The sequence below is a fragment of the Palaeococcus ferrophilus DSM 13482 genome (assembly GCF_000966265.1).
In the GTDB taxonomy this organism is placed as follows: domain Archaea; phylum Methanobacteriota_B; class Thermococci; order Thermococcales; family Thermococcaceae; genus Palaeococcus; species Palaeococcus ferrophilus.
In genome coordinates, this window is sequence record NZ_LANF01000006.1 from 165,537 (window position 1) to 210,129 (window position 44,593).

The window sequence follows — 44,593 nt, forward strand, 5'->3', positions numbered from 1 at the left end:
TAATCGAGCTCTTCAACCGCTACGTTGACGAGGGCGGAGAGATGAAGATATGGTGGGAGGGGGAGACGCGCTACACCCAGATAAGGGACTTCGAGCCGATTCCCTGCGGCGGGACTCACGTGAGGGACATAAGGGAGATAGGCCACCTCAAGAAGCTCAAGCGCTCCAGCCTGGGGAAGGGCAAGCAGAGGCTTGAGCTGTGGCTTGAGGATTGACCCTCTTCATTCCCCCTCTTTTGGCGATATACCGACGAGTTTTTTGATAAACATAAAGGCATATTTTGGACACCGTTCAAAGGTTCTTCAAAAAAGTTGATAAAGCCCCGTGCCAACGCTGTAGCGGGTGAAACGATGGAGAAGGTAAACGTCGAAATGCTGGCCAACCTGACCAACTTTGAGATAATGTGGGAGTTGTTCAGCAAAAGGAATGAGAAGGGGGATTAAAGGAAGCTGCCCCTGTAGAGGGGCCGCAGAGCAACCTCGAAACCGGCCACGGGCATCTCGAGGCCCCAGTTTTCCAAAACTAGGGGGTGTACCTCTCCTATGATACCTATCTCTTTTCCTTCAACCACCACTTTTCCAACCCTTCCGGGGATGAAGCTCGGGTGCTCAATCTCTTCAACCTCGTACTCAAAGCCGAGGTGCCTCATGAGCCCGTCTAGGATTTCTTTGGCCTCGGTAAAGGTCACGCGCGGGTGCGCCAGAACCACCACAAGCCTGTCCTCGCTTCTCGTGAGGGTTTCGCACTCCTCGTCTATGAGCGTCGCCTTGCCCACCTCGAAGAGCCTCTGCGGGTACTCCTCGTGCGTATTCTGGCTCAGGAAATCCATCAACGACGGCAGCAGCCAGCTCCTTAGGGCGGACCACTTCATGCTCACCGGGTTCTCTATCTCCACAAGCTCCCTGGCCGGAAAGAGTGGTTCCTTGAGGTTCATGCGCTCGAACTGGGCCTCCCTGTTGGTGAGGTTGAACGTCATGACCTCCTGCAAACCAAAGCCGGCCATGAGTTCCCTGATGGCTGTGATGAAGTCTTCGAAGTCCTCACCCCTGCCCTGGACAGCCAATTTCGGCTCCTCAGGCTCAATCTCGTTGTAGCCGTAGGCTATGAGGACGTCCTCAAGAACGTCCCTCGCGTGCATTATGTCGTCGCGGAAGGCAGGATAGCGGAGCTTTGCCCTTCCGTCCTCAAGCTCGACCTCGTACATCATCCTCTCGAGGAGCTCCTTGATTTCCTCGTCGCTCAGCTCAAGGCCGGTGAGGTTCTTTATGTACTCGAGCTCGACCTCGAACTCCCTGGGCGTTAGGTCTGGCGTCTCTATCTCGAAGTCCGGATAGACTACTTTAACGCTCCTTATCTTCCCGCCGCGCTCCGCCAGAGCTGTAACGACGACATTGAGCGCTAAGAGGATCTTGTTCAGGTCCCAGCCGGTTATGTCAACGAAGACGTTTTTAGTCTCGGTGGTTACCCTCCCCGTTATCTCCGAGTTGATTACCGGCGGCATGGAGAGCACTTTGCCCTCGCTGTCCACGAGGAGCGGATAGTAGGGCTTGTCCTTTATCAGGTGGCCGTACTCCTTCCCCTTCTCGTGCTTCTCAAGGATTTCCTCGAGCGCCATCTCCTCGTCGTAGCCAAGCGGAACAAACTTCTCGGTCTTCTCGGCCGCTCTGTAGTATACCGGCGGTTTAACCTTGTCGAAGTCAAAAACGCCTATCGCTACCTCCCTTCTTCTCCTCCCGAAGGTGAGCGCGACCTTCTCCTGCAGGTTTATCATCTGCTTCAGGGCCTCTTCGTCGAGTTGTAAGCCCTCGACGATGGCGTAGACACCGTAGGGCCTGATGTCCTTCAGCTTCTCGTCAACGTAAACGACCACGTCGCTCTTTTTGACTTCGTACTCTGGCAGGCCCCTCTCCATACCGAGAGCCCACTTAACCTGTCTCGCAATCCCCTCGGCGCTCCAGAGGTCGGGCCTGTTGGTGTCCTTCGAGTCGGCCTTGAAGTAAACCTCGCCGTTCTCCTCCCAAACATCGTCGAGCTCGCATTTAGCGTAAAGGAACAGGTTCTCCCATTCTTCGACCGTGAAGCTCTTCCCTATGAGTCTCTCGAGGTCGGACTTTGAGACATCGAACTTCGGCATTTAAACACCTCCCGGGGAGAGTAGAACTTTGGGTTTATCACTTTTTTGCCGTGAGTGACCGGCGCGCTTCCTGTGGAAACTACAATGGCAAAATTTCTGCATTAATGAACATCCAAAAAATATAAAAATTCGTGGTTGTTTTACATTGCTGTTGGCGACTCTTTGGAAAGCTACCAATCAGGGAGGGAGGTCTGTGCAGTTCAAAAAGAAACTCTACGTGACCACACTCACTTCACTCGCGATTCTCGTTGTCCTCATGCTTCTGCTCCAGATTTACGCGATTAATGGCCTCTCGGGGGACGTTGAAGCGAGCATGACGGCTTCCATGAACGAGCACGCCACGAAGATTGCCCTCCTCGAGAGCGAGAAGTACGCGGAGAGAATAGAGAGGACAATGACGAACCTCAAAGTCCTAACCCGAGCAAACGCACTCTCCATCGCAAGTATCTACGACAAGAAGGTGTTCGGTCTCAGCATCACGAGCACAAACATGTTCGACACGGAGGTTACAAAGCAGCTGACGGATTTAAAGGACTCAAATCCGAACATAATAAACGCCTACTACGCCACAGACGATGGAAAGCTCTTCATAGTGCCCCCCGCGGAGCTTCCCGATGACTACGACCCGAGGGAGAGCTCGTGGTACAGGGAGGCTTCCAAGGGCCACGACCTGTGGATTGAGCCGTACAAGGACAAGATAACCGGTAAAACCGTTATAACCTACGTCACGCCTGTGGAGGTCAACGGAAAGGTGAGGGGCGTTCTGGGCGTGGATCTCGACGTTTCGAGCATTATGGATGAGATAAAACGAACAAAAATCGGGAAGACGGGGTACATATACATAGTGAGCAAAAACGGCACCATCATCCTCCACCCGAACGAGGACTACGTGGGGAAGCTCAACATAAGGGAGGAGGCCGCACTCAAAGAACTCGCGGATGCCGTGTTCTCGGGGAAGAATGAGGGCATAGTGACGTACACGTGGAAGGGCGTTGAAAAGGTGGCGGCGTTCTCAAAGAGCGGGACAACCGGGTGGGTGCTCGTGGCCACCGCCCCTAAAAACGAGCTCGTGGAGGACATCGTGCAGTCCATTGAGAGCGCAAAGTCAAGGGCGAACCACGTTCTCCTCCTGGCTCTTCTCGTTGGCCTGTTCACGGCCATGACCGTGGCTTTTATCAACATGAAGCTCCTAAACTCCACCCTAAAGCCCATCTCCCAGCTCACCCGGGCGGCCGAGTTAATAGCGGAGGGCCGTCTCACGGAGGCCAAGAAGCTCGTGGGCCGCATCAGGTACGGCGAGGAGGGGGACGAAATAGGCAAGCTCCTCAACGCCTTCCGGGCCATCAGTGAGGACGTGATAAGCACACTCAATGGTGTTATAGACAAGCTGGACGCCATGGCGAGGGGTGAGCTCAACCACAGTATAGACGAGGAGGCGAAGGGGGACCTCAGGGAAATCGTTAAGGCCCTGCGTGAGACGTCCGAACAGATGAGGGAACTCATAGGCAACATCGTCGAGGTCGGGTACGAGATAGACAGGAGGGCAAAGGTTCTCACGAGCGTCGCCAACGACGTTAGTGAATCCATCACCCAGGTTAACGAGGCGGTTCAGCAGGTGAGCATTGAGGCCCAGAGGCAGCAGGAGAACATAAACGAGATAACCGAGGGAGTAAGGCTTGTCGCGGACGTGAGCGTGGAGACCGTGAACACGATGAGGGAGTTCGAGAGGGCCCTCGGCGAGGTCGTTAGCACGGCGGAGGAAGGGAGGGCCAGCAGCGAAATTTCCGCGAAGCAGCTTCAGAGCATGAAGGAGACGATGCGCTTCATAGAGGAGGCGGTGAGTGCCGTCAACGAGATGAGCAGGAGCATCGGTGAAATTACAAATACCATCGGAAATATAGCGGAACAGACGAACCTCCTTGCGCTCAACGCGGCTATCGAAGCGGCAAGGGCTGGTGAGGCCGGCAGGGGCTTCGCAGTCGTTGCCCAGGAGATCAGGAACCTCGCCGAGGAGAGCAAGAAGGCAGCCGACAACATCAACGACATCATAGGGCGCATGACCCAGAAGGTGGAGAACGCCGTTGGTGCCACAAAGGAGGGGGTGGCGGCGGTCAACAACTCCACCAGGACACTTGAGGAGACCATAAACTACCTCTCAGGAATAGCGGACATGATAAGCCACCTGGGAAGCAGAACCGGCGAAATAGAGGAGAAGATGCTCAAAATGCAGCACGAGGTGGAGGAATCACTCCGCGCCCTTGAGAATCTCGCTGCCTCGGCTGAGGAGACCACTGCCTCGGCTGAGGAGGTCAGCTCCGCCGTTGAGGAGCAGACAGCAGCTATAGAGGAGCTGAAGAGGGCCACGGAGGAACTCAAGGCTATTGCAGACGGTCTGAGAGAGAGCGTTCAGCGGTTCCGGCTTTAGGCCGGGCCAACTTTTATATAATTCCTCCCCCACTTTTTTCGGGGGATTGGAGTGGAGAGGGTTGCCCTCAAAGTGGCCTACGATGGGAGTGCCTTCTACGGGTTCCAGCGTCAGCCCGGGCTTAGGACGGTGGAGGGAGAGATTCTAAGGGCCCTCACGAGGGTGGGAATTATAGAGGACGCGAAGAGCGCGAACTTCAGGGGGGCATCCCGAACGGACAGGGGCGTGAGCGCCCTCGGAAACGTCGTGGCTTTTGATACCGAACGGCCGGAACTAACACTCCCGAGGATTCTCAACCACCACCTCAGGGATGTGTGGGTCGTAGGAAGGGCCGTTGTCCCCCCCGAGTTCAACCCCCGCTACGCCTCGAGGGGAAAGACCTACCGCTACTACGTGGCCGGTGAGGTTGACATGGCCGCCCTCCGGGAATGTGCTTCTCTATTCGTGGGGAGGCACGATTTCAGCAACTTCGCCAGGCTTGAGAAGCACAAGAACCCCGTGAGGACGATAAAATCAATCGAGGTACTCCAAGAGGGCCCGGTGACAGTGCTCGAGTTCAGGGGGGAGAGCTTCCTCTGGGAGATGGTGAGGCGCATCACGACGGCCCTCCTCCTTTGCTCGAGGGGAGAACTCTCTACAGGTGAAGTGAGGGCGATGCTCAACCGCGAGGTCGAGAAAAAGCTCCCGCCGGCCCCACCTGAAAACCTCGTGCTCTGGGAGGTCGAGCTTCCGGGAGTCACCTTCGAGATGGGGAGTGAGGCAAGGGAGAAAATCGAAAGGGACTTCTTCGAGAGGTACGCCCGCGCGGCCGTTAGGGCGGCGTTATTCAGCGACTTTTTGCGCGCTTTTTAGACTTCTTCTCCCCGATTCCGAACTCATTCATTAGGGCCCTGTCGTAGTATTTGCCGTAGTAGCCGAGGAGGGCCTTCTGGCGCTCTATGAAGTGCGTGAAGAGCAGCGGGTCATCGTCAAGCACATCAACGATAACCGCGTTTTTCCCGTTTTTCGGTCTTAAGGCGCGCCCTATCGTCTGTATCGTCATGACGTCGCTTTTCCCACCACCGGCGAGGATTATAGCCGATATCTCGGGTATGTCCACGCCCTCCTTGAGGAGCGTGGAGACGAGTACGTTTATCTCGCCGTTTCTGTAGGCCTCGAGTATCTCCCACCTGTTCGGCGTTTGGGAGCTCAGGAACTCCGCGTTAACCCCGTGCTCCTTAAGCATCTTCACGAGCTCCTCACCGTGCTCTATCCTCTTAACGTCTATCAGAACGCGATGACCCTTCTTCGCGAGCCTTACAGCTTCGCTGACTATGGCCCTGTTCCTCTCGTGGTGGTTCATCACCATCTCCTCGTAGAACTCCTTGTAACGCTCGCTGAAGGGAACCTTCTCGCTCTCGTAGCGGAGCACCTTAAAGCGCGGCCTCGCGAGGAAGCCCTCCTTTATGAGCGTGTCTGCCCTTATCTCGTAGATGATGGGTCCTATTGCACCCTCAATCTTTATCTCCTCCCCCTTAACGCGCCTCCACGGTGTGGCCGAGAGCCCGAAGCGGTACTTCTGGGGGAGGCTCATGCCGAGCTCAAAGAACTTCTCGGCGGCGGAAGTGCGGTGGCACTCGTCGAACATGACAACGCCGTAGTCGAGTGAGAGCTTATCAACGCCCCTCGAAAGCAGCGTCTGGATCATGGCCACAGTTACGGGCCTCTCCTCCCAGTTGTTGTCCCCCACTATGCCCGGTTTAACCCCGAGAACGCGCTCCACCTGCTCCGCCCACTGGTAGAGGAGCTCCTTGGTGTGGACGATTATGAGCGATGAGATGTTCAGCTCGTGGATGATTCTGAGACCAACTATGGTCTTACCGCTCCCCACGGGGAGGGCAAGAACACCCATGCCGGCCTTTAGGGCCTTCTTAACACCCCTCTGCTGGTAGGGCCTTAGCTTTATCTCCTCGTTCCATTCCCCGTTTATTGGGACGCCCTTAACGGTCCTCTCGTCCCTGACGCGCACCCTTATTCCCTTCTCCCTGAAGAACTCCCTCACCCGCGGTATCACCCCCACGGGCAGGGCACGCTCATAGGGGTCGTATATCGTTTCGGCCCTTTTCCACTTCCCAAAATCGCGCTTGTACGTTAGAAGGTTCTCAATGAGAAAGTAAGCCTTGGGGGGAGCGTTCACGATGTACGCTCTCGCGCTCCCGTCAGGTATGCGGAGGGTGATGGTGTTCGTCACGGTGTTCATGGCGAATCAAAATAAACTCTCTTCCTTATCCCTTTAAATACCTTTTGTGCGGGAGTGAAAATACTTCGATTTCCCGGAGATTCTGGGAAATAATTTCGGACGGGCATTTACAAAAAATTCCAGCAAGTTTTTTAACCATAAAACCTTTCACATATCTGAAAGCTTATGGAGGGCTGAGAATGGGAGTGGAGAAGGTTCCGAAGTACGACATACCCACGAAAAAGGTTGATTACGTTTTTATTGAGCTCGATAAGATGAAACCTCACGAGCAGCTCGTTCAGAAGGAGCTTGAGGCCTTTATCGAGAGCGTCACCGGCTCCGGAATATTCTGGAAGCCCATGCTCCTCGCGAAGGTTCCCGGTGAGGACATGTACCTCATCGTTGACGGCCACCACCGCTGGGCCGGCCTCCAGAAGCTCGGCGCCAAGAAGGCCCCGTCAGTTATTCTCGACTACTTCAGCGACGACGTCAAGGTATACACCTGGTACCCGGCCTTCAAGGGCGACCTCAACGAGGTTCTCGAGAGGCTCAAGAAGGAAGGCCTTGAGGTCATCGAGGACCCTGAGGCCGAGGAGAAGGCCGAGAGGGGCGAGATAGCCTTTGCCCTTGTCGGCGAGAAGAGCTTCGCCATACCCGGTTCCCTTGAGGAACAGAAGAAGGTCAGCAAGGTTCTCGACGAGATGAGCGTTGAGGGCAAGATAGAGCTCATCTACTACGGCCTCAAGGAGGACGCCAGGGAGGACATGGGCAAGGGTGAGATTAACTACGTCTTCATCAGGAAGGCCCCGAGCAAGGAGGAAGTTATGGAGCTCGTGAAGAGGGGAGAGGTTTACTCCCCGAAGACCACCAGGCACGTCCTTCCCTTCAACCCGGACAAGATCGATGTGAAGCTCGAGGAGCTCTTCTGAAGGCCCCGCGCCTTCTCTTTCTTCCACACCCGATGCCCTTTTATTCTCTCCCGCCAATCTTCCCAAGGTGGTGGAGATGCTCTTCAAGAAGAGGGGGACGTTTACGGTCGAAGATGCCCAGAGGGTAATAGAACTCGCCAGCGAAGAGAACGAGCGCGAAATCATCGTGATGTGCGAGGTTATAGAGGAGGAGGCGCGCAGAAGACTATGGGACTACGCCAGGGGAGTCGAGCTGATGGCCGACCTCACGGGGGAGAAGAGGAAGGTGAGGGTGGAGATACTTGAGGGCTACGTGAGCGACCACGTGAGGGGAGTTGAGCTGTGAGGACGTTCATAATCAAGGCCAATGAGGCACACACGAAGGCCGATTTCAGCCTCTCCGACCTTCCCGGAACGAGCGGCAGGATAGACCTGTTATGTCGCGCGCTCAACGCTGCCTTCATGCTCTCCCACGGCTTCAGGAAGAGCGTGAGGGTGTGGCTCAACCTCAACGGCCCGCCTAACCCTCCAAAGACCATCCGCTTCGAGGGGCCGCGCCTCAAAGTACGCCTCAACCCGGACGAGAGGAGCACGGCAAAGCTCATAGCGAAGGCACTGAAGGGGGGCGAAGGCCTCAGGGAGCCGGTCAAAGAGGTCGAAGTACTCCCCGGCCTCTACGTGAGCAACATGACGTTCGAGGACGTGGTTAGGAGAACACTGAAGGAGGCGAGGCTCTTCCACCTCCACGAGAACGGGAGGGATATCTCGGATGTAAGCTTTGGGGGAAACGTCGCCTTCGTCCTCGGAGACCACATAGGGCTCAGCGAAGAGAACGAGCGGTTTTTGGACGGCATCTCAGAGCGCATAAGCGTCGGCCCAAAGGTTTATTTAACCTCCCACGTCATCTCCTACGTGAACATCACCCTCGACAGGCTCCGCCTGGGATGAGGAGAACTCCCTGGACTGAGCCGTGATGAAGACCGGTTTTCCGACCCGGAGGTGAACGTATGGCGATTTACTTCATAGGTCTGGGCCTCTACGACGAGAAGGACATAACCCTCAAGGGCCTCGAGACTGCGAGAAAGTGCGATGCAATCTTTGCGGAGTTCTACACCTCCCTCTTAGCGGGAACCACCATAGAGAAGGTGGAGGAGCTCATAGGAAAGCCAATTAGACGGCTGAGCAGGGAAGAGGTCGAGCTCCACTTCGAGAGGATCGTGCTGAGCGAGGCGAAGGACAAAGACGTGGCCTTCCTCACAGCTGGCGATCCAATGGTGGCAACAACTCACTCCGATTTGAGACTGAGGGCAAAGGAGATGGGGGTGGAAAGCTACGTCATCCACGCCCCGAGCATCTATTCCGCGATAGCGATAACCGGCCTGCACATCTACAAGTTCGGCAAGAGTGCCACCGTTGCATATCCCGAGAAGAACTGGTTCCCCACGAGCCACTACGACGTGATAAGGGAGAACAAAGAACGCGGGCTCCACACGATGCTCTTCCTCGACATTAAAGCCGAGCAGAACCGCTACATGACCGCCAACGAGGCGATGGAGATACTCCTCCAGGTCGAGAAGATGAAAAGGGAGGGCGTTTTCACAGAGGAGACGCTCGTGGTTGTTTTAGCCAGGGCCGGCTCGCTCAACCCGACGCTAAGGGCGGGCTACGTCAGGGACATGCTAAAGGAGGACTTCGGAAGACAGCCGCACGTCATGGTCGTCCCCGGGAGGCTCCACATAGTTGAGGCGGAGTATCTGGTGGGGTTCGCGGGGGCGCCGAGGGAGATACTGGAGGATGTTTGAGAGGTTTGGGCCCTACGGGGGCCACCCTCCAAAAACTTTATAAGCCTGAGCCGGAAAAAGAAGGTTGCGTTGGGCTGGGCCCGTGGTCTAGACTGGTTATGACGTCGCCCTCACACGGCGAAGGTCCGGGGTTCGAATCCCCGCGGGCCCACCAGTACAAACTTCGCCTGCGCGAAGTTTGATCAAGGTTCGTAGCTCTTTGCCAGAATGCTAATTCTACGCGATTTTTCCTGTCGAAAGACTATTTTTGAAAGCGAGAACTCTTAAATTTGTCCCATTAACGCGTGTTTAGCTCTAAATCGGCGCTCACAGGGCGCCAAAAGGAAGAAAACACTTTTTCAAAAAGCTCCCCCCGCCGGTTCTCATTCAAAAATAAGCACTTACACAGCAAAAAATCCCGAATAAAAACCCTTCCTGAGAAGAGCTACAAACTTTTTAGTGAAGCTTTTGGAAAAAGCTTCAGCGCTGGCGGAAGAGGAGTATGAGATTCTAACAAGCAAGTTTTTAAGCGGGTTTACTCCCTAACCTGCTGATTTGGCAGGATTTCCTCATAGTATAGTGCCCAAGGGCACTAAAAAGAAAGTTCGAAATCACAATTTGCGAATGAGTTTAGAGAGTAAACCCGCATGGAGTTGCCTCCAGAGCGAGCATACGCCCCTCCAACAAGCTAGTTAAAAAAAGAAGGGAGAGTTTTTTGGTCAAGCTTTTTCCAAAAGCTTGCAGAGCAAAGTTTCATCAAAGGTGGAATGTCCTTGTTAAAGTGCTGGATTCCAGAGGATTCTCTCTTCAACTAGCAGTTTTTAAAGGGGTTTCTTCACAGTACAACGCCCGGAGGGCGTTAAAAAAGAAGAAACCGCATTATTCTGCCCACTTGCCCGGAGAATCCAGCACTATCAGACCAATCCTGGAGGACATTGAAACTTTTGGTGAAGCTTTTTTCAAAAGCTTCAGCGCTGGCGGAAGAAGAGTGCTATTTTTAAAACAGGGAAGTTTTTGAGCGAGTTTTGCATTACCTCGTAGTTTTAACCTGTTTCAGTGGCACTTGCCCGTTGCACGATTAATTCCCTGCCCGTTTAAGAGGCAGAACCCCTTTGATCAAACTTTGCTGTGGAAAGTTTGTTTGCTGAGCAAAAGTTTGATCAAGGTTCGTGGTTCCTTCTAAACTGTACTTTTACTAGGGAATTCCTTCTAAAAACCTCTCCTAGGGTGGAATTTCTCAAATATTGCCCAATTGAACAGGAGTTTTTCTCACTTTGACGCCCTTCGGGCGTCTTTTACAATGGAAACTCACGGGTAAAAAGCATACTGGGCTTAGAATTCACAACCACAGGACAGGTTTCTAAGAAAAATCCACTCAGAACAGCTCGCGAACAAGAACCACCAACTTTGATGAAACCTTACAAGCAAAGTTTCTTCGGTCAAACTTTTTCTAAAAGCTTCAGCGCCGCTTTCACTGGCATTCAAGCGTCCCTGACGGATGACGGGAGATTATCCTCTCCAGAACATTTCACCGGTGGGGTTAAAAAGGGCGGTGCCCTTCCCCCTCCGGTGGTGTGGATGAAGATACACTACGAGTGCTTTGCCTGCGCCGCCAACCAGTGCCAGAGGATAGTGGAGATGGGTACAGATAATCTCGAACTGCGGAAGAAGGGCGTTATCGAGGCGGCGAAGCTGATGGCAAGCATAAGTGGATACTCTGTTCCAGCGATTTTCGGGAGCGAGGTCTTCCTCGGCGTTTACAAGGTCATAGGCAATGACGACCCGTTCAAAGAGTACAAGGAACTCTCCAACAAGCTTGCGGAGAAGGTCGTAAGCGATCTCGAAAAGGAGGAAATGGACATCAGAACGGCCCTAAAGCTCGCCATCATTGGGAACGTGATTGACTTCGCAGTAGGCTACTCTCCAGAGAAGATCGAGGAAGACGTAAAGACCATGCTCAAAGAGGAGCTCTACATCGACCACTCAGACGAGCTTTTTGAGGCTCTCAAAAGCGCGAAGACCCTCCTCTACCTCACTGACAACTGCGGGGAGATTTACTTCGACAGGCTCTTTTTGAAAAAACTAAAAGAGACCTTTCCGCACCTTGAAATCTACATAGCGGGCAAGGAGGAGCCGATGATAAACGACGCCACCGTTGAAGACCTGAAGAAAGCGGGCTTCGAGGAGCTTGGGAGGGTAATCTCAACTGGCACGAGGATCGTTGGGGTTCCGCTCGACAGGGTCTCCGAGGAGTTTAAGAGCATTTTCGAAAGTGCCGACGTGATAATAGCGAAGGGCCAGGGCAACTTTGAGACGCTGAGCGAAATAAACGATACCAGGGTCTTCTACCTCCTCAAGGCGAAGTGCAGGCCGATAGCGAGGGAGCTTGGGGTGCCGCAGGGGAGCATGGTGTGTATGCGGGCCAGGTAGGCCGCTTCTCCTCTTTCGGAAACTCCAGCGGGATATTTTGATCATGATCTTATTACTACAGCTCGAAAATTCGTTGGTCTCAGAGGGAAGGGCCGCAGAGGCAGTAGCTAAAAGCGTTGAGGAGGAAGGATGTGCTGAGGGACTTCGAAACCCTTATAAGTTCAAAAACCTACTCAAGAGTATGATACTCACGAGTAAGTTCATTGACAGGGAGGCGGAGCTGAACTTCCTGAGGGAGCGCTATAACTCTGGAGAGGCAGAGCTGATAATCCTCTACGGCAGGAGGAGGATTGGGAAGACCTACCTCCTGCGGAAGTTCCTTGAGGAGACCGGTGGGGTATACCTCCTCGCGGAGGAGAACGAGACCAACCTCGAGGATTTCTCATTAAGACTGGCCGACTACTTCAAAGACCCCTTCCTTAGGGAGAACCCCATAAGGAGCTGGGGGGCTTTCTTCACCTATCTGGCGGGGAAGAGCGGGGAGAGGCTCGTTGTGGTGATAGATGAAGTCCAGTATCTCGCTCGGTCGGACAGGGGCTTCCTCAGCACGCTCCAGAAGTACTGGGATTTGCACCTCTCGAACACGAGGATAATGCTCGTCCTCTGCGGCTCCCTTGTCTCCTTCATGGAGGGCATGTTATCAGCAAAGTCTCCTATCTACGGAAGGAGAACGGGAGCCTGGAAGGTGGACGAGATAGGCTTCTTCGATGCCCTTGAGTTCCACCCGATTGACATCGAGACTGCCGTTAAGGTCTATTCGGTCTTCGGCGGCGTCCCCCAGTACTGGGCGGACTACGACCCGAGTAAGGGCTTCTGGGACAACATGAGAGCTTTGCTCCTCTCGAAGGGGGCGAAGTACTACGACGAGCCCAAGTACCTCCTCAAGGAGGAGCTCAGGGACGTTTCGAGGTACTTCTCCATACTTCGGGCGATAGCGCTCGGTTACACGCGCTTCGGCCAGATAGCGAACAAGGCGAAGATAGAGACGAAGAGCCTCGGCAAGTACCTCAACGTCCTGGAGGAGATGGGCTACGTTCGAGAGGAAAAGCCCGTGGTCGGCAGGGGGAGGGGCGTTTACAGGATAAGCGATGCCCTCTTCAACTTCTGGTTCCGGTTCGCCTTCCCTCGGAGGGACGAGATAGAGATGGGCTTCGACGTCGTGGAGGGTATAAAGGACGAGTTCAGCGAGTACCTCGGTTTAGCCTTTGAGGGGATAGCGAAGCAGTTTCTGGTTGAGCTGAACAGGGCTGGAGAGCTCCCCTTCCGCTTTACCAAGATCGGCCGCTGGTGGCGTAAGGGGGAGGAGATTGATTTGGTGGCTTTGAACGAGCGGGAGAAGAAGGCGTTGTTCGTCGAGGTTAAGTGGAAGGATTTGAGCGAGAGAGAAGCGAGGGGAATTCTGAAAGACCTTGAAAGAAAGGCCGAGCTCGTCGGGCTTGACGGCTGGGAGAAATATTACGGGCTGGTCGCCAAAAAAGTCGAGAGAAAGGAGAGACTAAGAGGAGAAGGCTGGCTGGTCTGGGACTTGGGGAACTTCGGGCAGTTAGGGAAGTGATTTTTAAGGATCTTCACTGGGTTGAAAACCTCTGGCTGGACATCTTCGAAAGCGTTTTAGGGATTAAAGCGTATTTTCTCAGGGGAATACTCCAAGTGGTTGGGGTAACGAGTGAGGAGAGCGAAAGAGGGAGCCAATCGGGGATGCAAAAATAACCGTGGGAGGGTAAAAAGGTGTACGGGCCGTATAAAAGAGAAATAGGCAAAACGGAAAAGGGACATATTCGAACCGAGACGAAAGAGGAAAAAAATATTACGAAGCGCTGAACGAACACCTTCCGCGTTTTCATAGTAACTTTGGCCTATTCAGAAAGATCGTAAAGACCCTCTACCCAGAAGCGAAGGAGACAGATATCCAGAAGTACGGAACGCAGATATTGGCTGATGGTAAACAACTCAGGGGCTTCGGGATATGGGTAGAGGGGTACGGGAAGCATGCTGAGCAAGTGCCGGCATGGGAGTATCCAAAGCTATCCCTGTTTTACCGACTGCTGACGTCGCTAACCGCCATGAAGCACAACCTGGATCTGGAGGACGCGTTCAGGGCATTATCCGTGGAGCTACCGAAAAGGCTGGGACACAGGGTTCCAAAACCCGAGGAAATCGATGAGTTGGAGAAAAAGGTGAACGAGCTCGTGCAGGAAGGCCTCCTTCCGGAAACAGCTAAGCAGGATGTTGTAGATCTGGCGAAGGAGTTGTCCCAAATCGTGTACGAAGTGTTTCCTGATAAGAAGTCTGTTCTCAAACACCGCGAGAAAATACTAACCCAGATTAACAAGGATAGGAGCTGGGGAGTGAAGGGAAAATCACTAGGAGACTACTGGTACGAGGTAGTGCTCGAGGATGTTCTGAAGAAGCACAGCAACAGGGTTTCTGAGATCATGAAGAGGGGTGCGCCGCAGGTACCGAAAGAAGAGGAAAAGATGCCGACCACCAAAACCATCACAAAGACAGAACCGTCCGTGGAGGAGAAGGCGTTACAGGCATTGAAGAGCATGGGGATAGACGTAAAGTTAGAGGGCAGAGAGACCGCGGAGAGGAAGGCAAAGATATTCGCGTGGCTGGAGAGGGAGGGGCTCGTAGAGGTGGAGGAGGAGAACGGGAAGCCCGTGGTCGTCCCGACGGAGGAGTTCCACAGAATGGTATCGAGGGTGGGGCCAAAGGCAGCGGCGGCAGTGATAAAGAAAGCCTCGGAAGAGAACGAACCCCTTTCAAGAGCTTTAAGGATCGCGAAAGTTCTTGAAGCCCTCGACGGGAAGCTCCCCGAAGGAAAGGGCGTTATAAGGAGCTTAAATCTCTTTACAGCCGGCCTCCTCTCGCTCGAAGACCTCTCAAGGCTCTGGGGGGTCGATGCTAAAGAGCTCTTAAAGTCCTCGCCCGGAGCGGTCAAGGCACTCCTTGAGGCGATGGAAGAGTTCGAGCTTACCGCTCCAGAGGTTCCGGTCGAATGGCTCCCAATCCTCGAAAGGCTGAGGGATAACCCAACCGAGGAAGATTTGAGAAGGGCCCTCAGCATGGCCACCGTTGGGAGAATGACCTTCTCTGCCCTTGAGTCAACAGCCATCAGGGGACTGCCGGAGAGGAGTGAGGAGATCGAGGCGCTCTTATCGGGAATCCTGAGAAAGACCCCGGAGCTCCTCCCGTTCTCGGTAGAGATTCCGGGGGAGCTTGAGGAAGAGTTCAGAGAGCTTTCAAGGGTTCTGGCACTCATGAAGGATGCCTCGTACCTTGAGAAGATTGAGGCTGAGGTTTCGCCTCTGGTGGAGAAGCTGCCGGAGGGGAGGGTCGGCCTCTTCAGGAGGGAGTCGCCGAGGAAGAGGGTGGAAGACTTCGCCGTCTTGCTCACGGAGGGCAGTCTCTCTGAGGAGGAAGCCGAGGAGAGGGCCGAAGAGCTGAAGGGTTACTTGAAGTCCTACCTGAGCGGGGAAGAGGCCGAGAAGTTAGTTGATACCCTGCTCCTCCCCTTCAGGGCCAAAAGGCTCAAGGAAAGGTACGGGAGCGCTGAGGGCTTTCTCTTCGAGTACGCGCACGCGAGGGCTTCCCGCTACCTGCTCGCCGAGGCTTATGTCTTTGAGGCTTTGATGGGAGAAATGGAGAGCCTTCACGATGCTCTCGTTAGAGTCCTCGCCGGGGTGCCTTCGCTCGGGAGGGAGAAGGTTTCATTAAAAGGCGTTGAGAGGAACAGGAGAGAGCTTGAGAGTCTGCTTGGTGAATGAGTAGTAATAGACGTGAAGAAAGCCCAGAAAGGGCGCTCCTTAATTTCCCTTTTCCTTTGTGTAGTATAGTGCACAATTTCTTGATTTTTTGTGCACTACGAGTTTTTGAGTGAAGTCTTCAAGCACAAGGCTTAAATAGTTGCAATACGATTAGACTAATCATGATACAACAATTTGTTGACAGGAAGAACGAACTCGATGCCCTCGAAAGGGCATGGAAAAGCGAAGGGTCAGAAATGATAGTTATCTACGGCAGGAGAAGAGTTGGCAAGACTGCTCTCACCCTCAGATTCATTGAGGGGAAGCCTGCGGTGTACTTTCTCGCCGATGAAAGGGGGGAAGAAAACCTTGGGGAGTTCAGGAGGAAGGTAGCGGAGTTCTTTGACGATCCAGTGCTCGGGAGGTCGGACCTCGGCTGGCTTGAGCTTTTTGAATATCTTGCCAGAAAGGGTGAAAAGCTCGTCGTGGTGATTGACGAGCTCCCCTACATCGTAGAGCACGATAAGGCCTTTCCCTCGGTGCTCCAGAAAGCGTGGGATTCCCACCTTCAGGAATCCACCGTGAAACTCGTGCTCGTGGGGTCGTCCATAGGCATGATGGAGGACCTCCTCGGGTATAAAAGCCCTCTCTACGGCAGGAGGACGATGCAGATCGAGCTTAAACCGCTGAGATACTGGCACGTTAGGGAGTTCCTGCCGTCCTACTCGGAGGGGGACCTTATGAGGGTCTACGGTGCCGTTGACGGCATTCCCCTTTACCTCCGGCAGTTCAGGGATGAGCTAAGCTTTTGGGAAAACCTCGAAAACCTCATGCTTAGGAAGGAGAGCTTCCTCTACGCGGAGGCCGAGTTTCTTCTGAGGCAGGAGTTCAGGGAGCCGGCGAGATACTTCGCGATCCTGAGGGCGATATCGCTCGGAAAGACGAAGCACGGAGAGATAGTGGACTACACGGGATTTGACAGGGGAGTGGTCTCGAAGTACCTCGACAACCTCGCCAAGATAAGGGTGGTCAGAAAGGTTTACCCTGCCTTTGAGCCGGAGAAGAGAAGGAACATGAGGTACGAGATGGCCGACAACTACTACGCCTTCTGGTTCCGCTTCGTCTATCCTAACAGGGAGCTCGTCGAAAGGGAACTCTACAGTGAAGCCTTGGAGGTTGTAAAGAGAGACTACGACCACTACATGGGCAGGGTGTTTGAAAAAGCCTCCCTCGACTTCCTGTGGAAGCGCTTCGCCTTCAAGCGTGCCGGAAGGTGGTGGGGTAGGAGAGAAGAAATCGACGTCGTGGGGCTCAAGGGTGGAACAGCCCACTTTTTTGAGGTAAAGTGGAAGGAATTGAAGGAGAGGGAAGCGAAGGGAATTCTAAAAGACCTTGAGAGGAAGGCGGAACTCGTAAACAAGCTGAAAGGTCTACCGAAGAGGTTTGGGCTGGTGGCGAGGAGAATCGAGGGGAAGGAGAGGCTCGCCGATGAGGGCTACTTGGTGTTCGACCTCAAAGACATGTTCAAGTCCTAAGTTGCCCTCTTCTCCCCCTCCGGAAACTTCCAGCTCTTTGTTATCTTTGTCACGTTCCTCACGAGGGCCTTCTCCTCGGGGTGCCTCGACACGAGTTCCTCCATGAATGAAATCAGCTCGTCGTAGGCGGGCATGTCTACCGGGAAGGGCACATTATCCTTTCCACCGACGGCGTAGGTGAACTTGAAGGGGTCAGGCGGGTGGGTTACAGGATCCTTCCAGCTCGGGTGGACGTCGTAGACCAGCTCAAGAACCAGCGAGAGCGCCCTGAGCGTGCTTGGCCCGAGGCCCTTCAGGAGCAGAAATTCCTCGTAGTTGCTAACACTTAACTCGCGGGCGAACTCCAGTGCTCTCTTGTTGAGCTCAAACCTTCCAAGGCTCTCGTAGCGCTTTATCATGTCCTTCTCCCACGGCTCCCTCGGCTTGTAGTAGACGAGCGGACGGTAGCCCTTCGCTATTGCCTTCAGGCTTTCGAGCTCCCGCTCTATCCTCTCCGGCCTCTCCTGGACAACGTCGAGGAGCGTCTTCTGGTACTCCCTAGCTTCCTTTGAGACGGTGTTGAGGGCGAACTCCCTCTCCAAACCTGCTATAGCCTTGTGGGGGTCGAGAATGAAGGTTTCACTATTAAACCAGTGAAAGCGCCTCGCCATCCTCTCCCGCTCGTTCATCCCCTGCTGTATTACCGCCCAGCTGCCCTCCTCGTCCAGGAAGAAGACGTGGTGGTAAAGCTGGTAGCCCGTTTGAAGCGCCACCGTGTCAACCTTCGCAACGAGCCGGGAAGTCCTCACGTATGGTTCTGGATTGAGGTCGTAGAGCTTCCCTATAGCCTTCAGCTCCTCCGGTGTTGCACGGCTCTTCTTTCCCTTTCCGCCGGCCGCTTTAAGGCCGAGCTCCTCCTTCCATAGGGTGTCCTTTATCATTCCGGCGGTTACCGTTGTAGAGCCCGATGAGTCCCAGTCCATGCCTATGACGTTGTTGAACGCTTGAAACCACACCGGGTCGGAGAGCCTCTCGAGGAGCCCCTTCGTCCCGTACTCCTCCACCGCGAGAAGGAGGACTAAGCGGGTTAGCTTCCTCATCCTCTGGGCGAGCCACGCTGGAACGTGCCCTCCATGGAGCGGCAAATCAGCTACGTTCCTCATACCCTCACCATCTCCCATCCTCCCCGGTGGATTTCTATTCCCTCGCTCCTAACCCCGAGGCGCTTTATCGTCTCCTTCAGCCCTTCCACGAACTTCCAGAACTTTTCATCGTCCGTGAGTACGGTGTAGCTCTCGGGAAAGTGCTCCCTAAGGAGCTCCCTGAAAGCCCTCCCTGCCGCCCTCAGGTTGAGCACCTCGAAAAAGTAGCTCCCCACGAAGTCCCTGCTCTCCCTCACGAGCTCCTCCACGTCCGTTATCCCTGGAATTATGGGGCTCACAAAGGCGTAGGTTTCTATGCCCTCCTCGTGGAGGACCTTGAGCGCGCTCAGCCTCGCCTTAAGGGTGGGCGTGAGCGGCTCTATGAGCATCTTCTCCCTCCCCTCGAAGGTGTTGAGCGTGAGCCCCACCTCCACCGAGGGAAACCGCTTTAGAACGTCAACGTCCCTCGTAACGAGGGGACTCTTTGTGAGGATGCTGAGTTTGTTCCTTTTGTCCATCTTTTCGAGCACCCTTCTCGTGAGCTTGAGGCGGGCCTCGAGGGGCTGGTAGGGGTCGCTCACCGTGGACATCACCACCTCCCCCCTAACGTGCCTCGCCGCCAGCTCGGGAGCGTTTCTCTTGACCTCCACCCACTCCCCCCACTCACCGTAGGGCTTCCACCGGCAGAGAAAGCGCGCGTAGCAGTATTTGCAGGCGAAGGCGCACCCAACGTACTGGTTTACCACCCAGTCCACGCCCGGGATTTTGGAGCGGGTGTAGAGCGTTTTCGCATCCCTCTCGATGACGCGCACCATGATCTCATGTCGGAAACGCTTTTATTAAAGGCTTCCTACTTTCGGCCATGAAGTGGCTCCCCCCGATAATCATCCTCCTGCTCCTCCTTCCATCCGCTACCGCCTCAACCGTCGTGCTCAGCTCGGACCAGGACGAGGGGATAGCGCGCTATCTGGCGAACCATTTGAACGCGACCCTCGTGGTTATCCCCTGGGGAAGCGAGGACGAGAGGTACCTTGAGGAGATCAGGGTTTTAAACCCCGACGAGCTCATAATCGTCGGGGGTCCCTACGCCGTTCCGCCGCTCTTTGAGGTCGGGAACTTCAAACGCTACGGCGGGAAGGACAGGGTCGAGACGGCTAAGATAATCCTCCGCGACTTCTTCAACCTCGACAATCCGGAAACTATAGTTCTCTACCCCTCCCGTGAGGAGGTGAAGGAGTTCACAGGGAAGGGAGGGGAATGGGAGCTCGTCCCCGCAAACACGAGCGTCGCGCTGAGATGGGCCCCCCTGATCGAGAACGAGCTTCCCGCGGGGGAGGGGGAGAGAAGGGTCTTCATCGGCAACGTCGAGAACAACCCCGCGATGAACGCCATGTGGCCGGGGGAACTGCCGGAAGTGTACTCCCTCTACCCCTCCATAATCGTGGCCAACGGTACGCTGTTCATAACCGGAACCGACCAGAACCTTCCCCTCATCGGTCGCTACTTCGAGGGGAATACTCGCTTCGAGAGGACCGATTTAGTCGTCTTCCTTTCCCTTCTGGCTTTTCTCACCCTCGTATCGCTTCCCTTCGTAAACGACCGCAGGTGGCTTGGAGCCTCGTTCCTCGTGGTGACCCTCTTCGTCCTCTACAACATCCACGCCTTCAGGCTTGCCTGGGATACGCTCTTCGTTTACATGGATGGGGCGCTCTCCCTCCTCAGTTCCGGGACCTACGAGACCGTTGTCGGAAGCAGGGGCTTCCCGGGCCTGAGCTACGCCCTCCTCGTTGCTTTCAAGCTCTTCGGGGTTAGGATAGAGGCCGCGGTTCTCTACCAAATCCTCCTCCTCTTCATCACCGCCCTCGCCCTGCACCTGCACTTCAAGAGGGGCCCGCTCTCCACGATGGCGCTCCTGTTGTTCCTTGCCCTCCCGCTGTTCAGAGAGTACGTCCTGACGGTTTCGACGGAGCTCACGTTCATAGCGCTCCTCCTCCTTTCGCTTGCCCTTCTCCGGCGCCTTCCTTTAGTGGCATCGCTCCCGAGTGCCCTCGCCTCAATAGTTAGGGCCCAGGCACTCCTACTTCCGGTGGTCGCGCTGATGAGGCGGGAGCGGAAGGTGCTCTTCTACTCCGCCCTCTCCCTCGCCCTCTACGCCCTCCTCTACTCCCTCGCCGGAAACGGTTTTGAGGGCTACGTTGTCGAAATCTCGGCCAAAGGGCTTACCGCTCAAACGGTGCTCTCGAACCTCTCCTTCTACCTGCCGTCCATCGTGAAGTACATTCCCATCCCCGCGGTCCTCCTAATGTACTTCTCACTCAGAGGAGAGCTCAAACCGGGAGAAACACTCGTGCTTGGGGTTGTCTACCTCCTCCTTCCCCTCCTGTGGGTCGCCCAGGATGAGCGCTACCTTCTTCCGGGCCTTCTCCTCCTGCTCCTCGCCGCTCTGGAGCCGCTCGACAGGACGGAGAAACCTGTGGAAGGTTAATTTGCGCCCAGTCCCTGCCGTTCAAAGGGGGAAGCAAACTGACGAACCCAGGAGGAAAAGTTATAGCGTGACAACGATAGTGTTTTATTCCCCCTTTACCCTATTCCTCCGGTGGTGCTATGAATCACGAGGGGTTTCTTGAGGTCATAACCGGGCCAATGTTTGCCGGCAAAACGACGGAGCTCATAAAGCGCGTTGAGAGGCAGATTTTCGCCAAGAGGAAGGCGGCTTTGTTCAAACCATCCATAGACACCCGCTATTCCGAAGACCACGTGGTGGCCCACAACGGGCTGAGGTACGAAGCTTACATAGTCCCCACGACGGAGGAGGGCGTGAAAAAAATCGTTGACCTGACGAAGGAGGAGGGGTACGAAGTCATAGGCATTGATGAGGTGCAGTTCTTCCATCCTTCCATCGTCGAGGCCCTCAACGAACTGGCGGATGAGGGCGTCTACGTGATAGCATCGGGCTTAAACCTCGACTTCAAGGGGGAGCCATTTGATGTAACGCGCGAACTCCTCGTCAGAGCGGACAACGTGGTCTACCTGACGGCGGTTTGCACGGTCTGTGGAAGGCCAGCAACACGGAGTCAGCGCCTCATAGATGGAAAGCCCGCCCCGAAGGATTCTCCCGTGATACTTGTTGGGGGAAGGGAGAGCTACGAAGCAAGATGCAGACTCCACCACGAGGTGATTTGAGTGAAAGCGAGGATAAGGGAGCGGTTCAAGTTCGAGGCGGCCCACGCCGTGAAAATAGGCGGAAACACGGAGGAAATTCACGGCCACACGTTCAGGCTCGAGGTTACGGTGGAGGGAGGCATTGAGAGGGGCTACGTCATGGACTTCCTTGAGCTCAGGGCACTGGTTGAGGAAATCCTCGCCCGGCTCGACCACAGAAATCTCAATTCGCTATTCGAGAACCCCACGACCGAAAACATCGCCCTCTGGATCGCGGAGAGGGTCTCGAAGGGGCTCCCTGAGGGTGTGGCCCTCAAACGGCTCGTCCTATGGGAGGGCGATGAGAACGGCGTTGAGCTGGAGTTTTAGAAACTTTTTTAAACTTTTTAGGGCAGTCTAATTCGGGAGAGGGCATGGCGGCGGTTGAAGCGAGGGACGTGAGCATATACTATGAGGGGCAGAAGGCCGTTGAGGGGGTTAGCTTTACCCTTGAGGAGGGTGAGACGCTGCTCCTCCTCGGGCCGAACGGAGCGGGAAAGACCACGCTCCTGCGCACGGTCGGAGGTTTTCACAGGGAGTACCGCGGTGAGCTCAAGGTTTTTGGACTCTCCCCCGGGGACGCGGGCGAGTTCGTGGTGTACGTTCCCCAGAGCTTCAGCCTCAACGAGAGGGTGCCCCTCAGGGCTAGGGACGTTGTGGCGATGGGGAGACTCTACAGAAGGGGTTTTGTCCATTTTCGTATTGGAAAGGCGCTCATTGAGCGGGCGCTCGAGGTGCTTGACTTCGTTGGTCTTAGCGAGGTGGCGGATAAGCCCTTCAGCGAGTTGAGCGGCGGGCAGAAGCAACGCGTGCTCCTTGCGAGGGCCCTCCTTTCAAAACCCCGTCTCCTCCTCCTGGATGAGCCGCTCTCGGCACTCGACCCCTCCGCCAGGGCTGATGTTGTGGCGGTTTTGGGGAAGATTAAGAGGGAGATGGGGGTTACGATGATGATAACCACCCACGATGTGAACCCGCTTGCAGAGCTCGGAGACAAGGTGATGCTCCTCAACAGGCGCCTGGTGGCCTTTGGAAGCCCCGACGAGGTGCTGAGGGACGAGATCATAGCGAGAGTTTACGGGCCGCTGGCGAGGGCGATACGCCTGGAGGAGAGGTTCTACTGCATAATAGGGGATACCCACCTCCACGGGAGGGAGGGGAGATGATACCGGAGTACGTTCTGAGGGCCCTCCTTGCGGGCTTCATGATAAGCGCGCTCCTCGGACTCCTCAGCCCCCTCATAAACATGAAGGGGCTCGCCTTCCTGACCCATGCGACTTTCCACTCCCTCCTCTTCGGGGCAGTTCTCGGCATGATACTCGGCCTTATAATCGGTAACATGGGGGTAATAGTGGCGGTTGCCCTCGTCGTTACCCTCTTGGTTGTCGTTCTCATAGCGGTGCTCGAGGACAGGGGCTTCTCGAGCGACGCCGCGGTTGGAATAGTGTCGAGCTTCGTTGCAGGACTGACCGTCCTAGGCTTCGGCGTGCTCTACAAGGTTATGGCGACGAGGCCCTACTTTGCACTCTCCTCGAGCATAGTCTCATACCTCACGGGGGAGGTTTTCCTCATAACGCTCGCCGACCTGGAGGCCCTCATAATCGGCGGGGCCCTCGTGTTCTTCCTGATGGCCTTCCTCTACAGGGACTTCCTCTACGTAAGCTTTGACCCCGAGGGTGTGGAGAGCCACGGGGGGAGTGTCAGAGCATACCTCATGCTCCTCTATGTCATCGTGGGTGTTATCGGCGCACTGATAGTCAAAACAGTTGGTCTAATAACCCTTCAGGTCATAGCGGTTCTGCCCGGCGCTATAGCCCTCATGCTCAGCGACGACCTCAGGAAGATCCTGGGCATAAGCATCTTCCTCACCCTCGGAGTTGAGATCTCCTCCATCCTGCTCGCCTACGTCACGAACATCCCGCCCAGCGGAATTGCCACCATAATCCTCGGCCTCATCTACGGGGCGGTTCTCTTAAAGCGTTAAGCTAAAAGCTTATAAGCGTTCGTCGAAATACTATAACCCGGTGTAAGGATGAGCAACGGGAAGTATCTCGAGGCGCTCATAGAGGGCGGGATAAACCTTGCGGAGAAGGTGGGGGCGCGGGCCATAGTCGTCATGACGCCCATAGAGCCCGACGCCATCAGCACGGACCTCCCGGTGGTTATAATAGGTTCCTCCTTTATGAGACAGGGCAACAGGGTATTCCTTCCTCTCTCCCCTGCCCTCGGCCTCAAGAACGTCCTCAACATAATCACCGCCTACCTCCTAGACAACGACTTCATCTCCGAAGGAGACAGCTTCGTTTACATCACCCCGGACTCCGTCGGGATAAAGGAGGCCCGAAAGGGAAGCATCCTCAAGAAGGCCTTTTTCACAAGCCACCAGAGCGTTTTCCAGAGCCTCCTCGACATAGTCATCGAGCTCGCCACCGAGGGACGCGAGGGGAAGCCCGTTGGGGCGCTCTTCGTTCTCGGCGACACGCGGAACGTCCAGAGGCACTCCCACCAGATGGTGCCCAACCCGTTCAAGGGGCACAACCTGAACGTCCTGGAAAAGAGAACCAAGGAGATAATAAAGGAGTTCGCCTTCCTCGACGGGGCGTTTCTCATAGCCAAAAACGGTCGCGTGATGGCAGCGGGGCGTTACCTTGACGTTGACGCCAAAAAACTTGGAGTGGAGGTGCCGCAGGGTCTTGGGAGCAGGCACATAGCCGCGGCAGGGATAACGAAGGTGACCAAGGCCATAGCCATAACCCTATCGGAGAGCGGCGTAATCCGCATATTCCGGGACGGTGAGATGATCCTCGAATACAACCCGAGGATCGTTTACTGATGCTTGATGTGCGGTTTTCCTATGGCTATCGTGAATCCCCTGAAGGAATCGTCCTTCCTGTTGAACTCTATGGCCAGCGGGAGGTCGAACTCCTCGCTTATCACGATTCTAACGATCCTCGCCCTTGAGTGCTCGTTGAGGTAGTTCTCCTTGAGTTGCTCGTAGTTCTCTATGACCTCGTTGACGCTCTCCTCGTGCATGGAGTACATTTCCCGGGAGTAGTTGCTGTGTTCGCGTATTGATTTGATTACCTCTTCCTTATCCAAACTCCCACTCCCTTACCCTTTGAGCCAGGACTCGCCCTCCTTCTTAAATACGTTTCTCTTTTCCGCGATGAGGAGGGCCTCCTCAAGCCTCTCCCTCGGGAGCTTCATTCCGTGGAGCTCCTCGAACAGGGAGAGTATTTCATCCGTCGTGAGTCTATCCCTCTCCTCGAAGAGGTTGCCCACGAGGTTTATCATGTCCTCGACGAAGTTCCAGGGGAAGATTATCCACGCCCAGTCAATCTCCTCGCCGTAGTAGTCGGGCTTAAAGCGCGAGCCCTTGATGGTGAGGAGCGTTGCCACTCTAATCTCTTCAGGCTTCTGTCCCTCAACGTAGTTCTTCGCGAGCGTTAGGCTCTCTCCCGTGTCGCTGATATCGTCAACGATGAGAACCTTCTTGCTCTCGAGGTTGTAGTTGCTGCCGTACTTGAGCTTCGCCTTTCCGTCGGGGGTCGCGGTAACGCCCCAGTGCTCGACCTTAACGCTTATGAGGTCCTTTACGCCAAGGTAGTCGCAGTAGAGCCTTGCCGCAACCCAGCCGCCCCTTGCGAGGCCGACGATAACATCAGGCCTCCATCCCTCTTCGAGTATCTTAAAAGCGCCTTCCTTCGCCCACTTCTCAATGTCTTCCCAAGAAGCTGGATATGCCGGAAACTTCTTCATTGCGTTTCCCTTAACGGGGCAAGGGAAAGGTTATATTTAAAGGTTACGCCCCTGGAAAAAGTGGGGAGCGGAGAAATCAAACCTTGACCCTCTTCCACACGGTTCCCTGCGGCGTGTCCTCGAGCTGGATTCCGAGCTCTCTAAGCTCGGCCCTTATCTTGTCGGCTAAATCAAACTTCTTCTCCTTCCTGAGCTGGGCGCGAACCTCTATGAGGAGCTTTATCAGGGCCTCCTCTTCGCCGGCCTTCTGCTCCTTGAAGTGGTCCTCGAAGATGCCGAAGACCTCGCTCACAATCCTGAAGAACTCCCAGGCCTTCCTCAGGATGCTCTCCTTCGGGACCTCAACGTTGGTCAGATAGCGGTTTACGGCGTTGCTTACTTCGAAGACGGCCTTCATAGCTTCGGCCGTGTTGAAGTCGTCGTCCATCGCTTCATAGAACTTCTCCCTCGCGTTTCTGATGGCCTCGTAGGCTTCGAACTCCTCCTTGCCCCACTTGAATGATATCTCCGCCCTCTCCATCGCCACGCGGATGTTCTCAAGCGTGTTATACAGGCGCTCAAGGTTGTTCTTGGCGTGCTCAAGGCCTTCCTCCGTGTAGTCGAGCGGTGAGCGGTAGTGTCTCTGCAGGACGAAGAGCCTTATTACCTCCGGGTCGTAGCGCTGGAGGGCCTCTCTAATCGTCACGAAGTTGCCGAGGCTCTTGCTCATCTTCTCGCCGTTCACCATGAGGAAGCCCGTGTGGAGCCAGTACTTGACCCACTGCTTACCGGTGCACGCCTCCGTCTGCGCTATCTCGTTCTCGTGGTGCGGGAAGATGAGGTCGTTCCCGCCGCCGTGGATGTCGAAGCTCTCACCGAGGTACTTGGTGCTCATCGTGGAGCACTCTATGTGCCAGCCGGGCCTTCCCTCACCCCACGGGCTTTCCCATCTCGGCTCTCCCGGCTTGGCCTTCTTCCAGAGGGCGAAGTCTTCTGGATTCTTCTTGCCCTCGCCGGGCTCAACGCGCGCTCCCTTAACGAGCTCCTCGACCTTTATCTTGCTCAGCTTTCCGTAGTCCTTGAACTTCTTGACCTCAAAGTAGACGCCGTCACTTCCTTCATAGGCGTAGCCCTTCTCCTGGAGCTTCCTTACGAAGTCAATGATGTCCCCGATGTGCTCCGTGACGCGGGGATAAATATCGGCCGGCTTGACCTTTAGCGATTCCATGTCCTCAAGGAACATTCTTAGGAACTTCTCCGCGAGCTCCTTGGGGTCTTCACCGGTCTCGTTGGCCCTTCTGATGATTTTATCGTCTATGTCCGTGAAGTTCATGACCATGAGAACCGTGTAGCCCCTGTGCTCAAGGTAGCGCCGTATCACGTCGAACGCTATGTAAGTTCTCCCGTGACCGATGTGGGTGTAATCGTAAACCGTCGGACCGCAGACGTACATCCTGACCTCGCCTTCTCTCAGGGGTTTGAACTCCTCCTTCTGCCTCGTCAGGGTGTTGTAGATTCTTATGGCCACCTTCTCACCACCTAGAAAAGCTACGGGGGAATGTTTATTAGAATATCGTTTGGGGCAAATGGAAAATTCAAAGAAGGGAGAAAAGTCAGATCTGGCCGGCGAGCCAGAGAAGGACTCCCTTAAGGAACGGCCAGTTGCTGTTGATGTAGTTGCCGTTGTAGTCGTCGCTAAGGGCCTTGCTTGAGCCGTAGACGACGACCCTTCCATTTCCGAACTCAGCGGCCGCGGCCACTATCGGCTTTGAACCCTTTTCCTTCACGACGTTGCCGTCCTCGTCCACCGCGTAGGAGCTCTCGTATCCCCTGACGAGCCACACTGCATCGCCGGTGATGTCGAGCGTGTCTCCGTTGTAGTAGAGCTGGGACTCGCTCGTGAGGAACTTCGTGGTCGGATGCTCGTTGAACTCGCCGACGAACGGGAAGTACGCCGCCCCGCTGTTGACCTCCTCGTCCATGAGCTCGTCGTCGTTGAAGGTTATTCCGAAGGCCGAGACAAGGTCGTTGAGCGTGCGGTGGTAGACGTAGCGGTACCAGTCGCCCGTGACGAGGAGGCCTCCGCCGTTCTCAACGTACTCGTGGAGGGCCGCTATCTCCTCATCCGTGAAGTCCTCGTGCGGGTTGGTGATTATCACGATGTCGTAGTCCTTGAGCTCGTCCGCGGTGAACTCGTCCTCGTTGAGCTCCACCGTCCAGTTGAGCTCCTCCTTCATCTTCGTGATGAGGGTTATCATCTTGCCGCTGTTGTAGTACTGGCCGTGGCCGTTGTCAACGAGAACCTTCACGCCCTCGGGCTTCTCGATTACGACTTCCTCACCGGCCTGGCACTTCTCGAGGGCATCCTGGAGGATGGGTATCACCGTGTTGAGCTCTCCTATGAGCTTCTCCTGGGTGATCGCAAGCCCGCGGGCGGTGATGAAGTACTTCGTGGCCAGGTAGCTCTGGGTGTAGGCTATCCCCTGGAGCTCCTGGAACTGGGCGCTGTACTCATCGTATTTGGCCTTGTTCTCAGATATGAGCTCCATGTAATCGGAGAGGATGTCGAGACTAACGCCGCAGGCCTCAACCTCGCTCGTAAGGTTTTCGTAGGTGGCGTAGAGCTCATCAAACGTCTCCTTCTCCTTGAGGTAGCGGATTGTGTAGTAGCGGGAGTAGGTGTTTATTATCGTCGAGGGATTCTCAAAGATATGAATGCTCGCGTATTTGGTATCATAACCCTCAATCTCCGCCTTCACGACGTGGCTTCCGAGCTCCATCGGTATCCAGTCGTAGGTGACCTCCTCGCTGGAGTTGGCCTTGAGCTCAACCGTCTGGTTGAGCTTGAGCTCGTCGTCTATGTAGATGAGGAACGTGACGTTCTCGTCGAAGGTGCCCTCGTTTGCAAGGGTGGCCTTTATGGTGACCCGATCGTTCCTGTTGGCGGCGCTCGGGACGTCGAGGGAAGCTACTTTGATAAGTGGGACGTAAATTTTTAGGTCGTTCTCATCCCTAGGCTCGAGCTTAAACTTGCCGTACGAGTAATAGACCACGCCCGTGATGGACTCAAAGCGCTCACCCATCGTCGGGGAATAGTGGTACATCAGGTCGTCCACCACGAGTGGGCCACTTCCGTCGTCCACCTTCCACTCTCCGTATCCCAGGTCGGGGTCAGTAACTTCAACGTTCTCCACTTTGACGAGAACGCTCTCCCACTGCTCCTGGGAAACATTGCCGCTTGGAAGGATAACGGGAGCAGGAACATCAGCAGTCCCGAGAATCGTCACGTAGTTACCGTAGTCCTTGTCTATTGAAAGCTCCGTGAGGCCATAGTACTCCTTCACATAGCCCTTGACCTCGACGTAGCTGCCGACGCTCAACCCCTCGGGCATTGAGTAATCCGCAAGATACACATAAATCCCGTTCCATGCCCCGGTGCCGTTCTGTATGAAGAATCCCTTGCTTCCAGCAATGGCGGTGACCACACCCCTAGTTATCACCGTGCTATATTTGTATGGCGAATCTCCACTCGGGTCTTCGGTGTACTGTATATCGTGTATTGAAACGTATGGAACATCTGCGGAGACACTTGAGAGCATTGTCCCTGGTACGGCGCTCAGAAGCATTACCACGATTAAAAACAGGCTCCACCTCTTCATGTTATCACCAAAATTTAGATGCAGATTTTAGAGTTATTAAACTTTCTCCCACATCGGAGTCATTCGAGGGAGCAAACTTAATTAGGCGTGAACACCAAGCCACAGCGGAGGTGGTTTCATGCCCGTTACGACCAAAACCGGTGATAAGGGCACAACCGGAATCTTCACGGGGGAGCGGGTGGCCAAGATATCCCCTATCATCGAGGCCAACGGAACAATAGACGAGCTCGGCTCATTTATAGGGGAGGCCAAGCACCACGTGGACGATGAGCTGAGGGAAACCCTCGAAACCATACAGAGGCACCTGTACTCCCTCATGGCCGAGATAGCGAGCAAGGGGCAGTACAAAAAGGTTGGAGAAGAAGAAGTCAGGTGGCTCGAGGAACTAACGGCCCGCTTTGAAGAGGAGGTGAAGCTGGAGGGCTTCGTTCTCCCCGGTTCCACCGTGGCCAGCGCCAAGCTCGACGTCTGCAGAACGGTGGCGAGGAGGGCGGAGCGCAGGGTGGCCAAACTCGTCCTGGAGTACGGCTTTGGGGAGGGGGTTCTCGTTTATCTCAACAGGCTGAGCGATGCCCTCTTCATGATGGCCCGCTACATCGAGTGGCGCGAGGGTAAGATAACCTACGCAAAGTGAAGAACCATGGAGAGGACGATAGGCATCCTCGGGGGAATGGGACCCCTCGCGACGGCGGAGCTCTTCAGGCGGATAGTACTCAAAACCCCAGCTAGGAGGGATCAGGAACACCCGAGGGTCATAATCTACAACAACCCGAAAATTCCGGACAGAACGGCCTTCATAATTGACGAGGGAGAGGACCCGAGGCCCGCCCTCGTGGAAAGCGCCCGGAAGCTCGAGGAGTGGGGGGCGGACTTCATAGTGATGCCCTGCAACACGGCCCACTTCTTCGAGGAGACCATCAGGCGGGCCGTGAGGATTCCCCTCGTCAGCATGGTGGAGGAGACGGCGGAGCACGTGAAACGCCTTGGGATAAAGAAGGTGGGCCTCCTCGCAACGGACGGAACCATAAAGGGGATGGTCTACCACAGGGCGCTCCTGAGAAGGGGCGTTAGAATAGCCCTGCCCGACAGGAAGGGGCAGAAGGATGTTATGAGGGGCATTTACGAGGGCGTGAAGACCGGCAACCTGGAGCTCGGGAGGGGGCTTCTCTTAAGGGAGGCCAGAAAGCTCCAGCGGAGGAGCGAGGGGGTAATAGCCGGCTGTACGGAGGTCAGCGTCGTGCTCAAGCCCGAGGACCTTAAGGTTCCCCTCATTGACCCACTCGATGTGGTGGCGGAGAGGGCGGTGAGGCTGGCGCTTGGAGTCGAGGACTTTTAAGTGCAACGCTTATCCAATCGCTTACCTTTTTTCAAACTCACCGCCCCTCGCCCTCAGAGCCACCCCTTTCTCCTGAAGTAGTAGAGCATACCGAGGCTTATTGAGAGCATCAGGAGAAGAACGAGGGGATAGCTGTAGCGCCAGTAGAGCTCGGGCATATAGCGGAAGTTCATGCCATAAATGCCTGTTATGAAAGTAAGGGGGATGAAAACCGTCGAGACCACCGTGAGAATGCGCATTATCTCGTTTATTCTCATGGAGAGGGTGGAGTAGTACATCTCAACGAGCCCGTTGGCCATGTCCCTCTGGCTCTCCACTATGTCGAGAACCTCCATGACGTGGGTGTGGAGCTCCTCAAAGTAGCCCGCGGTCTCCTCGTCGAAGAACTTGCCTCCCTCAAGCCCCAGCTTCCTGAAGACCTCAAGGAGAGGGAAGATGGTGCGCCTTATGAAAAGAACGCGCATCCTGATGCCGTGTATCCTGCGCAGCACCCCGGTATTTCCGCCCTCGAGTATTTCCCTCTCCAGCTCCTCCATCCTCCCGCTTATCTTCTCGAGTATCTGGGTGTAGTTCTCAACTATGGCATCGAGGAGGGCGTAAACGAGGTAGTCCGGCCCCTTGGCCCTGAAGAGGCCCTCTCCCTGCCTTATCGCCTCGCGGAGGGGGTTGAACACATCCCCGGGCTGCTCCTGGAGGGTTATAACGAAGTTGTCCTTGAGGAGTATGGCTATCCTCTCCTTTTTCAGGCCCCCCTTGATCTCGTAAATCTGGTGCAGGAGGATGAGGAGGTAATCGTCCATGGCATGCACCTGCGCCCTTCCCCTGCCCCGCGTTAGGGCCCTCAAGTGGGCGTCGTGAACCCCGAGGAACTCCCTGAGTTCGTCGAGGTAGGCGATACCGTCAACGTTTATCCACACCACGCGGTAGTCTTTGAAGGTAAGCCCTTCCCCGAGGCTCTCCACCCTCCTTTCCTCGAACCTGTCCTTTGAGTACGCGAACACGGTGATTCTCGGCCCCACCATCTTCAACACCTAACCCCCAAATTCCATGACCATTCCGGAATGGAGCTTGTGGAACCTCTCCCCGTAAGTCCCAAGGAAAGCTGCTTCAGCCCTCAAACCCGTGCAGTGGCCGGTGTAAACCTCCTCCACCCCGAGCTCCATGAAAGCTTCAACCGTCTTACTTATCCTCTCCTCGGAGGCATCTATCAGGTGAAACCCTCCAACAACAGCCCTGACCCTCTCCTCGCCCGTAATCTCAATGGCCCGCTTCACTATGCTCACTATCCCCGCGTGGGAGCATCCGCTGACGATTACAATCCCCTCGGAGGTTTTCACAACGACGCTCATATCGTCCATCAGTTCGTCCCTCACGATTCTGCCGTCCCGGAGGGTGTAAACCTCGACGCTCGCTTTCTCGAAATCCTCCCTCTTCCTTATCTCCCCGGTGGAATATAGCCCCCCGACTATCTGAAATGGCTCCGCCGTTAAAAAGAGCTCGCCACGCTCCTCAACCTCCTCCCTCCTAAAAGGCACGCCCACATCCCTCAGGTGGGGTTTCGTTACGAAGTGCTTTCTGAATATCGTGGGGTGGGCTATCACCGGAACCCTCTTCCCAGTGGCGTCGAGGATACCGAGTAGGCCCCCGGTGTGGTCGTAGTGACAGTGGGAGAGGAAGACGTAGTCAATATCACCCGCTTTAATCCCCAGGAGTTTCATATTGTGGAGCACGGCCTTTTCGCTCTGTCCAGTGTCGAAGAGCAGCTTCTTTCCCCCATACTCTATGAGAAAACTAACCCCGTGCTGCCCGAGGAAAGGGCTCTCGTAACCCGAGTAATCCTCCACAAGGGTGTATATCCTCATGAGACCACCTGATAAACTTTGGCGTCATGGTAATTATGCTTTTCCACGTGCCCACAACGGTTATTAAACGGGAGGACGAAGGTTCAACGGTGGTCACATGCAGCCCATAGAGGTGTCCAGGATAGTCATGAGGGATGTGCTCGCGCTCGAGAGGGGGGAGGAAGTTCTAATCGTGACCAATCCGGGGGAAGTTCTCGGAATTTCTCTGAGCCTCTTTGAAGCCGCGAGGGAGATGGGGGGAAAGCCCACCGTTCTGGTTCAGGAGGCAAAGGGCACACTTGACTACGCCGAGAGGGCCGTATTGGAAGCCCTTAAGAGCGAGCCCGATGTGGTGATCTCGATAAGCCAGAAGAAGCTCGGGAAGGACCCCCACGGCCTCCACGTAGGCTACGTTGGGAGGGACGGTAGGAAGTACGCCCATATATTCGAGAAGCTCCTCCACGGTGACAGGAGGATAAGGGCCTTCTGGAGCCCGGGGATAGACACCTACACCTATCTGCGCGCCGTCCCCATAGACTACGGGCGTCTGAGGGATGAGGCGAAGGTTCTGGCGGAAATCCTCGACAGGGGAAGGGAAGTTCACATAACGAGCGATGCCGGAACTGACCTCTGGATGAGCATCGAAGGCAGAAAGGCTCTCAAGGACGACGGCGACTTCAGAAAACCCGGAAGGGGAGGGAACATACCCGCGGGAGAGGTTTTCATATCCCCCGCCGTGGGCAGGAGCGAGGGGACCATAGTTTTCGACGGCACGATAGGGCTCGGTGGGGAGAGCGTTGTCCCGAAGACACCCGTCAAAGTGAAGGTAAAGGGCGGATTCGTCGTTTCCATAGAAGGAGGGACAGAGGCGGGAAGGCTGGAGGAGGCCATAAAGAGCGCTGAAAGGAGAGCCCTTGAAATGGATAAGAAAGAGCTCGCAAGGAACTCGTGGCACCTCGGAGAACTCGGTATAGGCCTGAATCCAAGGGCGAAGATGAGCGGAAAGCTTCTTGAGGACGAAAAGCTCAGAAACACGGTTCACATCGCCATAGGGGCAAACTACGACAACGATGCCCCCGCGCTGAACCACTTCGACTGCCTCATCATGAACCCAACGGTCGAGGTTGACGGGGAGAGGATAATGGAAAAGGGAAGGTTTTTGATTTTCTGAGCTTTTTTTACTCCCTAAATGACCACACGAGCAGCGATGGAGTTACAAGGGTCGTTATTATCGTCATGGCGACGCCTACCGAGAAGAGCGTGCTCGTGAGGACTCCCTCCCCCTTTCCAACCGTGAGCATAATCAGGGCAACCTCCATCCTCGGTATCATGCCTATTCCCACCCTGAGGGCCTCCTTCGGCTTGAAACTAGAGAGGAGGGCCCCAGCACCACAGCCAACAACCTTACCGAGGGCCGCGACGAGGGCGTAAACCCCTATGAGGGCGAGCGTGGAGGCGCCGCCAGCGTAGAAGACGCGTATATCCGTGTGTATTCCTATGCCCACCAGGAACACCGGAACCGGAAGCGCGTAGGCTATCGTCGTGACCTTATCGCTTATTCTCCTGGCCTCGTCCGTCTGCCCTATGAGGAGGCCCGCGAGGTAGGCGCCCGTTATGCCCGCTATGCGGAACTCCTCGGCAAGGAATGCCAGGCTCATCACGACGGCGAGGGCGAAGGCCACCGTGCTCTCCGGGAGGGTTATCCTTGAGGAGAGCCTTATGAGACGCTTGACGACCGGGATGCCCAGGACAAGGACGGCCCCGAAGAAGAGGGCGGCCTCCCCGAGGAGCTCCCCAATCTCCTCGAGGCTTATGGTTCCCGTGGTGTTGATGGCCACGAGAACGGTGAGCACAAGGATACCGAGGACGTCATCAACCACCGCGGCCGCCAGTATGCTCGCCCCCTCCTTGCTCCTGAGCTTCTTCATCTCCATCAGAACGCTCGCCGTCAGGCTTACGCTCGTGGCGGTGAGCACACCCCCCATCATGAGGGAGGCCATCTTCGAGTGGGTGAAGGGAAGGGTGGTGAGGTAGCCGAGGATGAAGGGGATAACCACACCGCCGCTGGCTATTAGAAAAGCCGGCCCCCCAACGCGCTTGAACTCCTCGATATCGGTTTCGAGACCCGCCAGAAATAGAAGGAGCACGACACCGAGCTCGCTGAGGAATTCAAGGCTCTCGGTTGTCTGGATGAGGTTTAGAACTGAGGTTCCGATTATTATTCCCCCGACGATTTCACCCATCGCAGAGGGCTGCTTGAGCTTGGTGAAGACGTAGCCGAAGGTTTTTGATACGATCAGGATTATAGCAATCGAGATGAAGGGGTCCGAGAGGGGGAGCTCCATGAAATCGCCTCCACGAGGTACTGAATTCCCCTGAATCACCACGTATTATGAGTAAAATGTATATAACCCTTTTGATTTGCGGGCTGCCTTAACCTTTTATACCCGAAGGGCGATTTGGGATAAGGTGATAGAATGGAGATAGGAGTTGTTGGAAAGCCCAACGTTGGGAAGTCCACATTCTTTTCAGCTGCAACCCTCGCCGAGGCCCAGATAGCGAATTATCCCTTCACCACGATTGACGCTAACATAGGCGTTACATACGCGATAGCTGAGCACCCGTGTAAGGAACTCGGCTGTACCCCAAACCCCCAGAACTACGAGTACAAAGATGGGAAGGCCCTGATTCCAATTAAGATGGTGGACGTTGCCGGCCTTGTTCCGGGGGCTCACGAGGGACGCGGCCTTGGCAACAAGTTCCTCGATGATTTGAGGATGGCCTCAGCGCTTATCCACGTCATAGACGCGACTGGAAAGACGGACGAGGAAGGCAGGCCCACGGACGCCTACGACCCCGTGAACGACATAGACTTCCTGGAGAGGGAGATAGACTACTGGCTCTTCGGCATACTCCACAAGAACTGGGACAAGCTCGCCAAGCGCATCAAGCTCCAGCACCTCAAGCTCGCCCAGGCCATAGCCGACCAGCTCACGGGTGTTGGCGTTAGCGAGGAGGACACCTTCGAGGCCATCCACAAGCTCGGCCTTGGAGAGGATCCCACCAAGTGGAGCGACGAGGATCTGCTCGCCTTCGTCACGGAGCTCAGGAAGATAAACAAGCCGATTATCATCGCAGCGAACAAGGCCGACGCGGCGAGCGACGAGGCAATAGAGCGCCTTAAGCGGGAGGGGGAGAAGAGGGGCTACATAGTCGTCCCCACGAGCGCGGCCGCGGAGCTAACCCTTAGGAAGGCTGCCAAAGCCGGCTTCATAGAGTACATCCCTGGAGAGAGCGACTTTAAGGTGCTTAAGCCGCTAAACGAGAAGCAGAGAAAGGGGCTTGAGCTCATAAAGGAGAAGGTTCTCGACCGCTTCGGCTCCACGGGTGTGCAGGAGGTCATAAACAGGGCCACCTTTGAACTCCTCAAGCTCGTCCCCGTTTACCCCGTGGAGGACGAGCACAAGCTGACGGACCAGTTCGGGAACGTTTTACCCCACGTCCACCTCCTCCCGAAGGGCTCCACACCCAGGGATCTGGCTTACAAAGTGCACACCGACCTAGGCAAAACCTTCCTCTACGCGGTGAACGCCAAAACGCACCGCAGGGTGGGCGAGGACTACGAGCTGGAGTTCAACGACGTGATCAAAATCGTCGCCACCGCGAGGTGAGTTAGTTTCCCATTTTCTCCCTTATGAGTTCCTGGTAGAGCCTCGGTTCCACATCTTTCTCGCTCAGTCCGAGCTTTTTAGCCACATCCCATATTCGGCGCTTCGCGCCTCCGATATCCTCCGCAATCACCTCTATGTCCAGAAAATCCCCCAGGTTCTCGACGCGGCTGAGTTCGAAGGTAACGTCCCCGAGCCGATACACGTAGCGGTGCTTCCTCACGATGACGTCCTCCTCAAAACCGAGCCTCTTGAGTATCTCCACGGTGGTATCGAAGTCGGAAACCTCCACCTCAAGCTCGTCGAACTCCTCGTTCCTGCCGGGATCCTTTATGAGCTTGTAGGTTAGAAAGGCCCTCCCGAGGTTCTCCACGCGCCTAACCCTTAGGAGCTGTGGAGAGGGGAGGGAAAAGTAAACGTCCTCCTGGACTTCCTCATGGGAGAGGATCGCCCCAAGCCCCTCGATTTTAGGGCGTATCTCCTCGAGGCGGACCCGGAATTTAACCTCGATCTCCATATCAAATCTCCGCGAGGAAGCCTATTACGTCCTCCCCCTTCTTGAACTCCCTTATGGGGAGGACGTTTACCTCTTTGAGGGTTGGTATCGTCTTTATGTTGTCCTCTATGAACCTTTCGAGGTTCTCCTGGGTCTCCTCTCCGATCAGCGCGACAAGGTGGTCGTCTCCGCTCTTGGCGACCATGAGGACGTTGGGGAGCATCGAGAGGGTCTTGGCTATGTACTCGAGGTAGCGCTCGAGGAAGTCCTCGATAACGGGCTTCTCCACCTTGAGTATCAGGAAGGCCGCGACCTTTGGTTTCACGGGTTTTCCGAGGATTATGGTGTACTTGTCTATTATCCCCCTTTCCTGTAGCTTTTTGATCCTGAAGTGTATAGTTGACTCGGGTTTGCCCAGATTGGAACTTATCTCCGAAATTGTAAGTCTTGCATCGCCCTTTAGGAGTCGGATTATAGCCCTGTCCAGATCATCAAGTTGCAGCATCTCTCACACCTCGTAACTCCATCTTTTGTAAATCTTATTTGGAATTCCAATGGCATCTAAGATTTTTCCGATTATAAAGTTTACTATGTCGTCTATTGTTTTAGGATTTCCATAAAAACCTGGAGATGCTGGCAATATTATCCCACCGGCTTGGGTAACTTTCAACATGTTCTGGAGATGAATAAGACTTAATGGGGTTTCCCTCACGACAAGAACGAGTTTTCTACGCTCCTTCAGTGCCACATCGGCAACCCGTGTGATTAAATTGTCAGCGTAGCCATTTGCAATGGCCGACAGCGTTTTCATGGAACAGGGGGCTATAACCACCGCGTCGAAGGGGTAGGAGCCGGAGGCAATCGGAGCGAACAGGTCGTTTTCATCGTAATCGGGATTTAGCTTAACCCCCAGCTCGTGAAAAGCAACGGCTTTACCTGTTTTCGAAGCCACAAGGATAGGCTCGTGTCCAAGCTCCCTCAGAACCTCCACGAGCCTCACGCCGTACACGCTACCGCTCGCACCTGTCACCGCTACGACAATCCTCATAACGCACCACCCAAATCAGTATGCCACAAAGTTACATGTATTCCGATATAAATCTTCCTCAAAAAAGTGAAAAATCTTCAGAAGGCGGTTCCCATATCCTGAGCTATCTTCCTGAGGCGCTCTATCCTCTTCTCCGTTGGCGGGTGGGTCGAGAAGAGGTTCGCTATACCCATGCCCTTGAAGGGGTTGACAATGAACATGTGCGCCGTAGCTGGATTCCCGTTCCGAAGGGGCCTCCTCGAGACGGCGTACTCTATCTTCTCAAGGGCCCTCGCGAGGGCCCACGGCTTGCCGCTTATCCTCGCGCCGGTTTCGTCAGCGAGGTACTCCCTCGAGCGGCTTATGGCTGCCTGGACGAGCATCGCCGCTATTGGGGCAAGTATCGCCACGAGGATGGCGCCGATTACATCGCCCCCATCGTCCCTGTCACCGCGGTAGCCCCCGAAGATGGCTATCCAGCGTGCCCAGTATGCCAGCTGCATTATTGCACCCGCTATGGCGGCCGCCACGGTGCTTATAAGGATGTCGCGGTTCTTGATGTGGCTTATCTCGTGGGCCAGGACACCCTCAAGCTCGTCCTTGTTGAGTATCCTTAGGAGCCCCTGTGTCACCGCCACGACGGCGTTCTTTGGGTTCCTTCCAGTGGCGAAGGCGTTAGGGGTTTCCGTTGGGACGATGGCGACCCTTGGAGTGGGGATACCGGCTTCGTTTGCGAGTCCCCTCACTATCGCGTAGAGCTCGGGCGCCTCCATCTCATCAACGACCCTCGCACCGTACCAGGCGAGCACGAGCCTGTCGCTGTACCAGTAGCTGAAGAAGTTCATGAGGAGCGCGAAGGCGAAGGCTATGAACATCATGTTCGTCCCGCCGAGGAGGTAGCCCACCCCCATAAGGAGCCCCGTGAGGACGGCCATCAAGAATCCGGTTCTAAGCCACATACCGAGTCCCATCTCACTCACCCCCCGTTGTCAGGTATGGGAGCACATCGTCATAAGCGTTACTCCAGTCAACGATGCCAACGCGCCTTTTCGGGCCGTGCTTTATCAACTCAAGCACCTCCCCCAGCACTTCCTCGGGGTTCTTGCCGGTGGTGTCCACCTCTATGACGTTCTCATGCTCCTCGAGGGCCTCCACCAGGCATACGTCAACGAGCTCCGCCTCGACGTTCTCGGCCAGCTTTTTTGCGTCATAACCCCTTTCCCCGAGCCTCTTCGCGACCTCCAGGGGATGGAGGCGCAGCACCACCACGATGTCAGCGGGGAGGAGGTGGCTAAGGTGGCCGTCAACCACCGCGTTCTTTCCCTGAAACTCCCTCTCAAACCTCTCAGCCAGGGCATCAACGTCAATCTCAACCTCCTCCCCGACCCTCTCTCCAACGCCCCACTCGAGGGCAAGATCCTTCACGCTCACGTATTCGTAACCGAGCTTTTCAGCCAGGAGCTTCGCCGTTGTGGTTTTCCCCACGCCGGGGGTTCCCGTTATCGCTATGAGCATTTTATTCACCGAAGTATATTTTAAGTGGCCGCTTTTTATAGTTTTGGTTTAAGTCAAATGTCGAAGTCATGTTTGGCATTAAGCGAAAACCTTATTAAGGTTGGGAGCGCTACACAAACCCAGGTGAGCCCTATGGAGATGTTGAAATCCAAACTACTCGAAAAGAGGCTTGAGCTTGTTAAGATGCAGAAGGAGGCCCTCTTCAACGAGGAGGCACGCCTCCTGAGGCTGGCCATGCAGGGGCGGAGGGGTGTTTCGAAGAAACTCGCCATCGTGAGGCGGGAGAAGAACTCAATCCTCGCTCAGGAAGCGCGGCTTTTAAGGGTTCTCAAGCAGGGCACACCGGCCCTCTGATGGAAGAAAAGGGAGAGGGCTCAGAAGACGTTTATCCTGCCCTCTATCACCATTTCCCTTACCTTGATTATGTTGGCGAGCCACTCGTCGGCTATCTCGTATGCCGGCTTCTCTATCTTCTCAAGGGTGTAGCCCTTCTTCGGGAGTATCTGAAGGCTCGCAACAAGGGGCTGGTCTATGGGCTTGCCTATCTGGCTGAGTATCCTGACGTAGACCTCTTCCACACCTTCGACCTTCTCCGCCACGTCCTTGGCTATGAGGTTCGCGAGCAGATTGTAAATCTTGCCCACGTGGCTGACGGGGTTCTTACCTGCGGCCGCCTCCATGCTCATGTACCTGTTCGGGGTTATGAGGCCGTTCACGCGGTTGCCCCTTCCAACGGAACCATCGTCGCCGGCCTCGGCGCTCGTTCCGGTGACGGTGATGTAGTAAATGTCCTTCGAGGGGTCGTCGGCGGTGTTGATGTATATGTTGACCTTCCTCTCCGTGTGGGCCTGCACGAGCTCCCTGACCTCCTCGTGGAGGGCCTCCTTGACTTCGAGGTACTCCTTGGGGCTTTGGAGCTCGCTGTCAACCATGGCCGCAGCAATCGTGAGGTCTATCTCGTCGCCCTTCCTGAGGCCCATGACCTTTATGTCCTCACCGAGGGCCGGGTACTTCTTCTTGAACTCGTCGCCGTTGAGGAGTCTCTCCGTCTCGTAGACGATTTTCTCAACCTCGCTGAAGGGCGCGAAGCCCACACCGAAGGAGGTGTCGTTGGCGAGCGGGATGGGGTTCTCCTTGGCCTTGTTGAAAACTCCGACGAGGTCAACGCTTCCCTGACCTATGCGGGAATCTATGACGACATGGTTGTCAACGTCGAGGTGGCGAACGGCCTTCCTGAGGTACTCCCTCGCGGCCTTTATGGCGACCTCGTGGACCGGGAAGAGCTCCCTGTCAACGAGCTCCACGGCCCTTCCCGAGAGGAGGATGTAGATCGGCTTTATGACCTCACCGCCGCCGAAGCGCGGGTAGGCCCTTCCACCAACGACCTCAACCTGGTCCGTGTTGTGGTGGAGGATTATCCCGTACCTCTTGATGTACTCCTTCGAGAGGGCCCTGCTAACAGCCTCGGCAATACCGTCGGCTATGCTGTCGGGGTGGCCTATTCCCTTCCTCTCGACGAGCTCGACCTTCTGCATCTCAACGGGGGTCTTGTAGAGCTCCTCAACAACTATGTTCCTTTTGACTTCCGCCATGATCATCACCCGTAACCTTTGTGAGATGCACTCTGATGGACGCTTTATATATTTTTCGGCATATCAATCACACCAGAATATAACTGCTGGTTATTGGGAAAACTTATTAACATCGAACGCACGGATATAACCGGGGGTTATCATGGTAATACTTCCAAGGCCCTTTGACCCGAGGGATATAAAACGCATCCGAAAGGAACTCGGGATAACCCAGGAGGAGCTCGCCGAGAGAGCCGGGGTCACCCAGGCGTACATAGCCAAGTTAGAGAACGGGAGGGTTGACCCGAGGCTCTCCACGTTCAACAAAATCCTGCAGGCGCTCATAGAATGCAAGAAGGGCCGCCTGAAGGCCAAAAACCTCATGTCCAGCCCGATAGTGGCCGTGAAGCCCTACGACCCGGTGGAAAAGGTAATACGCTTCATGAAGGAGCACAACATCTCACAGGTGCCCGTCATAAGCGGTAAGCGCGTTGTCGGCGGCATAACCGACCGCTCCCTCGTCAGGAAGAGCCTTGAGATGGAGGACATCTACGGGAGGAAAGTCATGGAGGTCATGGACGAGCCGTTTCCCATAGTCAACGAGGAGGACGACGTTGAGATAGTGAAGTACCTCCTCGAGGAGCATCCCGCGGTCATAGTGCAGAACCGCGAAGGCTCCCCCGTTGGAATAATTACGCGCTCCGACCTGTTTAAACTCGCGAGGTAGTCCCCATGAAGGAGATTGGAGAGGACCTGTATCTATACCCCGGCTCCCCCTCGACCATGGTCAAGCTCTTCGAGGGGAGGGCCGTCCTCGTTGATCCGGGCAACGGGAAGAAGAGGCACAAGGAGCTGAGGAGGGAGCTCAGAAAGCTCGGCCTTGAGGCATCCCACCTTCTTGCCACACACGGGCACGCCGACCACGTGGCGGTAGTTCCCAAACTCGAAAAGCCACTCCTAATCCACCGCTTTGAGTTCTCCATCGCGGAGAGCCCCCTAAACAGAGAGCTCCTCACCTTCGGATCAAAGGCACCGGAGGGCTTCCTCGTTTACCAGTTCCCCGGGGAGGTGAAGGTTCACGGAATCTTCGAGTGGGGGGATGAACTCTTTGGACTCAGGGCATTGAAGCTCGATGGCCACTCCCCCGGCATGACGGGCTTCATGGATGAGGACAACGCCGTTATCTACGCGGGGGACAGCTTCTTCGGGGAGAGACTTTTGAAAGGCATAGGCGTGCCCTACCTCGTCGAACCTGCACTCTTCATGGAGTCCCTGGAGAGACTCAGGGGCTACGCGGAGGAGGGATTCCTTCTGATACCCTCCCACGGGCCGATGGTGAAGGGAGAGGATGCCATAGGGCTCATCGAGACCAACAGGAAGGCGGTTGAGAACGTCAGGGCCTTAATTCTACGCCTCCTCGAGAGGCCCATGAGCGTGGACGAGCTCTCTTACAGCATGGCCCTCGAGTTCGGCGCACCGCTAACGCCAAAGGCGCTCGCCCTCAACCAGGTTCCCATAAAGGCCATCCTGGCGACGCTCTACAACGAGAGGAGAATCGAGGCCGTTGTTGAGGGGGGCATCAAGTGGCGCCTTAGAAGGGACTAAAAGTAGCCGTCGGCGTAGTCCTCCGGATAGCAAAGGTAGCGGTAGGGGCAGAAGCGGCACATGAAGTTGTCCCAGCCCTTCGGGGGCTTATCCTTTTCGTAGGCCTTCTTTATTTTGTAGAACTCTCGGAGAGTCTCGTGGAAGAGCTTCTTGTCGTAGGGCACCTCGAAAGCCCTTATGCCGACGCCCTCCACCAGGGGAAACTTCGAGAAGTCCGCCTTCTGGAGCCTCTTATCCTCGTTCCCGAGGCGGATGTAGTAGAGGTAGCCCCACTCCGCGTTCGCCCACCGCATGTAGATGTTGAGCTGGGCCAGATGGTAGTCGTAGGGCTCTCTGGGGACGCTCGTCTTGCCCTTGATTTCGATGGGGTGCTCCCTGAAAGCGTCAATCCTTCCGTGGATTTCAAAGCCGAGCCGCGGGGCCTTCAGGACCATGTGCTTCTCAAGCTCGTAGCTGTAGCGCCTCCTGAGGACTTCGCCAAAGATTTTGTGGACCTTAATGCCCTGCTGGAGCCTAACCTTGACGTTCGCTGGCCACCTCGGCGGATAGCCCTTGAGGCGGTAGTAAACCCTTCGGGGACACATGAGGGCCTCGCTCGCGTAGAATTCAATGAGTTCATCCATGCCCATCACTCCGGCGGTGGAAATAGTTGGGGGCGGGGGGTAAAAAGCTTTTTGCCCTCAAAGCCGCTCCAGTGAGACGCTCACCTTCCCCCCTTTGAGCTCAACGGTGGCGTAGTAACCCCTGAACAGCGGGCCCGGGTTCACAACGACCGTCTTTCCAATGCTGTCCACGGCCCTTGCCTCGTGGATGTGGCCGCAGAGAACGAGCGGCGGCTGGCGCTCCTTGATGAAATCCCTGACACCTTTGCTCCCCACGTGCCTCCCGGAGTAAATTCTGTCCGCTTTGGTGCCGTAGGGGGGAGTGTGGAGGAGCAGAACATCCCCGTCTCTGTAGTTCCTCGAGAGGCTTTCGAGTATCGCCCCATCGTCGAACTCCCAGATCGTGGAGAAGGGGGTTATGTTGGAGCCCCCGAAGCCCACTATCCCCACTCCACCAAGTTCGACGCGCCTATCGTGAACGCTTATCCCCCTCTCCTCGAGGAGGTCAAGGACGTCCCTCCCGTCGCAGTTGCCCATTATCGCCAGCATCGGTTTACCAAGCTCCTCGAACGCGTTTAGGACTTTCTCGGCGCTCTCGCGCCCCCTGAAGTGGGTTATGTCCCCCGCTATCAGGAGGGCATCGAACTCCTCGCCCATGAGACGCTCAACAAGCCTCTCCGCCTTCCCAACGTTGCCGTGCACGTCGCTGACCACCACGAACCTCACGGCCCTCACCTCAGAAGAGGAACACCTCGACCTCTTCCCCTTCCTCGAGTATCTCCACCGTCTCGGGCACCTCTATGAAGCCGTCCGCATCAACGAAGCTGGTAATCGCTCCACTCCCCTTGAGTATCGGCACGGCCTCCTCGCCCTCCACCCTAACCGGGAGAAACTGCCTCCTTCCCTTGACGGAGAACACCTTGTGCGCGAGCCTCTTCCTGACGCTCCTCTTCTCCCCGCTTAGGCCGAGGAGCCTCCTGAGGAGGGGCGCAACGAGGAGCGTGAAGTTCGTGAGGCAGCTCGTCGGGTAGCCGGGGAGGCCAAAGATGGGCTTTCCATCAACCTGGCCTATTATGGTGGGCTTTCCGGGCTGGATGGCTATCCCGTGGACGTGGACCTTCCCCAGCTCCTCTATTATCGAGCTCGTCAGATCCCTAACTCCCGCGGAAGCGCCTCCCGACAGGATGACCATGTCGTACTTCAGCCCCTCGAGGAGCTTCTCCCTCAAACTATCCTCATCGTCCCTCGCTATTCCAAGGAAAAACGCCTCACCCCCGAGTTCCCTGATTGCATCCGTTATGGCCCTCCCGTTGATGTCGTAAATACTTCCCGGCCTGAGCTCCTCGCCAGGGAGGATAATCTCATTCCCCGTGCTTATCACCGCCACCCTCGGCCTCCTGAAGACCCTGACCTTCTCATAACCAAGCGCCGAAAGGAGGGCCGTGTCTTTGAAGGTGAGCCTTTTCGGGGCTTTGAGAACCACCGCCCCCTTGGCTATGTCAGTTCCGGCCTTCATCACGCCCGCCTGGGGATAGTAGGGCTTGTAGATGAGAACCTCGTCGCCTTCAACCTCAACCTCCTCGAGCATGGCCACGGCATCCGCTCCCAGAGGAAGCGGCGCCCCTGTGGAGATTCCCACTGTTTGGCCCTTCTCGAGCTTTATCTCGGGGATATCCCCCGCGTTTATCTGGCCGACGAGCTTTAGCCTCACGGGCTCGCTCTCGCTCGCCATGAAGGTATCTTCCGCTCTGAGCGCGTAGCCGTCAACCGTGGCCCTGTCGAAGGGGGGGACGTCAATCGGCGCCCTAACATCCTCCGCTAGAACCCTCCCAAGGGCCTCCTCAACAGGAACCTCCTCAACCTTCGCCTCAATCCCAAAGGACTCTATGACCTTGAGAGCCTCCTCGAGAGAAACCACCTTCAGGAATCCCATAACACCACCCCTCCCCACTTGCTCAATCTCCCTAAAAGCCTTTGCTACCCAGGTGTGGCCACTGGCAGGGGTGTTGAAGTGGGAGCATCTTTGGGTGGAGAAT

General features: G+C 55.6%; 45 protein-coding genes and 1 tRNA gene (1 of these 46 running past the window's edge). 26 read left to right on the top strand and 20 right to left on the bottom strand.

Annotation, left to right across the window (positions count from 1 at the left end; all coding sequences use genetic code 11):
* Positions 1–215, top strand: the end of a protein-coding gene (locus tag PFER_RS02115) for an alanyl-tRNA editing protein (RefSeq protein WP_048148231.1). 427 nt of this gene lie to the left of the window's left edge; only the last 215 of its 642 coding nucleotides appear in the window; its start codon lies beyond the left edge, outside the window; its stop codon occupies positions 213–215.
* Positions 216–439: 224 nt separating this feature from the next.
* Here PFER_RS02115 and pheT read toward each other — a convergent pair whose 3' ends face one another.
* Positions 440–2,134: a phenylalanine--tRNA ligase subunit beta gene (gene pheT / locus PFER_RS02120; RefSeq protein WP_048148234.1), complete on the bottom strand. Its 1,695-nt coding sequence runs from the start codon at positions 2,132–2,134 to the stop codon at positions 440–442.
* A gap of 193 nt (positions 2,135–2,327) precedes the next feature.
* Here pheT and PFER_RS02125 point away from each other — a divergent pair, with 193 nt between their 5' ends.
* Together PFER_RS02125 and truA are read left to right on the top strand one after the other, a co-directional pair.
* Complete coding sequence (locus tag PFER_RS02125; protein WP_048148236.1) at positions 2,328–4,559, top strand: methyl-accepting chemotaxis protein; 2,232 nt, start codon at positions 2,328–2,330, stop codon at positions 4,557–4,559.
* A gap of 51 nt (positions 4,560–4,610) precedes the next feature.
* On the top strand, positions 4,611–5,411 hold the full coding sequence (gene truA / locus PFER_RS02130; RefSeq protein WP_048148239.1) for a tRNA pseudouridine(38-40) synthase TruA: 801 nt from the start codon (positions 4,611–4,613) through the stop codon (positions 5,409–5,411).
* On the opposite strand, the gene PFER_RS02135 is transcribed toward truA, so the two are convergent.
* Positions 5,386–6,798 carry a DEAD/DEAH box helicase gene (locus PFER_RS02135; RefSeq protein ID WP_048148246.1) on the bottom strand — a complete coding sequence of 471 codons (1,413 nt, stop codon included), beginning with the start codon at positions 6,796–6,798 and terminating at the stop codon, positions 5,386–5,388. The genes truA and PFER_RS02135 overlap by 26 nt on opposite strands.
* A gap of 179 nt (positions 6,799–6,977) precedes the next feature.
* On the opposite strand from PFER_RS02135, the gene serK reads away from it, so the two are divergent.
* The 10 genes from serK to PFER_RS02185 all read left to right on the top strand — a co-directional run bounded on the left by serK (position 6,978) and on the right by PFER_RS02185 (position 17,180).
* Positions 6,978–7,706 (top strand): L-serine kinase SerK, encoded by a 729-nt coding sequence (serK, locus tag PFER_RS02140; RefSeq protein ID WP_048148248.1) that lies wholly within the window; start codon positions 6,978–6,980, stop codon positions 7,704–7,706.
* A 76-nt stretch (positions 7,707–7,782) separates the two neighbouring features.
* The gene (locus PFER_RS02145; protein ID WP_048148250.1) at positions 7,783–8,031 is read left to right on the top strand and encodes a hypothetical protein; all 249 of its coding nucleotides are present in this window, start codon (positions 7,783–7,785) and stop codon (positions 8,029–8,031) included.
* Positions 8,028–8,633, top strand: coding sequence for a tRNA (pseudouridine(54)-N(1))-methyltransferase TrmY (trmY, locus tag PFER_RS02150; RefSeq protein ID WP_048148253.1), 606 nt, complete (start codon positions 8,028–8,030; stop codon positions 8,631–8,633). Before PFER_RS02145 ends, trmY begins: the two co-directional genes overlap by 4 nt.
* 59 nt (positions 8,634–8,692) lie before the next feature.
* The gene (gene dph5 / locus PFER_RS02155) at positions 8,693–9,487 is read left to right on the top strand and encodes a diphthine synthase (RefSeq protein ID WP_048148255.1); all 795 of its coding nucleotides are present in this window, start codon (positions 8,693–8,695) and stop codon (positions 9,485–9,487) included.
* 76 nt (positions 9,488–9,563) lie between these two features.
* Positions 9,564–9,641 (top strand) — tRNA-Val (locus PFER_RS02160).
* Positions 9,642–10,247: 606 nt separating this feature from the next.
* Positions 10,248–10,484: a hypothetical protein gene (locus PFER_RS02165; RefSeq protein WP_170218344.1), complete on the top strand. Its 237-nt coding sequence runs from the start codon at positions 10,248–10,250 to the stop codon at positions 10,482–10,484.
* 560 nt (positions 10,485–11,044) lie between these two features.
* Positions 11,045–11,896 (top strand): damage-control phosphatase, encoded by an 852-nt coding sequence (locus tag PFER_RS02170; RefSeq protein ID WP_048148260.1) that lies wholly within the window; start codon positions 11,045–11,047, stop codon positions 11,894–11,896.
* 181 nt (positions 11,897–12,077) lie between these two features.
* Positions 12,078–13,451 (top strand): ATP-binding protein, encoded by a 1,374-nt coding sequence (locus tag PFER_RS02175; RefSeq protein ID WP_048148366.1) that lies wholly within the window; start codon positions 12,078–12,080, stop codon positions 13,449–13,451.
* A gap of 445 nt (positions 13,452–13,896) precedes the next feature.
* Entirely contained in the window at positions 13,897–15,666 is a 1,770-nt protein-coding gene (locus PFER_RS02180; protein ID WP_157255015.1) for a hypothetical protein, read from the top strand.
* A 161-nt stretch (positions 15,667–15,827) separates the two neighbouring features.
* Positions 15,828–17,180: an ATP-binding protein gene (locus tag PFER_RS02185; protein ID WP_048148264.1), complete on the top strand. Its 1,353-nt coding sequence runs from the start codon at positions 15,828–15,830 to the stop codon at positions 17,178–17,180.
* Here the strand turns inward: PFER_RS02185 and PFER_RS02190 are convergent.
* Positions 17,177–18,322, bottom strand: a complete 1,146-nt coding sequence (locus tag PFER_RS02190; RefSeq protein ID WP_048148267.1) for a DUF763 domain-containing protein — start codon at positions 18,320–18,322, stop codon at positions 17,177–17,179. The two genes, PFER_RS02185 and PFER_RS02190, sit on opposite strands and share 4 nt — an antisense overlap.
* On the bottom strand, positions 18,319–19,116 hold the full coding sequence (locus PFER_RS02195; protein WP_394296991.1) for an SPL family radical SAM protein: 798 nt from the start codon (positions 19,114–19,116) through the stop codon (positions 18,319–18,321). The genes PFER_RS02190 and PFER_RS02195 overlap by 4 nt, the downstream gene beginning before the upstream one ends.
* Positions 19,117–19,163: 47 nt before the next feature.
* Here PFER_RS02195 and PFER_RS11820 point away from each other — a divergent pair, with 47 nt between their 5' ends.
* From PFER_RS11820 to PFER_RS02225, 6 genes are all read left to right on the top strand, one after another.
* Positions 19,164–20,786: a cell wall-binding repeat-containing protein gene (locus tag PFER_RS11820; RefSeq protein ID WP_052696166.1), complete on the top strand. Its 1,623-nt coding sequence runs from the start codon at positions 19,164–19,166 to the stop codon at positions 20,784–20,786.
* A gap of 119 nt (positions 20,787–20,905) precedes the next feature.
* Positions 20,906–21,484 (top strand): thymidine kinase, encoded by a 579-nt coding sequence (locus PFER_RS02205; protein ID WP_048148271.1) that lies wholly within the window; start codon positions 20,906–20,908, stop codon positions 21,482–21,484.
* Complete coding sequence (locus tag PFER_RS02210; RefSeq protein WP_048148273.1) at positions 21,485–21,832, top strand: 6-pyruvoyl trahydropterin synthase family protein; 348 nt, start codon at positions 21,485–21,487, stop codon at positions 21,830–21,832. It begins immediately after the preceding gene.
* A 44-nt stretch (positions 21,833–21,876) separates the two neighbouring features.
* Complete coding sequence (locus tag PFER_RS02215; RefSeq protein WP_048148274.1) at positions 21,877–22,665, top strand: metal ABC transporter ATP-binding protein; 789 nt, start codon at positions 21,877–21,879, stop codon at positions 22,663–22,665.
* Positions 22,662–23,483 carry a metal ABC transporter permease gene (locus PFER_RS02220; RefSeq protein WP_048148276.1) on the top strand — a complete coding sequence of 274 codons (822 nt, stop codon included), beginning with the start codon at positions 22,662–22,664 and terminating at the stop codon, positions 23,481–23,483. Before PFER_RS02215 ends, PFER_RS02220 begins: the two co-directional genes overlap by 4 nt.
* 48 nt (positions 23,484–23,531) lie before the next feature.
* Positions 23,532–24,332 (top strand): DNA integrity scanning protein DisA nucleotide-binding domain protein, encoded by an 801-nt coding sequence (locus PFER_RS02225; protein ID WP_048148278.1) that lies wholly within the window; start codon positions 23,532–23,534, stop codon positions 24,330–24,332.
* Here the strand turns inward: PFER_RS02225 and PFER_RS02230 are convergent.
* The 4 genes from PFER_RS02230 to PFER_RS02245 form a co-directional block, all read right to left on the bottom strand.
* Positions 24,326–24,598 carry a hypothetical protein gene (locus PFER_RS02230; protein WP_048148281.1) on the bottom strand — a complete coding sequence of 91 codons (273 nt, stop codon included), beginning with the start codon at positions 24,596–24,598 and terminating at the stop codon, positions 24,326–24,328. The genes PFER_RS02225 and PFER_RS02230 overlap by 7 nt on opposite strands.
* Positions 24,599–24,610: 12 nt before the next feature.
* A complete protein-coding gene (locus PFER_RS02235; RefSeq protein ID WP_048148282.1) occupies positions 24,611–25,258 on the bottom strand; it encodes a phosphoribosyltransferase in 648 nt (215 codons plus the stop codon).
* A 76-nt stretch (positions 25,259–25,334) separates the two neighbouring features.
* A complete protein-coding gene (cysS, locus tag PFER_RS02240) occupies positions 25,335–26,765 on the bottom strand; it encodes a cysteine--tRNA ligase (RefSeq protein WP_048148284.1) in 1,431 nt (476 codons plus the stop codon).
* Positions 26,766–26,850: 85 nt separating this feature from the next.
* Positions 26,851–28,896, bottom strand: a complete 2,046-nt coding sequence (locus PFER_RS02245; RefSeq protein WP_048148287.1) for a DUF4350 domain-containing protein — start codon at positions 28,894–28,896, stop codon at positions 26,851–26,853.
* Positions 28,897–29,014: 118 nt separating this feature from the next.
* Here PFER_RS02245 and PFER_RS02250 point away from each other — a divergent pair, with 118 nt between their 5' ends.
* Together PFER_RS02250 and PFER_RS02255 are read left to right on the top strand one after the other, a co-directional pair.
* Positions 29,015–29,530 (top strand): cob(I)yrinic acid a,c-diamide adenosyltransferase, encoded by a 516-nt coding sequence (locus PFER_RS02250; protein ID WP_048148289.1) that lies wholly within the window; start codon positions 29,015–29,017, stop codon positions 29,528–29,530.
* 6 nt (positions 29,531–29,536) lie between these two features.
* Positions 29,537–30,232 (top strand): cysteate racemase, encoded by a 696-nt coding sequence (locus PFER_RS02255; RefSeq protein WP_048148292.1) that lies wholly within the window; start codon positions 29,537–29,539, stop codon positions 30,230–30,232.
* 53 nt (positions 30,233–30,285) lie between these two features.
* Here the strand turns inward: PFER_RS02255 and corA are convergent, their stop codons facing one another.
* Together corA and PFER_RS02265 are read right to left on the bottom strand one after the other, a co-directional pair.
* Complete coding sequence (corA, locus tag PFER_RS02260; RefSeq protein ID WP_048148296.1) at positions 30,286–31,254, bottom strand: magnesium/cobalt transporter CorA; 969 nt, start codon at positions 31,252–31,254, stop codon at positions 30,286–30,288.
* 9 nt (positions 31,255–31,263) lie between these two features.
* Positions 31,264–32,094, bottom strand: coding sequence for an MBL fold metallo-hydrolase (locus PFER_RS02265; RefSeq protein WP_048148299.1), 831 nt, complete (start codon positions 32,092–32,094; stop codon positions 31,264–31,266).
* 97 nt (positions 32,095–32,191) lie between these two features.
* On the opposite strand from PFER_RS02265, the gene PFER_RS02270 reads away from it, so the two are divergent.
* Positions 32,192–33,244: an aminopeptidase gene (locus PFER_RS02270; RefSeq protein ID WP_048148301.1), complete on the top strand. Its 1,053-nt coding sequence runs from the start codon at positions 32,192–32,194 to the stop codon at positions 33,242–33,244.
* 7 nt (positions 33,245–33,251) lie between these two features.
* On the opposite strand, the gene PFER_RS02275 is transcribed toward PFER_RS02270, so the two are convergent.
* Positions 33,252–34,418, bottom strand: coding sequence for a cation:proton antiporter (locus PFER_RS02275; protein WP_048148303.1), 1,167 nt, complete (start codon positions 34,416–34,418; stop codon positions 33,252–33,254).
* 132 nt (positions 34,419–34,550) lie between these two features.
* Here PFER_RS02275 and PFER_RS02280 point away from each other — a divergent pair, with 132 nt between their 5' ends.
* A complete protein-coding gene (locus tag PFER_RS02280) occupies positions 34,551–35,744 on the top strand; it encodes a redox-regulated ATPase YchF (protein WP_048148305.1) in 1,194 nt (397 codons plus the stop codon).
* A gap of 1 nt (position 35,745) precedes the next feature.
* On the opposite strand, the gene cyaB is transcribed toward PFER_RS02280, so the two are convergent.
* The 5 genes from cyaB to PFER_RS02305 all read right to left on the bottom strand — a co-directional run bounded on the left by cyaB (position 35,746) and on the right by PFER_RS02305 (position 38,779).
* Entirely contained in the window at positions 35,746–36,258 is a 513-nt protein-coding gene (cyaB, locus tag PFER_RS02285) for a class IV adenylate cyclase (RefSeq protein ID WP_048148307.1), read from the bottom strand.
* 1 nt (position 36,259) lies between these two features.
* Entirely contained in the window at positions 36,260–36,742 is a 483-nt protein-coding gene (locus PFER_RS02290; protein ID WP_048148308.1) for an Lrp/AsnC family transcriptional regulator, read from the bottom strand.
* 3 nt (positions 36,743–36,745) lie between these two features.
* Positions 36,746–37,285 (bottom strand): UbiX family flavin prenyltransferase, encoded by a 540-nt coding sequence (locus tag PFER_RS02295; protein ID WP_048148310.1) that lies wholly within the window; start codon positions 37,283–37,285, stop codon positions 36,746–36,748.
* A 77-nt stretch (positions 37,286–37,362) separates the two neighbouring features.
* The gene (gene htpX / locus PFER_RS02300; RefSeq protein WP_048148312.1) at positions 37,363–38,235 is read right to left on the bottom strand and encodes a zinc metalloprotease HtpX; all 873 of its coding nucleotides are present in this window, start codon (positions 38,233–38,235) and stop codon (positions 37,363–37,365) included.
* A 1-nt stretch (position 38,236) separates the two neighbouring features.
* Positions 38,237–38,779, bottom strand: coding sequence for an adenylate kinase family protein (locus PFER_RS02305; protein ID WP_048148315.1), 543 nt, complete (start codon positions 38,777–38,779; stop codon positions 38,237–38,239).
* Between the two features lie 132 nt (positions 38,780–38,911).
* Here PFER_RS02305 and PFER_RS02310 point away from each other — a divergent pair, with 132 nt between their 5' ends.
* A complete protein-coding gene (locus PFER_RS02310) occupies positions 38,912–39,133 on the top strand; it encodes a hypothetical protein (protein WP_211255071.1) in 222 nt (73 codons plus the stop codon).
* 20 nt (positions 39,134–39,153) lie between these two features.
* Here PFER_RS02310 and PFER_RS02315 read toward each other — a convergent pair whose 3' ends face one another.
* A complete protein-coding gene (locus tag PFER_RS02315) occupies positions 39,154–40,371 on the bottom strand; it encodes a methionine adenosyltransferase (RefSeq protein ID WP_048148317.1) in 1,218 nt (405 codons plus the stop codon).
* 142 nt (positions 40,372–40,513) lie between these two features.
* On the opposite strand from PFER_RS02315, the gene PFER_RS02320 reads away from it, so the two are divergent.
* Together PFER_RS02320 and PFER_RS02325 are read left to right on the top strand one after the other, a co-directional pair.
* On the top strand, positions 40,514–41,077 hold the full coding sequence (locus PFER_RS02320) for a CBS domain-containing protein (RefSeq protein WP_048148321.1): 564 nt from the start codon (positions 40,514–40,516) through the stop codon (positions 41,075–41,077).
* Between the two features lie 5 nt (positions 41,078–41,082).
* Positions 41,083–41,955 carry an MBL fold metallo-hydrolase gene (locus PFER_RS02325; RefSeq protein WP_048148325.1) on the top strand — a complete coding sequence of 291 codons (873 nt, stop codon included), beginning with the start codon at positions 41,083–41,085 and terminating at the stop codon, positions 41,953–41,955.
* On the opposite strand, the gene cas4 is transcribed toward PFER_RS02325, so the two are convergent.
* Genes cas4 through PFER_RS02340 form a run of 3 tightly spaced genes read right to left on the bottom strand, consistent with a single transcriptional unit; the run spans position 41,952 to position 44,490 of the window.
* Complete coding sequence (gene cas4 / locus PFER_RS02330) at positions 41,952–42,578, bottom strand: CRISPR-associated protein Cas4 (RefSeq protein ID WP_048148326.1); 627 nt, start codon at positions 42,576–42,578, stop codon at positions 41,952–41,954. The two genes, PFER_RS02325 and cas4, sit on opposite strands and share 4 nt — an antisense overlap.
* Positions 42,579–42,635: 57 nt before the next feature.
* A complete protein-coding gene (locus tag PFER_RS02335) occupies positions 42,636–43,283 on the bottom strand; it encodes a metallophosphoesterase (protein WP_048148328.1) in 648 nt (215 codons plus the stop codon).
* 10 nt (positions 43,284–43,293) lie between these two features.
* A complete protein-coding gene (locus tag PFER_RS02340) occupies positions 43,294–44,490 on the bottom strand; it encodes a molybdenum cofactor synthesis domain-containing protein (RefSeq protein WP_048148331.1) in 1,197 nt (398 codons plus the stop codon).
* Positions 44,491–44,593: the final 103 nt, after the last annotated feature.

Coding starts and splice junctions, on each gene's coding strand:
- pheT (WP_048148234.1), bottom strand. CDS start 2,134: ATGCCGAAGTTCGATGTCTCAAAGTCCGACCTCGAGAGACTCATAGGG.
- PFER_RS02135 (WP_048148246.1), bottom strand. CDS start 6,798: ATGAACACCGTGACGAACACCATCACCCTCCGCATACCTGACGGGAGC.
- serK (WP_048148248.1), top strand. CDS start 6,978: ATGGGAGTGGAGAAGGTTCCGAAGTACGACATACCCACGAAAAAGGTT.
- PFER_RS02145 (WP_048148250.1), top strand. CDS start 7,783: ATGCTCTTCAAGAAGAGGGGGACGTTTACGGTCGAAGATGCCCAGAGG.
- dph5 (WP_048148255.1), top strand. CDS start 8,693: ATGGCGATTTACTTCATAGGTCTGGGCCTCTACGACGAGAAGGACATA.
- PFER_RS02170 (WP_048148260.1), top strand. CDS start 11,045: ATGAAGATACACTACGAGTGCTTTGCCTGCGCCGCCAACCAGTGCCAG.
- PFER_RS02175 (WP_048148366.1), top strand. CDS start 12,078: ATGATACTCACGAGTAAGTTCATTGACAGGGAGGCGGAGCTGAACTTC.
- PFER_RS02185 (WP_048148264.1), top strand. CDS start 15,828: ATGATACAACAATTTGTTGACAGGAAGAACGAACTCGATGCCCTCGAA.
- PFER_RS02190 (WP_048148267.1), bottom strand. CDS start 18,322: ATGAGGAACGTAGCTGATTTGCCGCTCCATGGAGGGCACGTTCCAGCG.
- PFER_RS02195 (WP_394296991.1), bottom strand. CDS start 19,116: ATGGTGCGCGTCATCGAGAGGGATGCGAAAACGCTCTACACCCGCTCC.
- PFER_RS11820 (WP_052696166.1), top strand. CDS start 19,164: ATGAAGTGGCTCCCCCCGATAATCATCCTCCTGCTCCTCCTTCCATCC.
- PFER_RS02205 (WP_048148271.1), top strand. CDS start 20,906: ATGAATCACGAGGGGTTTCTTGAGGTCATAACCGGGCCAATGTTTGCC.
- PFER_RS02215 (WP_048148274.1), top strand. CDS start 21,877: ATGGCGGCGGTTGAAGCGAGGGACGTGAGCATATACTATGAGGGGCAG.
- PFER_RS02220 (WP_048148276.1), top strand. CDS start 22,662: ATGATACCGGAGTACGTTCTGAGGGCCCTCCTTGCGGGCTTCATGATA.
- PFER_RS02225 (WP_048148278.1), top strand. CDS start 23,532: ATGAGCAACGGGAAGTATCTCGAGGCGCTCATAGAGGGCGGGATAAAC.
- PFER_RS02235 (WP_048148282.1), bottom strand. CDS start 25,258: ATGAAGAAGTTTCCGGCATATCCAGCTTCTTGGGAAGACATTGAGAAG.
- PFER_RS02245 (WP_048148287.1), bottom strand. CDS start 28,896: ATGAAGAGGTGGAGCCTGTTTTTAATCGTGGTAATGCTTCTGAGCGCC.
- PFER_RS02250 (WP_048148289.1), top strand. CDS start 29,015: ATGCCCGTTACGACCAAAACCGGTGATAAGGGCACAACCGGAATCTTC.
- PFER_RS02255 (WP_048148292.1), top strand. CDS start 29,537: ATGGAGAGGACGATAGGCATCCTCGGGGGAATGGGACCCCTCGCGACG.
- corA (WP_048148296.1), bottom strand. CDS start 31,254: ATGGTGGGGCCGAGAATCACCGTGTTCGCGTACTCAAAGGACAGGTTC.
- PFER_RS02265 (WP_048148299.1), bottom strand. CDS start 32,094: ATGAGGATATACACCCTTGTGGAGGATTACTCGGGTTACGAGAGCCCT.
- PFER_RS02270 (WP_048148301.1), top strand. CDS start 32,192: ATGCAGCCCATAGAGGTGTCCAGGATAGTCATGAGGGATGTGCTCGCG.
- PFER_RS02275 (WP_048148303.1), bottom strand. CDS start 34,418: ATGGAGCTCCCCCTCTCGGACCCCTTCATCTCGATTGCTATAATCCTG.
- PFER_RS02280 (WP_048148305.1), top strand. CDS start 34,551: ATGGAGATAGGAGTTGTTGGAAAGCCCAACGTTGGGAAGTCCACATTC.
- cyaB (WP_048148307.1), bottom strand. CDS start 36,258: ATGGAGATCGAGGTTAAATTCCGGGTCCGCCTCGAGGAGATACGCCCT.
- PFER_RS02290 (WP_048148308.1), bottom strand. CDS start 36,742: ATGCTGCAACTTGATGATCTGGACAGGGCTATAATCCGACTCCTAAAG.
- PFER_RS02295 (WP_048148310.1), bottom strand. CDS start 37,285: ATGAGGATTGTCGTAGCGGTGACAGGTGCGAGCGGTAGCGTGTACGGC.
- htpX (WP_048148312.1), bottom strand. CDS start 38,235: ATGGGACTCGGTATGTGGCTTAGAACCGGATTCTTGATGGCCGTCCTC.
- PFER_RS02305 (WP_048148315.1), bottom strand. CDS start 38,779: ATGCTCATAGCGATAACGGGAACCCCCGGCGTGGGGAAAACCACAACG.
- PFER_RS02310 (WP_211255071.1), top strand. CDS start 38,912: ATGGAGATGTTGAAATCCAAACTACTCGAAAAGAGGCTTGAGCTTGTT.
- PFER_RS02315 (WP_048148317.1), bottom strand. CDS start 40,371: ATGGCGGAAGTCAAAAGGAACATAGTTGTTGAGGAGCTCTACAAGACC.
- PFER_RS02320 (WP_048148321.1), top strand. CDS start 40,514: ATGGTAATACTTCCAAGGCCCTTTGACCCGAGGGATATAAAACGCATC.
- PFER_RS02325 (WP_048148325.1), top strand. CDS start 41,083: ATGAAGGAGATTGGAGAGGACCTGTATCTATACCCCGGCTCCCCCTCG.
- cas4 (WP_048148326.1), bottom strand. CDS start 42,578: ATGGATGAACTCATTGAATTCTACGCGAGCGAGGCCCTCATGTGTCCC.
- PFER_RS02340 (WP_048148331.1), bottom strand. CDS start 44,490: ATGGGATTCCTGAAGGTGGTTTCTCTCGAGGAGGCTCTCAAGGTCATA.